General features: G+C 59.6%; 52 protein-coding genes and 2 pseudogenes (2 of these 54 only partly in view). 23 read left to right on the top strand and 31 right to left on the bottom strand.

From position 1 onward, the window contains the following. From EN857_RS16510 to EN857_RS16495, 4 genes are all read left to right on the top strand, one after another. A protein-coding gene (locus EN857_RS16510; RefSeq protein ID WP_187331243.1) for a hypothetical protein crosses the window boundary here: on the top strand, window positions 1-16 show its end. It extends 566 nt beyond the left edge of the window; only the last 16 of its 582 coding nucleotides appear in the window; its start codon lies beyond the left edge, outside the window; it ends in the stop codon at window positions 14-16. After that, complete coding sequence (locus EN857_RS16505; protein ID WP_187331242.1) at window positions 6-401, top strand: phage holin family protein; 396 nt, start codon at window positions 6-8, stop codon at window positions 399-401. Before EN857_RS16510 ends, EN857_RS16505 begins: the two co-directional genes overlap by 11 nt. After that, window positions 398-1,282: a hypothetical protein gene (locus EN857_RS16500; RefSeq protein WP_127391135.1), complete on the top strand. Its 885-nt coding sequence runs from the start codon at window positions 398-400 to the stop codon at window positions 1,280-1,282. Before EN857_RS16505 ends, EN857_RS16500 begins: the two co-directional genes overlap by 4 nt. 360 nt (window positions 1,283-1,642) lie before the next feature. Further along, window positions 1,643-1,840 carry a hypothetical protein gene (locus tag EN857_RS16495; protein ID WP_127282294.1) on the top strand — a complete coding sequence of 66 codons (198 nt, stop codon included), beginning with the start codon at window positions 1,643-1,645 and terminating at the stop codon, window positions 1,838-1,840. Between the two features lie 675 nt (window positions 1,841-2,515). Here the strand turns inward: EN857_RS16495 and EN857_RS16480 are convergent. Further along, on the bottom strand, window positions 2,516-2,833 hold the full coding sequence (locus tag EN857_RS16480) for a YMGG-like glycine zipper-containing protein (RefSeq protein WP_127282295.1): 318 nt from the start codon (window positions 2,831-2,833) through the stop codon (window positions 2,516-2,518). Window positions 2,834-3,155: 322 nt separating this feature from the next. Between EN857_RS16480 and EN857_RS16475 the strand changes: the two genes are divergently transcribed. Further along, on the top strand, window positions 3,156-3,434 hold the full coding sequence (locus EN857_RS16475; protein ID WP_127391136.1) for a hypothetical protein: 279 nt from the start codon (window positions 3,156-3,158) through the stop codon (window positions 3,432-3,434). An 857-nt stretch (window positions 3,435-4,291) separates the two neighbouring features. Here the strand turns inward: EN857_RS16475 and EN857_RS16460 are convergent. From EN857_RS16460 to EN857_RS16450, 3 genes are read right to left on the bottom strand one after another with little or no spacing between them, the layout of a single operon-like run. Beyond that, complete coding sequence (locus EN857_RS16460) at window positions 4,292-4,750, bottom strand: response regulator (protein WP_245511327.1); 459 nt, start codon at window positions 4,748-4,750, stop codon at window positions 4,292-4,294. Beyond that, window positions 4,675-8,283 (bottom strand): CheR family methyltransferase, encoded by a 3,609-nt coding sequence (locus EN857_RS16455; protein WP_135858880.1) that lies wholly within the window; start codon window positions 8,281-8,283, stop codon window positions 4,675-4,677. Before EN857_RS16455 ends, EN857_RS16460 begins: the two co-directional genes overlap by 76 nt. Continuing rightward, window positions 8,237-9,196, bottom strand: coding sequence for a chemotaxis protein CheB (locus EN857_RS16450; RefSeq protein ID WP_245511331.1), 960 nt, complete (start codon window positions 9,194-9,196; stop codon window positions 8,237-8,239). The genes EN857_RS16455 and EN857_RS16450 overlap by 47 nt, the downstream gene beginning before the upstream one ends. Between EN857_RS16450 and EN857_RS35765 the strand changes: the two genes are divergently transcribed. Both EN857_RS35765 and EN857_RS16445 read left to right on the top strand, forming a co-directional pair. Further along, a complete protein-coding gene (locus EN857_RS35765) occupies window positions 9,155-9,322 on the top strand; it encodes a hypothetical protein (RefSeq protein WP_245511332.1) in 168 nt (55 codons plus the stop codon). The genes EN857_RS16450 and EN857_RS35765 overlap by 42 nt on opposite strands. Window positions 9,323-10,225: 903 nt before the next feature. Further along, a pseudogene (locus EN857_RS16445) lies at window positions 10,226-11,480 on the top strand (GGDEF domain-containing protein). Window positions 11,481-11,696: 216 nt separating this feature from the next. On the opposite strand, the gene EN857_RS16440 reads toward EN857_RS16445, so the two are convergent. After that, on the bottom strand, window positions 11,697-12,068 hold the full coding sequence (locus tag EN857_RS16440) for a nuclear transport factor 2 family protein (protein ID WP_127308800.1): 372 nt from the start codon (window positions 12,066-12,068) through the stop codon (window positions 11,697-11,699). 119 nt (window positions 12,069-12,187) lie between these two features. Between EN857_RS16440 and EN857_RS34780 the strand changes: the two genes are divergently transcribed. Together EN857_RS34780 and EN857_RS16435 are read left to right on the top strand one after the other, a co-directional pair. Then, window positions 12,188-12,343, top strand: coding sequence for a hypothetical protein (locus EN857_RS34780; protein ID WP_187331265.1), 156 nt, complete (start codon window positions 12,188-12,190; stop codon window positions 12,341-12,343). 284 nt (window positions 12,344-12,627) lie between these two features. Continuing rightward, window positions 12,628-13,812: an acyltransferase gene (locus EN857_RS16435; protein WP_127392774.1), complete on the top strand. Its 1,185-nt coding sequence runs from the start codon at window positions 12,628-12,630 to the stop codon at window positions 13,810-13,812. On the opposite strand, the pseudogene EN857_RS35760 reads toward EN857_RS16435, so the two are convergent. The 8 genes and pseudogenes from EN857_RS35760 to EN857_RS35755 form a co-directional block, all read right to left on the bottom strand. Continuing rightward, window positions 13,766-13,945: pseudogene (locus EN857_RS35760) on the bottom strand (SAM-dependent methyltransferase); the annotation flags it as partial. The gene EN857_RS16435 and the pseudogene EN857_RS35760 sit on opposite strands and share 47 nt — an antisense overlap. 648 nt (window positions 13,946-14,593) lie before the next feature. Continuing rightward, the gene (locus EN857_RS16425) at window positions 14,594-15,364 is read right to left on the bottom strand and encodes a hypothetical protein (protein ID WP_135858878.1); all 771 of its coding nucleotides are present in this window, start codon (window positions 15,362-15,364) and stop codon (window positions 14,594-14,596) included. A 61-nt stretch (window positions 15,365-15,425) separates the two neighbouring features. Then, complete coding sequence (locus tag EN857_RS16420; RefSeq protein WP_127392776.1) at window positions 15,426-16,031, bottom strand: BRCT domain-containing protein; 606 nt, start codon at window positions 16,029-16,031, stop codon at window positions 15,426-15,428. Window positions 16,032-16,041: 10 nt separating this feature from the next. Further along, window positions 16,042-16,776, bottom strand: coding sequence for a thermonuclease family protein (locus EN857_RS16415; RefSeq protein ID WP_245493263.1), 735 nt, complete (start codon window positions 16,774-16,776; stop codon window positions 16,042-16,044). A gap of 291 nt (window positions 16,777-17,067) precedes the next feature. After that, window positions 17,068-17,244: a YegP family protein gene (locus tag EN857_RS16410; protein WP_127392778.1), complete on the bottom strand. Its 177-nt coding sequence runs from the start codon at window positions 17,242-17,244 to the stop codon at window positions 17,068-17,070. A gap of 341 nt (window positions 17,245-17,585) precedes the next feature. Then, the gene (locus EN857_RS16405) at window positions 17,586-18,839 is read right to left on the bottom strand and encodes an adenylate/guanylate cyclase domain-containing protein (RefSeq protein ID WP_128273065.1); all 1,254 of its coding nucleotides are present in this window, start codon (window positions 18,837-18,839) and stop codon (window positions 17,586-17,588) included. After that, a complete protein-coding gene (locus tag EN857_RS16400) occupies window positions 18,836-19,225 on the bottom strand; it encodes a response regulator (RefSeq protein WP_127392970.1) in 390 nt (129 codons plus the stop codon). The genes EN857_RS16405 and EN857_RS16400 overlap by 4 nt, the downstream gene beginning before the upstream one ends. Next, window positions 19,222-23,871 (bottom strand): GAF domain-containing protein, encoded by a 4,650-nt coding sequence (locus EN857_RS35755; RefSeq protein WP_245509055.1) that lies wholly within the window; start codon window positions 23,869-23,871, stop codon window positions 19,222-19,224. Before EN857_RS35755 ends, EN857_RS16400 begins: the two co-directional genes overlap by 4 nt. 317 nt (window positions 23,872-24,188) lie before the next feature. Between EN857_RS35755 and EN857_RS16380 the strand changes: the two genes are divergently transcribed. Together EN857_RS16380 and EN857_RS34775 are read left to right on the top strand one after the other, a co-directional pair. Beyond that, window positions 24,189-25,211, top strand: a complete 1,023-nt coding sequence (locus EN857_RS16380; protein ID WP_127392972.1) for an IS110 family transposase — start codon at window positions 24,189-24,191, stop codon at window positions 25,209-25,211. A gap of 282 nt (window positions 25,212-25,493) precedes the next feature. Further along, on the top strand, window positions 25,494-25,649 hold the full coding sequence (locus tag EN857_RS34775) for a hypothetical protein (RefSeq protein ID WP_187331241.1): 156 nt from the start codon (window positions 25,494-25,496) through the stop codon (window positions 25,647-25,649). On the opposite strand, the gene EN857_RS16375 is transcribed toward EN857_RS34775, so the two are convergent. Further along, window positions 25,646-26,983: an NAD(P)/FAD-dependent oxidoreductase gene (locus EN857_RS16375; protein WP_128346016.1), complete on the bottom strand. Its 1,338-nt coding sequence runs from the start codon at window positions 26,981-26,983 to the stop codon at window positions 25,646-25,648. The genes EN857_RS34775 and EN857_RS16375 overlap by 4 nt on opposite strands. 91 nt (window positions 26,984-27,074) lie before the next feature. Here EN857_RS16375 and EN857_RS16370 point away from each other — a divergent pair, with 91 nt between their 5' ends. The 3 genes from EN857_RS16370 (at window position 27,075) to EN857_RS16355 (ending at window position 30,921) form a co-directional block, all read left to right on the top strand. After that, window positions 27,075-27,728, top strand: a complete 654-nt coding sequence (locus EN857_RS16370) for a TetR/AcrR family transcriptional regulator (protein WP_187331239.1) — start codon at window positions 27,075-27,077, stop codon at window positions 27,726-27,728. Window positions 27,729-28,260: 532 nt separating this feature from the next. Continuing rightward, complete coding sequence (locus tag EN857_RS16360; RefSeq protein WP_135858876.1) at window positions 28,261-30,003, top strand: adenylate/guanylate cyclase domain-containing protein; 1,743 nt, start codon at window positions 28,261-28,263, stop codon at window positions 30,001-30,003. Between the two features lie 672 nt (window positions 30,004-30,675). After that, window positions 30,676-30,921, top strand: coding sequence for a hypothetical protein (locus EN857_RS16355; protein WP_127391334.1), 246 nt, complete (start codon window positions 30,676-30,678; stop codon window positions 30,919-30,921). 411 nt (window positions 30,922-31,332) lie between these two features. Here the strand turns inward: EN857_RS16355 and EN857_RS16345 are convergent, their stop codons facing one another. Beyond that, the gene (locus EN857_RS16345) at window positions 31,333-31,644 is read right to left on the bottom strand and encodes a hypothetical protein (protein ID WP_127391333.1); all 312 of its coding nucleotides are present in this window, start codon (window positions 31,642-31,644) and stop codon (window positions 31,333-31,335) included. A 605-nt stretch (window positions 31,645-32,249) separates the two neighbouring features. On the opposite strand from EN857_RS16345, the gene EN857_RS16335 reads away from it, so the two are divergent. Both EN857_RS16335 and EN857_RS36330 read left to right on the top strand, forming a co-directional pair. After that, a complete protein-coding gene (locus tag EN857_RS16335; protein ID WP_135858874.1) occupies window positions 32,250-32,447 on the top strand; it encodes a hypothetical protein in 198 nt (65 codons plus the stop codon). 48 nt (window positions 32,448-32,495) lie between these two features. Next, window positions 32,496-32,999: a hypothetical protein gene (locus tag EN857_RS36330; RefSeq protein WP_348630790.1), complete on the top strand. Its 504-nt coding sequence runs from the start codon at window positions 32,496-32,498 to the stop codon at window positions 32,997-32,999. 1,361 nt (window positions 33,000-34,360) lie between these two features. Here the strand turns inward: EN857_RS36330 and EN857_RS16315 are convergent. From EN857_RS16315 to EN857_RS16270, 10 genes are read right to left on the bottom strand one after another with little or no spacing between them, the layout of a single operon-like run. Further along, window positions 34,361-35,398 carry a Gfo/Idh/MocA family oxidoreductase gene (locus tag EN857_RS16315; protein ID WP_127391332.1) on the bottom strand — a complete coding sequence of 346 codons (1,038 nt, stop codon included), beginning with the start codon at window positions 35,396-35,398 and terminating at the stop codon, window positions 34,361-34,363. Window positions 35,399-35,405: 7 nt separating this feature from the next. Then, the gene (gene aroQ / locus EN857_RS16310) at window positions 35,406-35,855 is read right to left on the bottom strand and encodes a type II 3-dehydroquinate dehydratase (RefSeq protein ID WP_127391331.1); all 450 of its coding nucleotides are present in this window, start codon (window positions 35,853-35,855) and stop codon (window positions 35,406-35,408) included. A gap of 34 nt (window positions 35,856-35,889) precedes the next feature. Beyond that, window positions 35,890-36,258: a 5-carboxymethyl-2-hydroxymuconate Delta-isomerase gene (locus tag EN857_RS16305; RefSeq protein ID WP_126056263.1), complete on the bottom strand. Its 369-nt coding sequence runs from the start codon at window positions 36,256-36,258 to the stop codon at window positions 35,890-35,892. A 14-nt stretch (window positions 36,259-36,272) separates the two neighbouring features. Beyond that, window positions 36,273-37,133 (bottom strand): shikimate dehydrogenase, encoded by an 861-nt coding sequence (locus EN857_RS16300; RefSeq protein ID WP_187331238.1) that lies wholly within the window; start codon window positions 37,131-37,133, stop codon window positions 36,273-36,275. 18 nt (window positions 37,134-37,151) lie between these two features. Next, window positions 37,152-37,925, bottom strand: a complete 774-nt coding sequence (locus EN857_RS16295) for an amino acid ABC transporter ATP-binding protein (protein ID WP_187331237.1) — start codon at window positions 37,923-37,925, stop codon at window positions 37,152-37,154. 8 nt (window positions 37,926-37,933) lie between these two features. Next, window positions 37,934-38,758 (bottom strand): transporter substrate-binding domain-containing protein, encoded by an 825-nt coding sequence (locus EN857_RS16290; protein WP_135858870.1) that lies wholly within the window; start codon window positions 38,756-38,758, stop codon window positions 37,934-37,936. 41 nt (window positions 38,759-38,799) lie between these two features. Beyond that, window positions 38,800-39,450, bottom strand: coding sequence for an amino acid ABC transporter permease (locus EN857_RS16285; protein WP_127391327.1), 651 nt, complete (start codon window positions 39,448-39,450; stop codon window positions 38,800-38,802). Window positions 39,451-39,459: 9 nt separating this feature from the next. Further along, window positions 39,460-40,125, bottom strand: a complete 666-nt coding sequence (locus EN857_RS16280) for an amino acid ABC transporter permease (protein ID WP_126056259.1) — start codon at window positions 40,123-40,125, stop codon at window positions 39,460-39,462. A 46-nt stretch (window positions 40,126-40,171) separates the two neighbouring features. Next, window positions 40,172-40,993 carry a sugar phosphate isomerase/epimerase gene (locus EN857_RS16275; RefSeq protein WP_127308786.1) on the bottom strand — a complete coding sequence of 274 codons (822 nt, stop codon included), beginning with the start codon at window positions 40,991-40,993 and terminating at the stop codon, window positions 40,172-40,174. Then, the gene (locus tag EN857_RS16270; protein WP_126056257.1) at window positions 40,993-41,730 is read right to left on the bottom strand and encodes a GntR family transcriptional regulator; all 738 of its coding nucleotides are present in this window, start codon (window positions 41,728-41,730) and stop codon (window positions 40,993-40,995) included. Before EN857_RS16270 ends, EN857_RS16275 begins: the two co-directional genes overlap by 1 nt. Window positions 41,731-41,981: 251 nt before the next feature. On the opposite strand from EN857_RS16270, the gene EN857_RS16265 reads away from it, so the two are divergent. Genes EN857_RS16265 through EN857_RS16250 form a run of 4 tightly spaced genes read left to right on the top strand, consistent with a single transcriptional unit; the run spans window position 41,982 to window position 45,152 of the window. Further along, complete coding sequence (locus tag EN857_RS16265) at window positions 41,982-42,875, top strand: intradiol ring-cleavage dioxygenase (protein WP_127391326.1); 894 nt, start codon at window positions 41,982-41,984, stop codon at window positions 42,873-42,875. 24 nt (window positions 42,876-42,899) lie between these two features. After that, complete coding sequence (locus tag EN857_RS16260; protein ID WP_135858866.1) at window positions 42,900-43,682, top strand: fumarylacetoacetate hydrolase family protein; 783 nt, start codon at window positions 42,900-42,902, stop codon at window positions 43,680-43,682. 8 nt (window positions 43,683-43,690) lie between these two features. Further along, window positions 43,691-44,485: a 4-hydroxy-2-oxoheptanedioate aldolase gene (gene hpaI, locus EN857_RS16255; RefSeq protein ID WP_127391324.1), complete on the top strand. Its 795-nt coding sequence runs from the start codon at window positions 43,691-43,693 to the stop codon at window positions 44,483-44,485. Continuing rightward, the gene (locus EN857_RS16250; RefSeq protein WP_126056254.1) at window positions 44,469-45,152 is read left to right on the top strand and encodes a transporter substrate-binding domain-containing protein; all 684 of its coding nucleotides are present in this window, start codon (window positions 44,469-44,471) and stop codon (window positions 45,150-45,152) included. Before hpaI ends, EN857_RS16250 begins: the two co-directional genes overlap by 17 nt. Window positions 45,153-46,162: 1,010 nt before the next feature. On the opposite strand, the gene EN857_RS16245 is transcribed toward EN857_RS16250, so the two are convergent. The 5 genes from EN857_RS16245 to EN857_RS16225 all read right to left on the bottom strand — a co-directional run bounded on the left by EN857_RS16245 (window position 46,163) and on the right by EN857_RS16225 (window position 52,866). Beyond that, window positions 46,163-47,458 carry an O-antigen ligase family protein gene (locus EN857_RS16245; RefSeq protein ID WP_127310189.1) on the bottom strand — a complete coding sequence of 432 codons (1,296 nt, stop codon included), beginning with the start codon at window positions 47,456-47,458 and terminating at the stop codon, window positions 46,163-46,165. 187 nt (window positions 47,459-47,645) lie between these two features. Then, a complete protein-coding gene (gene asnB, locus EN857_RS16240) occupies window positions 47,646-49,616 on the bottom strand; it encodes an asparagine synthase (glutamine-hydrolyzing) (RefSeq protein ID WP_127310188.1) in 1,971 nt (656 codons plus the stop codon). Between the two features lie 80 nt (window positions 49,617-49,696). Next, window positions 49,697-50,488: a class I SAM-dependent methyltransferase gene (locus EN857_RS16235; RefSeq protein ID WP_187331236.1), complete on the bottom strand. Its 792-nt coding sequence runs from the start codon at window positions 50,486-50,488 to the stop codon at window positions 49,697-49,699. A gap of 46 nt (window positions 50,489-50,534) precedes the next feature. Further along, on the bottom strand, window positions 50,535-51,554 hold the full coding sequence (locus tag EN857_RS16230) for an NAD-dependent epimerase (RefSeq protein WP_281015704.1): 1,020 nt from the start codon (window positions 51,552-51,554) through the stop codon (window positions 50,535-50,537). 31 nt (window positions 51,555-51,585) lie between these two features. Further along, window positions 51,586-52,866, bottom strand: a complete 1,281-nt coding sequence (locus EN857_RS16225) for a nucleotide sugar dehydrogenase (protein ID WP_127310186.1) — start codon at window positions 52,864-52,866, stop codon at window positions 51,586-51,588. A gap of 246 nt (window positions 52,867-53,112) precedes the next feature. Here EN857_RS16225 and EN857_RS16220 point away from each other — a divergent pair, with 246 nt between their 5' ends. Continuing rightward, window positions 53,113-54,243 (top strand): glycosyltransferase family 4 protein, encoded by a 1,131-nt coding sequence (locus tag EN857_RS16220; RefSeq protein WP_127310185.1) that lies wholly within the window; start codon window positions 53,113-53,115, stop codon window positions 54,241-54,243. Window positions 54,244-54,379: 136 nt separating this feature from the next. Here the strand turns inward: EN857_RS16220 and EN857_RS16215 are convergent, their stop codons facing one another. Beyond that, complete coding sequence (locus EN857_RS16215; protein WP_245478255.1) at window positions 54,380-56,161, bottom strand: ABC transporter ATP-binding protein; 1,782 nt, start codon at window positions 56,159-56,161, stop codon at window positions 54,380-54,382. Between the two features lie 177 nt (window positions 56,162-56,338). Between EN857_RS16215 and EN857_RS16210 the strand changes: the two genes are divergently transcribed. After that, window positions 56,339-57,205 (top strand): hypothetical protein, encoded by an 867-nt coding sequence (locus EN857_RS16210; RefSeq protein ID WP_127310184.1) that lies wholly within the window; start codon window positions 56,339-56,341, stop codon window positions 57,203-57,205. A 79-nt stretch (window positions 57,206-57,284) separates the two neighbouring features. Further along, window positions 57,285-57,304, top strand: partial view of a glycosyltransferase gene (locus EN857_RS16205; RefSeq protein WP_127310183.1) — the 5' portion only. It continues 1,210 nt past the right edge of the window; the window shows 20 of its 1,230 coding nt (coding positions 1-20); its start codon is at window positions 57,285-57,287; its stop codon lies off the right edge, out of view.

Below are 57,304 nucleotides of genomic sequence, written 5' to 3'. Positions count from 1 at the left end.
GAGCCATGATCGGTAATCAGGACAATCGCGGTCTCACCACCCTCATCGGCGATCTGGCACAGCAGGTCACGACGCTGCTTCAAACCGAAAGCAGGCTATTGCGGGCTGAGATGTCGGAAAGCCTGAGCAAGGTCGGCGCGGGTGCGGTCGAGTTTTTGGGCGGCGCGATTTGCATTCTCGCCGCCTTGATCGTGCTCTTGCAAGCTCTCGTGATCGCATTGGCGAATGCCGGTCTGGGACCGGGGTGGTCCTCGCTTCTCGTCGGGATCGCTGTCGCAATTCTGGGCATCTTTCTGTTGCGCAGCGGCACAGCAAGCATGGCCCCTTCTGAGCTGACGCCGGATCGGACACAAGACCAACTCAAGCGTGACGCACGCGTGATCAAGGAACAAATAAAATGAGCGAGAAATCCGCAGCCGAGCTGGAACGAGATGCCGATATCGCCCGGGCGAAAGTCGTGGACACCGCTGATTCCATCCGCAGCAGGATGACTCCCGGTCAATTGATCGATGAATTTGCCGGAATGTTTGCCGGCGGGGAGGGAGCCGTCATGCTTGGCAATCTCAAGGCGCAGGTCAGGGACAACCCGCTGCCGCTAACGTTGGTTGGAGCCGGCCTGGCCTGGCTAATGCTTGGCAACGGGGCGTCAGCGACCACTTCAGCGGCTGGCAACCATACAGGCATGAGGCCAAGCGACTCCCTGTCCGACCGACCCGTCGATGAGCTCAATGAGGACAGCGAAGGTTCCGGAATTGCGGCGATGCTCTCCGATACTGCGGACTCAGTTGCATCAGCCGCAAGCGATGCGATCACAACTGCAGCCAACGCCGCAACGGGCGCAATGGAGGGGATCACGGGTTCGGCCGGGCAGCTTGGATCAGGCGCTAGTGAGATGAAGGCCCGGGCACGTCAATCGGCACAGGATATATTGGAACGAGAACCGCTGGCAGTCGCAGCAGTTGGCCTTGTCCTTGGCACTGCCCTGGGCACGATGCTGCCCCGCACGACCACGGAGGATGAACAGCTTGGCGGCTACAGCGACAAACTTCGCGACACCGCAGAGAAGGCTTTCGAAACAGGCCTTGAGCAGGTAAAGCAAGTCGCCGCCGAAGCCTACGATACTGTCAAGGAAGAGGCGGACCGGCAAGGCTCTGGTGGAGATGCCGGCACGCTAGCAGGCCAGGTCGGCAAAGTCGTGAAATCGACGGTAGAAAAAACCGAGGAAGCCATACGCGATCGGTTGCCCGAGTCATCGGAGGGATCTTCCCAAGGTGGGTCATAGCGTCCCCGCAACCTGATCTAACGCTGTCCGTCACTATGGCGAAGAGAATCTGACTCTGCAAAGCAGCCTCGTCCAGCCCAGCCGTGAGGTAGAACCGCCACAAGATACTCTCCGACCATTGTAAGGCCGGCTACGGCATATAGCTGGCCCGCCAAAAGGTTGCCCTTGCCACACGTGAGAACAGCCTCCGCCTAGTCCCCCCTTGCGCGTTTGCTCAACTGCCGAGTTATACCTACACGACCGTCGAGCCAGCCGCGCAGGTCCTGGGGACTGTCTCAGTTTGAATTTCAGAAAATTGACGTGGTGTTTGAAGCCCTAGGCGAAACCGCCTATGCTTAGCGGAAAGCACGAGGATGTGTGATGTCGGAACGCGCACGCCAACTGTTCGACAAATACGTTGCCAGCAGTCTGAACCACCCAGACCTGAAGGGATTGAGCATGGGAACCCATTTGTTCAACCTGAACATGGCAGCGAGTGAGGCGCGCATCCCTGCATCAGAGATGATCGAGGAACTTGGTCCGCTGGCCCAAGCCCTCATTGCTGCTAAGATAGCCTGAATGCCAACCGGACCTAAAGGCCGGAAGCGACCAGCCGACGTGATCGGCAACGCAGTCCGCGTATGCGCATTGCCACTGGGGAGGAGACCGACGACACGCCGGATGACGGCAAGGGCGCCGCCGCCAAACCTTGCTTTCGGAAAGCGGCGCGGGCCGTATCCGACATATCAGATCGCCGCCAGCACGCCGGCGCACGATGTGCCCACGAAGATAATATCGACGAAACCCGCCACAGCCCATAGGCCCACACGGGGCGCGCCGAAATGCGCCATGGCTCCTCAGCAAAGCCGCCTTTTGACCATCAATTGCTTCAGCCCGGCGTCCGATGGTTGTAGTCGTGCGGCTTGGGCATGGACCCTGAACAGGAACGGGGTGGCGACCATCGCCCAGCCGCGCGGGCGGGTCATGGCATGGATGTTCTCCACCGCCGCCCCCGGCCCGCCTCGAGAAAGGCAACGCCTCGATCCGGCGGATGCGTCAGCCAGTTGCGGCTCTCGTAGCCGATCAGCCGCTTCACCCCTTGCTTGCTTCGGATTTTCAGGGTGCCGGCAGGTTTGTCGTTCAATCCTCCGCAGGTCCCGCCGCCAGACTCCTTCTACATCGAGAACCGTACAAAGAATGACGCTACGAGGAGGCCAGCGCCAAACGCCGGCCTCCCCAGTCAAATGTCTGGGCTCAATAGTCGCCGTTGTAGTACCGGTCGTCGCAGGGCGCGGTGTAGATGCGGCCATAGCGATCCTGATAGCGGCAGAGCTGCTCGCCGCGGCGCTGCGGCGTCGTGGCCGAGCCGACGACCGCGCCGAGCAGCGCGCCGCCGGCCGCGCCGATGACTGTGCTCTTGGTGTTGCCGCCGATCGCTTGGCCGACCAATGCGCCGCCGGCGCCGCCAACCAGCGCGCCGGTGGTGGCCCGCTGCTGGCTTTCGGTCTGCGTCTCGCAGCCGGCAAGGGCCGCGGTCATCAGCACTGCCAGAATAGCCTTCTTGATGATCATCTCTAGAACTCCTCTGAAGCGCCCCAGAGATTGAAATTGGGGGCGAATGGTTGCCAGTTGCTGGCGCATTGCGGCGGAACGTAGGCGGCGTTCCTCACGAAGTAAGACATGGTTTCTCGGCTCTTGAGGATCGTGGTCGCCAAACTGCAAACGCCTTGCGCGAACAGCACGATAACGCTTCGGCTTGAATCAGGTTGCGAAAGCGCCAAGCCGCCTCGGTCCGCATCGCCATTTTCGCAGCGGCAGTCAGAAAGCCGGAGGGCTGTAACCATGACGTTCCGCTTGGTTGATCTGGTGGAGGACATCCTCCGGAATGCTTACGATGACCCGCACCGGCTTCATTCGGCCTTCAGGCAACCAATATGGCGACGCCCGCCGGATTGTCCCGATCGGATACGGATACTCTCACTGGCCATCCCGCAAGCGCCGGCTGTTGGGGGCTGACGTTTCGGTGCTGATCCGGGTGCTGCCCGATAATGCAACGGTCCGCTATTATTTCCTTGCGCCGGCCTGGGAAGCAGAGCAGGCACCGCCCATGCTACCCCAAACAACGGCGTGCGCCTTGACGCCTTCCTATTCCCGTCTCTGGCGCCGTGGTTGAATTGGCAAAACGGGCACCCATCGGAGGAGCAGCATGACGCTCGACTGCTATGGAAATTGAGTTTGCCGAAGTAAGCCAAGGGTTTCGAAACGCCGCCGAGCGCTGTGGCTCGTGGAGCCTCGAACTTGTGGCGGCGCGAGGGTATATCAACCGCCTGATGGACAGTCCCAAGGTGGTGCGGTGTGTCGCCCATCGTTTCCCAGAACAATTTGCGGCTTTCAACAGGCATTGGAAACAATCCCCAAATTCTCTGTTTTAGAAAATCCTTAATTGCCCTACGGTAATGTCATTATTTGGCGGGTGGGGACCCGCTGTGGAACGTGGACTAGCAGCGTTCCCAGGCAGCGCATGCATGGTTGGGCAAAATGGGGTTGGCGTTACTTAAAATCGACGAGTGCCAAGGCTGCGGTGGCACCGGCACGATGTTTGATTGTCCGAGATGGCGAAGCTCGAACGGTCATTGCTGCCCGGCGGGCACGCATCAGCACAGATGTCCTGGAATTACCGTGACATGCGCTGAGTGCGATGGGACGGGCGGGGTGAAAACGCCTGCGGGATATGCGGAATCGAACGCCGCCTGACGATATTCGGTGAGCATAGGCTGCCCTTACTAAGGCGACTCCATAGGAATAATGAGGTGGAGCGATCCTCGCAGAAGGTCGCCACTAGGCAGGGCCGAGCAACTCAGACAATTCCTGGCAGCAGCGGAGCGGCTGCATCTAAGCATCGTCGGCCCGCTGATATGACCGCAATGCGATCACTACCGGTCGCTCCAAGTCCCGCATGAGACGCTGTTGAAAACGGTGCGAGACGTCACCGGGAAGGAAGTGCGTTCATTCGGTGGAACGGCACAGGGGTCAGCTGAAGCCGTCGTGCCTGCGGAAATGTGCGACCGCCTCGGTCAACGCCTTGGGGTCAACGGGCTTCGACAATCTTGGCGATTGCCGGAACGCATCGGGAAAGACGGTCGAGCTGTCATAGCCGGTCAGGAACAGGAAGGGGATGCCGCGCGCGGTCAGCAATTCGGCTATCGGAAAGCTCCGCTCGCCATTCAGATTGACGTCCAGGACGGCGCCATCGAGTTCGACGCCATCAATCTCGCGCAGGGCCTGCTCCACCGAGGCGGCGGGCCCGATCACCTGGCATCCCGAATCCGTCAACTGATCGCAAAGGTCCAGCGCGACAAGGAACGCATCCTCGACGACGAGAACGTTGAGCCCTGAAAGAGACGTTTGCTCATTCATACCTTGCCTGGAGCAGGCAGGGATAAATAGTCGATCATTGCCGACTTGGGCAGCGGAATGCTCAACAAGCACTCCAGGCCGGCCCTTTTGAAACGCAGATCCACATTTCCACCTAGCTCGTACTCCAAACTCTGCTGGATGAAAGTGGTTCCAAAGCTTGTCTTCGACGGCTCCTTCACCCTCGGTCCGCCGCTCTCTTTCCAGGCGATCGACAGCATTTGCGATCCATCGACGCGCCAGGAAACCTCCACGCGGCCTTTTTCGGTGGCAAGCGCGCCGTATTTGGCGGCGTTGCTGGCCAGCTCGAAGAAGACCAGGCCGAGCGTGGCAGCCGCGCTGGCATTGAGCTGGAACGGCTCGCCCTGAACGACGAGGCTCTGGCCTTCCTTGCCGCCATAGGGAGACAGGGTCGCCCGCACCAGCTTTTCGAGATCGGCGCCTCCCCATTGGTAGGAAGCCAGCAACTCGTGCGTGCGGGCCATCGCCTGCAGGCGAGCGTGGAAGGCGCTCGCGAAATCGTTGAGCGTGCCCGATGAACGCACCATGCGAGAGGTGAGCGCGGTGACAGTGGCGAGGATGTTCTTCACGCGATGCTGCAATTCGTGCAGCAGCCGCTCCTGGTTGCGCTCGGCATCCTTGTGGCTGGATATGTCGATTACGGCAGCAATCGCTCCGCGCACCTTGCCAAGCTCGTCGAACAACGGATTGGCCGACATCATGACGTCGACGCTGCCGCCCTTGGTGCGCGCGATCCGCGCCTCGAAACCGGGAATGGGCTTGCCTGTCCGCATCGCCTTCATCAAGGGTTGATCAGCGGCGTCGACCACGGTGCCGTTCATCATCAGCGGCAGAATGGCGGGCATGGAACTGAGCTTGCCGTCCGTGGCGGGCCGACCGGCGAGCTCCACCGCGTGGCGGTTGCCGCGGATCTCTTCGCCGTTGCCGTCCTCGGCAATGAAGATGCCGACAGGCACAAGATCGAGCAGGGTTTCCAGGCTTTCGACGCGGTTGCGCAGGTCGTGCGAAAGCGCGCCGATCTTTTCTTCCGCCCGGGCGATCCGGGTGACGTCGACAAAGGTGACGACCACGCCGGCGATGACATTGTCGACGGTGCGGTATGGCATCACGCGCATGATGTAGCGTCTGCCATTGTCGATGCCTTCCACCTGCCGCTCGATGGTGCCAAGCTTCTGCAGCACCTGCTCAATGTCGGACTGCAGGCCGTCGGCGAGAAACCGCGGACGGACATGCGCGAGCGGCCGGCCGACATCGCTTTCGACCAGCCTGAACAGGTCCCGCGCCGTCGGCGTGAAGCTCTTGATGCAGAGGTCGCGGTCGAGGAACACGGTCGCGATCTGCGTGCTTTCGAGCAGGTTCGCCATGTCGTTGTTGGCGCGGCTGAGCTCGTCGACGCGGATGTTGAGCTCGGCGTTGACGGTCTGCAGTTCCTCGTTGATCGACTGCAGCTCCTCCTTGGAGGTCTCCAGCTCCTCGTTGGAAGACTGCAGCTCCTCGTTGATCGAAGACAGCTCCTCGTTGGAGGATTTCAACTCCTCATTGGAGGATTCGAGCTCCTCTGTCGTGATCTGCAGGCGCTCCCTGGTCTCCCTTAGCTCCTTCTCGAGCTGGCTGACATTGGCGCTTTCGACATCGTCGGTGGTATGGACGGGCTCGCTTTCGGACTCCGGCTTGATACCGCCGACATCACGAAACACCAGCATATAGAGTGGGTCCGCACCGCTCTCGGTCGGCAGCGGTTGCACGACAAGGCTGATTGTTTGGCGGCCGCCGTTGGTGCCGACTGTGATCTTGTTCTGGATCGCCACCTGGCCCGTGCTCACCGCCTTATGCAGAGCGGCCCTCAGGTCCATCCGCAGGCCGCGCCGGGCCATGGAAAAGACGTTGGAGTCGGGAGCGCCGGCGGCGAGCTCCAGATATTTCCCGGTGCCGCCCGAGCTGTGGATCAGCTCGCCGGCCGCGTTGATGACTACATAGGCGGGCGAATAGCGGTCGAGCAGAAGCCGTTCGGCGCTCTCCTGGAGGGTTCCGCCGGTCGCGCGTTGGCGCACATGAGGGGCCTGCCGGGTCGCGGCGGCGAGCGGGAATTCGGGCAGCCGCTGCGCCGTGACGCCAGCACGCTTCTGGAACAGGCGGCTCGGCTTGTCGACTGTCGAGAACAGGCGCACGTGACGAGTGACGTTCTCGGAGGATCCGAGGAAGAGATAGCCGTTGTTGCGCAAGGCGTAGTGAAAGATTGGAACGATCTTCTCCTGCAGTTCCGGACCCATGTAGATTAGAAGGTTGCGGCAGGCGACCAGGTCGAGCTTGGAAAAGGGCGGGTCGCGCAGCAGATTATGCGACGAAAACAAGCATACCTCGCGAAGCTCGGACGCGACACGATAAGTGCCGTCCTCGCGCGAGAAGAATTCCTTCAGCCGCTTCGGCGTGATGTCGGTTGCGATGGTCGCGGGATAACGACCGGCGCGCGCCACTTCCAACGCACGCTCGTCGATGTCGGTGGCGAATATCTGCAGGTTGGGCGAAGCGGCACCGCGCGGCGCGTTCTCCTTGAGCAGCATGGCGATCGAATAGGCTTCCTCGCCGGTGGCGCAGCCCGGCACCCAGACCCTGATCGTCTCGTCGGGCTTGCGGCCCTCGAAGAGCTTTGGAACGACAAGCCGCTCCAGCGCATCGAAGGCATGCGCGTCGCGGAAGAAGCTGGTCACACCGATCAGGAGATCCTGGAACAGGAGATCGACCTGCTGCGGCTCCTCGCGCAACCGTTCGTAGAAGGCGGCCGGATCGTCGATCTGCAGCACCTGCATGCGGCGCTGGATGCGCCTCAGGATGGTGTTGTCCTTGTAGCCGCTGAAATCATGGCCGGTGCGCATGCGAAGCAAGGCGGCGATCCGCGAAAGCTGTTCGGCGACGTCGCGATTGTGGCGATCGCGCTCGCCGTCAGAGCGGCTCGAATGGCGAAAATAACTCACCAGTTTGCCGGCCATCTGCTCGGCCGGAAGCACCATGTCGACCAGGCCGCTCTGGACGGCGCTGCGCATCATGCCATCATATTCGGCGCTTTCCTGCGCCAGCGTGAGCCCGCCGCGTTCCTTGATCGCCCTCAGGCCAATCGTGCCGTCGCTGCCGGTTCCCGAGAGAATGACCCCGGCGGCGTTTTCGGACTGCTCGTGGGCAAGCGAGGTGAAGAAGTCGTCGATCGGCGTTCGCCGGGCGCGCGTGGTCGCCATCTTGGCGACGTGAAAGCGATGGTCCTCGACAGTCACCGAAACCCCAGGCGGGATCACGTAGATCTTGTCCGGCTCGATCTCTATGCCCTCGGCTGCGGTCTGCGTTTCGATCGAGGTGCAGCGCTGGATGATGCTAGCGAGCACGCTTTCATGCTCGGCGTCGAGATGCTGGATCACCACATAGGCAAAGCCACTGTCGGCTGGAACCTCGGGAAAGAATTTTTGCAATGCCCCGATACCGCCCGCCGACGCGCCTATGCCGATGAGGGGGAAGAAGCCATTGGCAGGCGCTTTGATGCCGTCGCCTGGACTAGCTCGCTTTTTCCTTCCCGTTGCCTTCTTCGGTGACTGCGCCATCGTCCGTTACCTGCACCCGCCTGCTTTCCAGAATGCGCTCAATGACAGCGGCATCCGCCTCATATTCCCTGGCTCGCTCATCCAACTGCGTGGCGAGTTCGGAGCGGAACTTTTTCTTTTCGCGTTCGGACATCCGCCGGGCAAACGCCGCCCGTTGCTGGTGTGAGCGCAGCAAGCTCCACAATATCTCGTCTGCCTCGACCGCCTGCGCTTCCATCATCGCGTCAGCGGTGAAGGCATGGCCGGTATGGCACCGATAGCGAACCATGTCACCATCTTCGATCTCCCACAGCGGCCCGTGGCATTCCGGACATGTAAACACCGACAATTCGCCGAGTCGATCTTCATCTTTCATGGTCGAATGCTCCTGAGCGGCGACCGCCGCTTCCAGCCTGACGCTTGACGGGGCGGGCAAGGTTTTGCCGGCCGGCTCTGCCGCCAGTTTTGCCAGGCAGACGCCCAGTTCAGCCGCGGGCAGGCAGTGGTCGACCTCGACATGGTGCAGCGCGCTTTGCACCATGGCCGGCACTAGCGTGTCCTTCGGATGCTGGACGAGGGCCAGCCCGCCGACCGCCTTGATCGCCCTCAGGCCCGCCGTGCCGTCGGAAAGCGAACCCGACAACAGGACACCGATGACGGCAGCGCCGTAGCTCAGCGCGGCAGAGCGGAAAAGCGGGTCGATGGCCGGCCGGGCAAGGTTTTCGCGCGGTCCGCGCCGCAACATCATGTGGTCGCCATGGAGCAGAAGGTGGAAACCGGGCGGCGCGACGTAGATCTTGCCGGTCCTGAACGTGGCGCCGTTCTCGGCGACCAACGTCTTGAGCCGGCCGGCGCGATCGAGGATCTCCGCCAGATAGCTGACCTGCCCGACATGCAGCACCACGAACACCGCCGCCGCCAGATCGGACGGCAGGTCGCCGACGATCTGTTTCAGCGGCTCGACCCCGCCGGCAGACGCGCCGATGACGATGACGAAGCGGTTGCGCGGCGCGGGCGTCACCTGTCGCTCAAGGCGTGTCTCATCCTCGCTTATGGCTGAAACAGGGTTCTGATCTTCGGCCATTGCACCATACCAGGGTCACGGAATGCGCCCTCGGCCTCGGATCAACAATGGGTGAGGGGGGACTTATGTTCCATGGCGCGCCTGACCTGCCTTCACAAGGAAGCAATGGATGGGGTAGGAGGCAAGAGCATTACGACGAAACGGTGATCACGCAGGCAAGGGGGAGCGATGGTTCTGCGCTGAAGCCGCAGCGCCGCACGGCGGGCTGGCGAAAGGCGCGGCGATGAAGCATCGGAGACCTTGGAGAGGTCGTCAGGATGTCCTCGACCTCGCGGGGATGACTGGTAGGTCCTCGATGTCCTGCATGGCTTTGGACAGGATCGCTGTTGCCGCTTGCATGTCCGCATCGGAAGCGATGTCACGGCAGATGCGGGGACCCGCGAGCCTTAGCAGCCTTTCCGGTCCGACCAATTCCTCTAATCCGAGCAACCCGAGAAGGGTCAGCGTCGTCGCCGACAGTTTCGGCGCGTATGCCTTAGCGACGGGCGATCAGCTGACAGAGCTGGCGTCAGCCGCGGTCATAACCATCTTGGCTTAACCAGTCGCGAGGCGGTACAACACTCTCCCGCCCGGCAGGTAGAAGGCTCGTCGCCAAGCGACGGTCCTTTTGCTGCGTTCCCACAGGCTTCGATACCCCTCGTGGGCCGGGGCTAAGCCGCCGCCCTCGATCGCCAGTCAGGCATTCGTCCAAGCGCTTGTTCTTAGCGGCGATGCGCGAGCCCGAACGGTTGAACCCTATTCACGAGACAGGCACGGATGAATGGGATTTTCGTTCAACTGGAAAGCAAATCTTTAGAAAGACCGGACATGTTTTGCCTGTTCCGCCACCGCGCTTGGTTGGAAAACCGTTAGGGGAAAGCGGCCAAAAGGCCTAAGGTTGTGTCAAATCTGGTGCCTTCCGACGAGCAGTCCGACCCCGCCATAGGTGCAGAAGTTGACCAGCTTCCGGCTCGCCGCACGCGCCACATCCGCCTCAAAGGCGAGATCATGCGCCTGTTCAGGGCGCGTGTCTGGTCACAGACCGCGAAGATCACGTGCATGGATGATCTGGGTGGCTTTGTTGGATGTGCTCACCCTGACGGTCAACATGGTGATCCTTCCAGGCGCGGTCGCCACTCGCATGCTTCTGCCGGCCGCAATCATTCCTCCCGTCGCGATGGCCGTGGTCCTTCTCTGGCGAAAACCGCAGGCACCGTGGGTCGAAGCGTCCTCGCTCATCACAGGGATGTTTCTCATCTTGTTGTCGGTCGCATTGGTCGGCGTAAGCGCTGGTGGCGAGTTCTATGAACGGCAATTGAATGTCATGTTGTTCGTGGCCATTACCGCGATCATCATTTTCGGTATCCCGCTGGCCTGGACGGTGGCCATCGCCGGGCTGGCGCTCGGGCTGTATCTCGTGTTTCAGCTGCAGAACCCCGCCATCGAACATGGGAGCGCGGCCGCTGGGACGCTGTTCTTCGCCAGCGGTATCTTCGCAACAGTCGCCGCGCGACGCATCATGACAATTCTGGCGCAGAAGACTTTCCTGTTTGAGCTTCGCGATCGGCGCAGGGTTGCCGAACTGGCCAAGGCGAACCAGCGGTTGGAACTGTTGGCAAGGACCGATCCGCTCACCGGCCTCGCCAACCGGCGCTGGATGACGGAAACGCTCAGCCGCATCTGGGGAAGCGACAAACGCTGCCTCGACGGTGCCGCACTGCTCATGTGCGACATCGATCACTTCAAGAAGCTCAACGATCACCTCGGCCATGCCGAAGGCGACCGCTGCCTGGTCGAGGTCGCTGGGATTATCCAGGAAAACATCAGGCGCGATCAGGATCACGTGGCCCGCTACGGCGGCGAAGAGTTCCTCGTGCTTTTGCCCGGGGTGACGGAGGAAGAGGCGAGCGCCGTGGCCGAACGCATTCGAAAGAGCGTTGAGGCCGCAGCCATTCCCAACCCGGGCACTCGCGCGCGCCGCGTTACTCTCAGCGTTGGAGTTGCAATGCAGGCCGCGGACGAGGCCATCTCACCGGAGCAGCTACAGCGCCACGCCGACACAGCGCTCTATCTCGCGAAGGAAAGAGGGCGCAATCGAATTGTGCTCCGCAGACCGGACTGTGAGGAGTGTAAACCTGTTCGTTGGGCACAGTGATGCCGCCAAAGGCCCCGGTTCGGGTCCGGCCGGGTGAGCATCCATCGTCGCTCGTGTCGCCTTCGCGCTCATCGGTGCCGATTTGCCGAGTGCGTTGGAGTCGTCGATCTTAACCGCTGCAGGCTTGGCGGCCTTTGAAGTTTGGATACGGAGTCCTAGTGGCGAACGATCAGCGGAGCGAATTGTGGACCGCCTAGAGTTGAGGCACGCGCCGTTCTACTCGACCATCTTCCAGTACGAGTCCTTGCGGATCACCTTGCCGTCGCGGAACGTGTAGAAGTCGCAACCGCGGACTTCCTTTCTCGTTCCGTCGCGGGCAGTGCCGGTGAGGAGCCATTTCGAGATGCCGGTATTGTTTGCCGCATCCACGAAATGCTCGCCATTCCCATAGTGAACATCGGGCAAGCCTTCGAAACGTGTGGCCAGCGCGTCTCGGACATTTGCCTTGCCTTCGAGGCGGGAACCCCATGGTTTGTTGCCCCTGGGCATCTCCAGGACGCAGTCGTCGGCAAAGCACGCCATGATGCGATCGAGATCGTGGGCGTTGAAGGCGTCGCATAGCTCCGTCAGCGTCGATCGAATGTCCATTCGCCCGTCTCCTCCAGTCGTATAGCCTATAACGTGCACGTTCGATGATCGAAGTAGGTCACTGGCGGCGATGCCGGTCAAGGCCTCCAAGGCTGCCCGGAAAAAACGCGTGCCCGCTCATGGCCAGCCGCATCATCGCCGCCACGCTGCGTGGTCTCTCCTACATCGCCGCCAATCTGCGCCCCGAGGACCGAGCCGAGATCGATTGCCAGCTCGACCATTGGTCGCCGGCGTTGCTGGCACTCACTGCCCCTGCACGGCTCTGGAACTGGTGATATTGGCGCCGGCATGCCCGGCGGGTGAAGCGGCGATGATACGAGGGCCACTAGGGGAAGATCGGCAGTTCCGGCCTTCCACCTTTCCACCCGGATCGCCTCAAACCTCCACTCATGTTGCACTGCGTAAAATTTGTTGCATTGCGATATCGGCGCACCTGCTCGAAACTCCTCGCGGCGGGGTTTTCTGACAAGGTTTTTGGCGTGTCAGCATCATCCCGGCCACCGGCCTGCCTCGGTGAACGATTTGCATTGCTGAAGCTCCCGCTCTCAAGGAGTTCGGCATGACCCGGTCCCGTGTCGAATGCCTGGACGGGCTTCGGGCGCTTGCCGCGATGTGGGTGCTTGTCGGGCACTGTCTGCTTCTGACCGGCTGGCGTGTTCCGATCCTGGGCGAACCGGATCTCGGCGTTGATCTCTTCATCATGCTGTCCGGTTTCCTGATGGTGTTCCACTACCAGCTTCGCCAGGACAACGAGCCTTGGCAAAGGCCGGAGACCTGGCTGAAATTCTGGACGCGCCGCTATTTCAGGATAGCGCCGCTGTTCTATGTCATGCTTTTCCTGGCGCTGGCGCTCGGGCCCTATCTCTACGAATCCAGGACGGTCATCGACGACTTCCTGCTGAGATCGCATCAGGCGCCCGAGCGTTACCTCGACAGCGGCCTGAAGAACATCGTCGCCCATCTTCTGTTCCTGTTTGGCCTGTTGCCGAATTTCGCCTACCGCACGCCGCTTCCCGACTGGAGCCTGGGGCTGGAGATGCAGTTTTACGCGGTCTTTCCGGCCGTCATGCTGCTTGTCCGCAGGCTCGGCTGGATACGGAGCGCCGTGCTGATCGCGGCGCTCGGCGGCCTCGTCGTGTTTGCGATGGGGCAAATGTCGGTGCATTTTCCGATGCCGTCGTTCCTGGCGCTGAAGATGCAGGTATTCCTGTGCGGGATGCTTTTGGCCGGCGTTCTGCATGCGAGCCGGCCACGGCCCATTCTCTATCTGGCGTTGGCCATGCTGTTGGCGGCGCTGCCCTATGGCGGCGAATATGGGCTGGGAAAGTTGCTGATACGCGAAGTGCTGGTGATGGGCTTCTTTGCTCTTGTTCTCTATCGGATGCTGCCGGGAATGGCGGGCGTCGTGGCAGCAAGGATAGCCACGACGCTCGGCAACCGGTTCTTTCATCTGATGGGAGAGCTTTCCTTCAGCATCTACCTGATCCATCTGTTGGTTCTCCAACCGGTCGCGGCTTTCGTCATCACGCAATATGGCCACGATCTGGTGGCGCCGCTCCGCTTCGCGATCGTCCTTCTCATTGTCGTGCCGACGGTGAGCCTGCTGTCTTGGATCACCTATAACCTGATCGAGATTCCGGGCCAGAAGGCCGGCCGTTTCGTCGTCCAGCGCTTTGGCCGCAAGACGATGCTGGAAACGACGCCGTCGGCCGCTGCACATGCTCCAGCCCCTGGTCGGCGATGACGACTGAGAATTGCTCGTCAGTGCGGTCGCGGCAGATGTTGAAGTCGGGGAAGACCGAGGGATAGTTGCGCGCCTCGAGAAAAGCGGTGAACGCCTCGATCTGGCGGATGCGCAGCCAGCTGCGGCTATCGTAGCGCGAAGGGCGGCATCAAAGTCGGCGACGAGGTCGCGATCACCGCGGCCGTGCGCAAGCGCGTGACTGAGGATCGGGTCGCCGTGTTGATACCTTCCTACCACCAGCCGCATTCGATCGTAGAGTGAAGGTTCCGCTGCCTTGACGGCCGTTTACCTAGACGAAGTCACCTTTGCACTTTCGCCCTTTGTTGCTGGTGATGGTCAGGTTGCCGGCACGTCTGTGTAACCTGTGGCGCTACCTGTGAAGGTCTCCGCACCATCCCCAGATTGACCCGCACAGGCAGCGTCATGGCGCATCCACGAAGCAAGATTATTCTTTTGCACTCTAGGACCCCCTTCGAACTTCGCGGCCGCATACAGCCAAAGTATCAGTCGGGTCTCAAACGGCCATTCAGGCTGTCTATGGGACATACTAGCTTTGCGCCATACTGTGTGGCCAACTCGGGGGCACGGGCACAATTTGCCCAGGTGAACGGCAGCCTTTGCGCCTCCTTTGGGTCATTCAATTGGGTTATGACGCCTGCTGAAAGCGGACTCGTCCGATACGGGCCGCCATGCGCGCTAGGTCCGCGACGATCGCCCATGACGGCTGTTTCGACGGTCAGTCGCCGCACGCCGGCCGCCATGGGTTGGCTCGACGCTCAGGTCAGAAGGACAGACGAGCGATGATCTTCGCTGGCTTCACTGCTCGGATCGAAGGTGTGACGGCTTCTGGTATTTGGAAGGTCCTCAGGTTCTGAGCTTTGGATGTGGAGCCCGGTATCGCTGCCTCTGCGGAAGCAATGTCTTTTGCACTCACCTGCAGCGACTTGCAGGCTCCCTTCTCGTCCCAAAGATTCTTGGCAACCGCGCTTCCCACCGCCGCCGTGATGGCAGTGGGTGCGACATCGTTCGGCGCGACTTGGCGCGTCACGATCAACGCCTTGATTGCCTCACCGAGGATCGCAGCGGAGTCGTTGAAGCCAATCCCGCGAATTTGATCAAACCTCTTCTCCGTGCTCCCGTCAACGATGCAGTGATGCGCAATGAAGATCCAGTCGTGGACCATGTAGGCTGGGGCGTAGCCCCAAGGCGACAGCCCTTTGAAGACCTGCGCGATCTTCGGGATTGAGCCGCCGTCCGTGTACATGAGGCCTGGCTTGATCGTGCTTCCTGGTGCTGCCGGATCTGCCCGATGGAAGATCAAGGGATCATGAGGGTCGGGCACGAACAGGAAACTCCCGTCACCGGAATTGTTGCCCTCACCGACCCACATCACGAACAAGCTGCCGGATAACTCACCGGTGGTAAGCTTCTGGTAGTCTATGGAGGTGCACCCAGCTGCAGTTGCAACTGCGAGCGCGAGCACGCTCGTAATGAAGCGACCTGCAAATCGCCGAGACAGGCGGATCTGATCGCTGAACGCATTGTGCTGCATCGTTCCACCTCGGTCGAATAGAGTGCTGATGGTATTAGACGCTGCCAAACCACGGACGAAGTCAGAGAAAACCGACCCAATGGCTCTCGGCGACAATCGAGATTGGCAACCCCTCGTCGCGCCAGGCGGTCGCTTTGAAAATCTTGTCGCCAAACGATGAGTGCTTCCAAGACTCTGTGGCGTACGCACCGATCACGAGCACGTCGGTCTTTTGCGTCAAACTGCCGGCGCGGCCGCCACGATCCGCTATGGCCTGCTCGCAGTATTTTCGCTGGCCATAATTGAACGTCCCGGTGAAACAGTACGACCGACCTTCAAAGGTCAAATGCGGAGGCGGATTGCAAAGGGGCAGGGTGGTCGGCTTCAACACTTCACCAAGTTCGAAATCTCGGTTCGAGAAGCTGTTCAACGTATCGAGAAGTTCAGTGTGTTCATCGGCGTCGAGCACGCCGTCCGCAAGGATTTTATTGACCCGTCGGTACAAGGTCCGGACGATCGGCTGATCGCTAATCTCGACGTTCGCGGCCAGCCATTTTTGAAAGAACTCGACTTCCGCCTTGTTGATACTTCCGTCTGCAGCGACGCCGCGCGCTAACCCAATCAACTCATCGATCTGCCGCGAAGAAATACGATCGCCGCCGACGCGGTTGTAAAACTTGTCATCCATGAACCCCTCCCTAGCAAAGCGTCTCGCACGCTACCCCGTCACCATCCCTATCCAGCTTGCGGCCCCACGCACAGTTGTGCAGGTACCATTGGGCGTCTTCGCAGGAGCTGATTTGCGAGCAGTACCGCCGGGGCTCGCACGAAAGGCCGCCGCTTTGCGCGACCAGCTTGCGACTGATGATGCCGAACGGCTGGCTCGACGGCGCAGCCCCGTCGCCATGCGATGCGCGCCAGTCCCAAGGCGCGTCGAACTTGCCAACCCATAGACCAAGCCTCGCCGCCTTGGCGTTGGCCTGCTGCGGCGCGTAGGCGCCGTTGCTGTAGTGCGGCCAATCGAGCGCCTGGCCATGTTCTACCATCCAGGCCGCCACGCTCGCGCCGTCGGCGCGCCGGCAGTCGCCGACGAAGCGGTGATAGCGATCCCAAGTCACGAAAGTGCACTGCACCGGCCGCGAGGCGGCCAGGAAACTATCCAGCGCTTCGGCGGATCGCCGACCGCATGGATACTCGAAGCCCTTGGCGTCGTCGCAATATTGCTTGCTCTCTGGCGCGTCGACCCCGTTGAATCGAATGCGCTGGCCGTGGATCTCGATCGTGTCGCCGTCGATGACGGACGCCACGCCGGTCAGGGGGGCAGGCTTTGGCTCGATCCAGTTGGAAGGGGTCAGGTCGGGCAAGCGGTCACTATGCAGAAAGACCGTCTCAATAGCGAGGGCCCCGATTGCGGCAACGGTGACGAAGATCAACCGTCGGGGCACACTTGCCCACCGCAGTGCACGGGAGTGTTTTGCTCCAGTGCGCTTGCGCCAGCGATGAGAACGATTGTCGTAACGAGACCTATCCACACCCCACTCCCCAGCGGAGAGGATGCTCCTAAATGTAGCAGAGGTCTAGTGAAGTCTATTTGCCGAGGATTGCCTTGGGAGCTGAGGCCTCATTTACCCTAGCGCAACAAGTGCTAGTCCCGATCGAAGCTGTTTCGAAGCCAATATGCTCAGCTTCGGAATTGTCGCAGCGTTGTATGGCCTCGAAGGCGATCAGCTATTGTCTTCGACCGGCGCACTGGGGCCATTTTTCTTGATCGGGTCGATGGCGTTCTGAGCGCTGGATTTGCTTGCGTAGCCCTCGGTCGAGAATATCACCTCGCTATTGTACTTGAAGCGAACGCGAAACCCGCCAGCTTTGTCCTTATAGATTTCGAACTTATGTGCCATGGGTGTGCCTTCCGTTGACAGTGAGAAGCTCGCAGGAATCGAGATGGCCTTCAAGATCGTCTTGGCCTCTGCCAACAGGTGTTTTGCGTCTCGTTGGGCTACGGAAGCGGCGTGAATATCCCTGAGGATGCGAGCGAGCTGCGATCGTGGCGAGCCGCTTGATCAGCCACAATGTTTAGTCTGGACAACGCGCCGGACAATGGATCGCGGCGTACGCAGGTCCGATTTCGACGGCAGCTTTGCGCCTCTTGTCGGCCGTTGAGGGGCACCTTTGCCAACTCGTGAAAGCAGACATTGCCGGCAACGAGGCTTGACGGTCGCGGTCGCGACTGACGCAAAGATCAGTCGAGGCTGATCCGCGTTCCCTTGGCGCCGTTGAGCAGCCGCTTGAGATGGAAGCTGGCGAGCTGGTCGTCCGGACATTTGCCGATCTGCGCGGCGAAAGCCGTAAGCGCGTTTGCATCGCCGGCCTCCAATCTGCCGAAGGCTTCAAGATAGCTGGCTGTCGAAGGATCATCATACTGCTTTGACGACAAAGGCTCGAACGCGCGCAGCGCCTCGGCCCTGCCGCGCAGCATCAGATCGCCGACCGGCCGTCCGCGGAAGCCGTCGACCCTCGCAGCGGCGCTCGCGCTGACGCAGATGCGCGTGCCCAGCTGCTTGTTGGCGCTTTCCAGCCGAGCCGCTATATTGATGGTGTCGCCATAGGCCGTGTAGTCGAAGAAGCGGCCTCCGCCGAAATTTCCGACCAGCGCCGGACCTGCATGGACACCGATGCGGGTCGTACCGACCGCGACGCCCTTGTCGCGCCAGCTATCGCGGAACGATTGCGACAGCGCGTCGAGTTCGAGCGCGCAGGCAACCGCGCGCGCCGCATGGTCCTGCTGCTCGCCAGGCGCACCGAACAGCACATGCAGCGCATCGCCGACGATCTTGGCGACGGTGCCTTCATGCGCGAACACGACGTTGGTCATGCTGGCCAAATAGTCGTTGAGGAGCGCGCCTAGCGTGGCAGGGTCGATCGTTTCCACCAGCGTGGTGAAGCTGGTAATGTCGGTGAACAGCGAGGCGACCTCGCGCCACTGCCCGGCTAGCGCCGACCCGTCGGCGTCGCCGGCCAGCCGCTCGGCCAGATTGGGCGAGAAGTAGCGCGACAGCGATGCATGCGCGCGCTCCGCGAGCGCTTGCCGCCTATGCGCCTCGTGCAGCACCTCGCGATGCTTCAAGGTCTTGGCGATCGTGGTCTCCAGGTCGGCAAAGTCGATCGGCTTAGTGATGAAGTCGAAGGCGCCGCGGTTCATCGCAGTGCGGATGTTGGCCATATCACCGTAAGCGGAGACGATGACCGTCGAAAGCTGCTGCCCCTCGGCCTGCTGCAGCTTCTCCAGCAGCGAAAGGCCGTCCATACGGGGCATGTTGATGTCGCACAGCACCATGTCGATGTCGCTGTTGCCGTCGATGACGGACAGGGCGTCCACACCATCGCTGGCAAACAGGAAAATGACCGCGCCGTCGCGGATCTGACGCCGGAACTTCTGGACGATCAAGACTTCAAGGTCGGGCTCGTCGTCGACCACGAGGATGCGCGCCGTCACGCCACCATTCCCAGCCGCGTTTCGATCTGTTGCCTGAGCGCCGCAAAGTCGATCGGCTTGGTCAGCAGCGCTTCGGCGCCGTCCTCCAGCGCCTTGCGCTTGGTTTCGGCGTCGCCATAGGCGGTGATCATGATGACCGGGACGTCGGGCCGCAGCACTTTGATCTTGGGCAGCAGCTCGAGCCCGCTCATGCCGGGCATGTTGATGTCGGACAGCACCAGGATCAGTGTCACCCCTTTGGCGTGGTCGATCTGCTCCAACGCATCGACCGCCGATTGCGCGAACTCCATGGTGAAGCGGCTGGCTCGGATGTCGCGGCGGAACTGCTGGCGAAACAGCGGCTCGACGTCGGGCTCGTCGTCAATGACCAGGATGAGGAGGCTCATACTTCACCTCCCGATTTTGCGAGCGAGGCCGCAGCGCGCGGCAGCACAATCCGGAACTCGGTGAACTCGCCTGGCTGGCTGTCGACGTCGATCGTGCCGGCATGCTGTTTGACGACGATGTCATGGCTGAGCGACAGGCCGAGCCCGGTGCCCTCGCCGGCTGGCTTGGTCGTGAAGAATGGATTGAACATCTTCTCCTTCACCTCCGGCGGAATGCCAGTGCCGTTGTCGCGGATCCTGATTTCGACACGGTCGCCGAGACTCCTGGTGGCGGCGCAGAGCGTCGGCTCATAGCCCGTGCGTTTCGCCGCGGCGCTGCGCTTGGCCGTTGCATAAAAGCCGTTGGAGATGAGGTTGAGAAGCACCCGCGTGATCTCCTGCGGGTAGAGATCGACATCCCCCGCCTGCGGGTCGAAATTCCGCCTCAGCGTGACGTTGAATCCCGGCTTCTCGGCGCGCGCCCCGTGATAGGCAAGGTTCAGGCTCTCCTCCACGACGGCATTGATGTCGATCGGACGATGCTCTCCTGAACCCGCGCGCGAATGCAGGAGCATGTTCCTGACGATGGAATCGGCCCGCTTGCCGTGCTGGCCCACCTTGTCGAGATTGCTCTTGAGCATGGCCGTCAGCTCGGCGACCTCTTCGCGCACGGATGCCTCCAAAGGCGCTCCGGCCAGCACACTGCTCAAATCATCGATGAGCTCGCTCGAGAGCGCTGAGAAGTTGTTGACGAAGTTGAGCGGGTTCTTGATCTCGTGGGCGATACCGGCGGTCAACTGGCCGAGTGAGGCGAGCTTCTCCGTTTGCACGAGGCGGTCCTGCGCGGTCCTCAGATCTTCGAGCGAGCGTGACAATTCGCGGGTACGCGCCTGCACCTCGTCGAACAGCCGTACGTTCTCGATCGCTATGCCGGACTGGTCGGCAAACGTCTCGACAAGCTCGATCTGCCTCGGCGTGAAGTCCCGCACCTGTGACCGCGTCAGCGCGAACACTCCGACCGGCACGCCTTCGCGCAAGATCGGAACGCATAGAATGGTTCGGTAGCCGCCGAGCTTCTGAAGCTGCGTTGCCCCGTAGTCCGGGTCGGCGAGCACGTCCGAAACGTGGACGGCGCGGGCTTCGAGGGCCACCCTTCCGGTGACGCTGTCGCGACCGGGGGCGAAGGGATTGGCTTTGGCGAAAGCCGCGGCTTCAGGCAAATTGCCGAAGTTGGCCGACCATCGGTAGAGATCGCCGTCGCGCTTGAAGATGACGCTCGTGTCCGCGTCGCACAGCTTGGCCGCTGATTCTGCCAGCGTGTCGAGAACCGGCTGCAGGTCGAATGTGGAACGGCTGATCGCCTTCAGAACATCCGCCGTTGCCGTCTGCTGCTGCAGCGACTCGCTTAGCTCCGCAGTCCGCGCCTTGACCTCATCAAACAGGCGGACATTTTCGATGGCGATCACGGCCTGGTCGGCGAAGGTCTTCAGAAGTTCGACTTGCTTAGCGGCAAGAAAGCCCGTCTCAGCACGCCCGACTGCTATGCAACCGATGGGCAGGCCGTCACGCAGCATCGGCACGGCGACAGCACTGCGCAGGCCCGAAAAAGCCGCTGCGGCGCGATGCGTGAATTCACTATCCAGGGTGAGGTCCGGGATCTGCGCCACGTCAAGATATAGAATTGCCCGTTCGGCAGCGCTGCCGCGAGTAGGTGCCACGGGAAAGGTGTTGCGCACGATCTCAACGCTTTCTTCGGTGATGCCGTAGTGCGCGACGAAATGGAGAAGCTCGCCGTCAAATCTGTAGACAAAGCAGAACTGTGCTTCGCACAGACGGGCGGCGCTTTGCGCGATCATATTAAACACTGGCTGCCCATCGGTGGGCGAGCGGCTGATAACGCTGAGCACATCGCTGGTCGCCGTCTGGTACTCCAGCGCCTCTGTGGCCTCCCGTGTCCGCTGCTGCACCTCCTCGAAAAGGCGGACGTTCTCGATCGCAATTACGGCCTGGTCGGCAAAGGTCTGGACAAGTTCGATCTGGCTATCGGTGAAGGCCCCGGGTTCAGGTCGCGTCATTGCGAAGACGCCAATTACCGATCCTTCGCGCATTAGCGGTACACAGAGCACAGCCGAATAACCTCCGAGTCGCGGAGCTTCGGGAAGGCCATGTTCGGTGTCCTTGGTAACATCCGGAATATGGACGACTGCCTTGTCGAGTGCTGTTCGGCCGACCCAGGATTGTCGGGTGATCGGACTCGGATTCGCCTCTTCATACGCGCGATACTCCGGGGTTTGCTCGTAGCCTGCCGCAAGGCGGAAGACGTCGCCGTCCCGCATAAAGATGCCAGACAATTTCGCACCGCAGAGCCTCACTGCAGAATCGATAAGTGTCTGCAGGACGCTCTGCAGGTTGAATGCGGAGCGGCTTATGACCTTGAGTACATCCGCGGTCGCGGTCTGCTGCTGCAATGCTTCGCCAAGCTCGGCGGTGCGCGCCTGTACCTCTTCGAAGAGCCGCACATTGCCGATTGCGATGACGGCCTGGTTGGCGAAAGTTTTGAGGAGGCCGATTTGGTTGTCGCTAAAGGGCCGCGCCTCGATGCGCCGGATCATAAGCGCTCCGATTGCTTTTCCTTCCTGCAACAGCGGAGTGGCGAGAATCGCGCGGAAACCAAGACGTTGAGCCATCATTCGGGCAGTTGCAAACTCCTCTCCAGCGATGGTCAGGTCGGGAACGTGGACCGGAACCCGATCCAATACGGCGCGGCCGGTAACCACGTCGCGCGCGACCGGCAAGCCAGCACCGTCAATCGGAATTGGTCCGTGATGCGCTCCCACTGCCAGCCTGTCGGAGCGCAGCAGATAGATCGTTGCGTCATAGGCGTCGCAGAGCCGAGCGGCACTTTCAGCGACGGCGTCCAGCACAGGCTGAATGTCCGTAGGGGACCCGGCGATCACTTGCAAAATCGCGCCGGTGGCCATCTGCTGTTCCAGCGACTCGGCTAGGTCGCGGTTGCGGGACTCCACCTCTTCGAACAGCCGCACGTTCTCGATCGCGATGACCGCCTGATCCGAAAATGTCTGCACCAGTTCGATTTCGCGCGTACTGAACGGCGAGACCGACGAGCGGGCGAGGACGAAGACGCCGGTCACGGCGCCGTCACGCATCAGCGGAACGCCCAGCAGGGTGCGGAAGCCGCCGAGCCGTTGGCCTTCGATATTGGTATACTCCGGATCGTCGAGAACGTCGGCAATCTGCTCTACGGACCCGCTCTGGGCAACACGGGCGGCGATGCTGCCCCGGCCCGGCGTGACCGGGAGGTTGTTCATGTGGTCTTGGAATTCTTGGCTCCATCCGATCTGTACCGTCGGCTGCAACACGTCGCCCTGGCGCAGATAGATGTAGCCCATCCCGGAATGACAGAGGTCGGACGCGGACTTCACAAGCGTGTGCAGCACGGAATCGAGATCGAACACCGAACTGCTGATCGTCTTCAACACTTCGGCCGTCGCCGTCTGCTGATCCAGCGCCTCGGCCAGTTCACGATTGTGCCCCTCGACTTTCTCGATCAGACGAGCATTCTCGATGGCGATCACCGCCTGGTCGGCGAAGCTCTCGACCAGTTCGACTTGACGTGGTGAAAATAGCCCGATCGTCCGACGCCCCATGCCGAATACGCCGATGGTCTCCTGACCCCGCTTCAGCGGAACAGCAAGTACTCCGCGGAAACTCCCCATGATTGCCGCTTCGGGTCTTTCGTATTCTGGGTCTTCGAGCGCGTCCGCCACGTGGATCGTCAATCCCTCCAGCGCGGCGCGGCCCTGGAACGTCCCTCGTCCCACGACATGTGGGTTAGCTCGTTCGTAGGCATGCAGCTCGGCAGCCTGTCCGCCGCCTGCCATGAACCGCAGCGTATCGCCAACGCGCAATGTGATTGCGCCCATGTCCGCCCCAGCCAGGCGTATTGCCGAGTCGACCAGCGTCTGCAGTACCGGTTGAAGATCGAAGGCCGACCGGCTGATTGCCTTAAGCACATCGGCGGTCGCGGTCTGCTGCTCCAGCGCCTCGCCGAGATCGCGCGTGCGCGCCTGCACCTCCTCGAAGAGGCGGACATTTTCGATGGCGATGACGGCCTGATCGGCGAAAGTTTTGAGTAGCTCGACTTGTTTTTCGCTGAACGGTCTGACCTCCGTTCGGCGAATGACGAGCGCTCCAATGGCCTCGTCCTCACGCAGCAAAGGGGTGGCGAGAATTGTCCGGTGACCAAGCCGCAGCGCCATCGATCGGCCTGCAGGGAATTCGCCCTCCAGCGCGAGCAGATCATGCACGTGGATCGGCCTCCGATCGATCACCGCGCGGCCGGTGACCCACTCCCGCGTGATCGGAAAAGTGGCGAAGTCGATGGGGATCGGCCCGTGGTGTGCGCCAATGGCCAGCGATTCCCCTTGCCGCAGAAAGATCGCCGCGTCATAGGCGTCGCAGAGTTGTGCGGCGTTTTCCGCGACCGCATTCAGGACCGGTTGGATGTCGGTCGGCGATGCAGCGATCACCCTGAGGATCGCACTCGTCGCAGACTGCTGTTCAAGGAGATTGGCGACCTCCGCAGTGCGCACCTGATTTTCTTCGCGCGCCGCTGTCAACTCGGTTCGGAGCGAGCTGATAGCCATCTCAGAGTCGGAGTCGCACCCTCCCACTGAGTGCTCCTGTCTTTCTCTGCTCAGTGTCGGCTTTGGCCAGCCTAGCGTCAAGTTTGGTGACCTGCAACGTCCCTTTGTGACGCAGCGCGGCCGCTTTGGTGATGCACCTGAGCGTTGGAATTTCGGAGCTATTGCTGACAGGGAATACGTCCGAGATGGGATCGTAGGTCGAGTGCCCGCTTCTTCGCACCTTGACCTAAAACCAGTCGGTCAGCTTCTGATGCGGTGGACGGCTCTCCTCCCGCCCTGCGGTATGATCGTGGGGCCAGAGCTGGAGGAGATCTATGATGGGCAACGTTACGACGATTGGTCTGGATATTGCGAAGTCAGTGTTTCAAGTCCACGGGGTGGATGCGGCGAGTGAGGTTGTCTTTCGCAGGAAGCTGACGCGTGGGCGCGTGCTGGCATTCTTCGAGAGCCTGCCACGTTGCCTGGTCGGAATCGAAGCCTGCAGCTCGTCGCACTATTGGGCGAGAGAACTGAATGCACGTGGCCATGATGTGCGGCTGCTGCCGGCACAGTATGTGAAGCCTTATCTGAAGCGGCAGAAGAATGATGCTGCAGACGCAGAGGCGATCTGCGAGGCGGTGACACGGCCGACTATGCGCTTCGTGCCGATGAAATCACCCGAGCAGCAAAGTGTGATGATGCTTCACCGGGTCCGGTTGATGCTCAACCGCCAGCGGACACAGATATCGAACGCGTTGCGAGCGCACCTATCCGAGTTCGGGATCGTGGCGCCGATCGGGCGGAATGGGATCGAACAATTGCTCGTGGTCGTCAACGACGAGAACGACGCCAGGATACCTGCTGACGCGCGGCTATGCCTGCGCATGCTCGAGGCGCAGCTCAGGGTCGTGAAGGCGCAGATCCTGGAGAATGATCGAAGGGTGCGGGCGAGTGCGCGAGAGACCGAGCTTGGTCGCAGGTTGATGGAGATTCCCGGCGTAGGCCCGCTACTGGCGAGTGCGTTCGTTGCGACCGTCGCCGATGTTCACGCATTCAAGTCGGGGCGCTGCCTATCGGCCTGGATCGGACTCGTGCCGAAGCAGAACTCTAGCGGGGGAAAAGAGAAGCTTGGCAGCATCTCAAAGGCTGGCAATCGCTACCTGCGTCAATTACTCGTTGTCGGCGCAATGGCGGTCATCCGCTATGCCGAACGGAACGGGACGAGGAGGCCATGGCTTGTGCAGTTGATGGCGCGGCGAACAGCCAAGGTTGCGGCGGTTGCGTTGGCCAATAAGACCGCCCGGATGGTTTGGGCATTGATGACGAACGGCGAGCGCTACAGAGAGCCGGTCATCGCATAAACTGAGACAAGGCGAGCAGTCGCCGACGAAGTTGGAAAGGGCGGACAGGAGCTAATGCACAAAGCCGGTTGAAACCGCCGGATCAGGAAAACCCACTGGGGCCGTGCACTTCTAGTGCGAGCTTTCGATCGGGACCTGAGCCGCGCGAATGGCATTATGGCCAGCGGCACATGAAAGGCCGCACCTAAAGGTCGGATACATGGCCGCACCAACCAGCAAAGGCAAAAGCTCAGATATCCCCTTGCCAACGGAGAGCCGTCCATACACGGCCCCAAAGACGACATGACAGCTTTGCGCCTCATCTCGGTCGTCGCGCGGATCCTGCCCGCACCCCAGAAGCGACCAGCCGACGTGATCGGCAACGCTGTCCGCGTCATGCGCATTGCCACTGGCGAACTCAACCGCCAACTATCTCGCAGGCTGGCGCTCACCATCTAAATCGGCGCCAAGCTCTCAATGTGATCGGCGATGTAAGCCGCGTCACGCCCGACGAAGGATAGGACGGCCGACCGGAACGTGTGCATCCAGTGAAGTCCAAGAAAATAAACTCCCGGGCAAGGGGTGACGCCGCGCTGTTGGACTGGAGTGCCGTTAGCATCTATGATCTTTAGATTCACCCAGTCGTAGTTATAGGCGTATCCGCTTGCCCAGACGATCGTGCGAACGTTTTCCCCGCTCAATTTCAAGGCGGGCACGCTCTCGATCTGGAAAGGCAGCGGTGGCACCGAGCGATCCTGTTGGTCCACTTCCGACTGCATCGAAGTCGTAGCGGCCAGATGGTCTGCCGCCTCCAGGAAACCTGCATAACTTCTGTCGGCGGCCGCGAGCGCGTCCACAGCGTCATCAGCAAGTACTGCTGTACCATCGGCAATCCCAACTAATCGCCCCAGTAGAGTTGCGCCCTCAACGCCCAGCCGACGCGGATCAAGATCATACCCCCCGTCCATGCCGGTCAAAATTACCGACGGCGGGTACCTCCTATTGGGGAAGGAGTCGATCGTCACGTCGAAGCGGCCCAAATTTTCGTACCACCAGATAAGGTCTTGACCACGATAACGCCGAGGCACTCTGCTGTGTCGGCTGACAGCAAGAAATACTCGTCGGCCGCTGCGCAACAGTTCATCTGCAATCTGGCAGCCCGAGTTGCCACTGCCTACGACAAGGACAGCCCCCGGCGGCAGCTGTTGAGGGTTTCGGTAGCAGGTCGCATCGATCTGACAGATCGAGGCCGGTACTGCGTGGCTGTAGCCTGGAACGATCGGACGTTGAAACGGACCGGTCGCAATAACAACATGGCGCGCCCTGATCGGGCCGTTTGCGGTTTCGAGATGATAGGCTGCGCCGCGGTCATCGCGGGAGAGGCCAGTTACTTCAACGCCGGTGCGCACTGGCGCTTCTATCTCAGCGGCGTAGTCTACGAGAAAGCGCAAGACCTCTGAATGATGAACAAACCCGTCCGGCTCGGTCCCTGCATATGGCTTCCCTGGCAAGTCGAGCCAGCGGTTTGGTAGCTGGAACCGTAACGAGTCCCAACGTTCAGACCGCCATCGCTCGGCCACTGTAAACCGTTCGAGAACGATGTGCTGTCGACCGCGCTGACGCAAATGATAGCTCATGGCCAGTCCCGCCTGGCCACCGCCTATGATGACTGTGTCATGTTCCTCGTACAAGCTTTCGAGGCTGACTCGTGCGCCACCCAAGGCTGGTCGGTCTCGAGACTTTCGGTCAAATATGGGTCGTATGTTCACGCCTGGCGGGCCGTCAATATCCATCGCGCCGGTGTCCCTTTTACCGCCGACATCTTGGTTGGTCACTGACGGGCGGATGTGGTACCGTTACTTGATAGTAAACTGGTCTACTACAATGATTGAAAAGAATCTCGCTACACGTGAACGCTTGGTTTCCGAGGGATTGAAAGCGCTGATCCTGAACGGTTTTGACGGCGTCGGTCTGAATGCCATCCTCCAATCGGCACGTGTCCCAAAAGGCTCGTTCTACTATTTCTTCAAGAGCAAGGAGGAGTTTGCCGGTGCCGTGCTGGACGCTTACGAGCGCCACTATCTCGACTGGCGCGATGAAATGTTCAAGGACAGTTCCTGCAGCCCACTTAAGCGGCTCCGAAACTATTTCGACGCCGTAGAGGCCCAGCATCTGGCTGAGGTGCCGCTTGGCGGCTGCCTCTTTGGCGTTCTCAGCCAGGTCGCAGCTGCACGCAGCCCGGAATTCAGGGCGAGACTGGCCAGCGTGTTCTCCCGATGGGAGGAACAACTGTGTGGATTGCTGGAAGAGGCGAAGGCCATCGGAGAGGTCGGACCAAGCGTCGACGTCAAAGATGCGGCTGCCTTCCTAATCGATTGTTACGAGGGAATGCTGGTGCGCATGAAAGTCGATGGCGATCGAGGTTCTTTTGATAGATTCCGCCGCCTAGCCCTCGACCCTCTGGCATCAGGCAGACAACATGCGAAAAACTATCGCTGCATCGGAGGCGATCAGGAAAGCCAACAGACGCCTGAGTGAATCGCAAGCTGGTCCTCTGCGCGCCTGCCTACTTCAGGACCACTATTACCCACTTCGCACGTTCGGGCGGCCGAGTAGCTCACTGTGGAAGCCTGAAAGATGCCGTAACTTCGCCCCAACGAAGCTGGAAGGGCTTCCGCACCAGCGTTACCGTCGGCTTTCAGGTGCTCTTGATCTCTACGCGCTTAGCCAAGAGCTGGCTAAGTTCTTCGACCAGAGCGGGACACTGGTGCATCACTCGCGAGGCGATCCTTCGAGATCTCGTAAACGACGACGAAGGCGACGAGGCGCATTGTGGCCGGCCCCAGCGCCCATGAGAACGCCACGCTCGCTGGACAGATCGCCAGCGCCAGCCGGGTCACCTCATCTCTTCCTCCATCGTGGTCGTCCAGCTCGACCGATACGGTCCCGCCGCGGACGATCCATCAGGACGGGAGTTGGCCAAGGCGAAGGGTCTGCAGGTCGAGCCGATCTAAATGAAGCAGCCCTACCCCTGAGTCTGTGCTATGTCGGATAGCGAAGGAGGGGCAACGTGAGTGAGAGGCGCAAGCTTGCGGCGATCCTGGCCGCCGATGTCGTCGGATACAGCCGGCTGGCTGGGTCGGACGAAGATCGGACGCTCGCTCGACTCCGGGCGCTGCGCAGCGACCTCATCGATCCTACCATCGCGGTGCACACCGGACGCGTGGTGAAACGCACTGGAGACGGAACCCTCGTCGAGTTCCGCAGCGTGGTCGACGCTGTGCGCTGCGCCATTGAAGTGCAGAACGCCATGCTCGTACGCAACGCCGGGGTGCCTCCTGATCGACGTATCGAGTTCCGCATCGGGATCCATATCGGCGACATAGTCGAGGAGAGCGATGGCGACCTCATGGGCGACGGAATAAACATCGCCGCCCGCCTAGAAGGCTTGGCGAAGCCGAACGGAATCTGCTTGTCGGGTTCGGCCTACGAGCAGGTGCGTGAAAAGTTCAAGGAACAGTTTGTCGATCTGGGCGAGCAAACCTTGAAAAACATCGCCAGGCCAGTGCGCGCCTATCAAATGCTGTCCGGTGCCGCTTTCACGGAACCGGAGGTCGCACGAGGGCGACTAGTCCAGCAAGACAAGCCTTCGATCGCCGTGCTCCCGTTCCAGAACATGAGTGGCGATGTCGAGCAGCAATACCTCTGCGACGGGCTTACAGAGGACCTGATCACGGAGCTTTCACGCTTCCGGCAGATGCAGGTTGCGTCGCGCAATTCGTCCTCCCGGTTCCGCGGAGCCGACGTTGACATGATTCGAGCGGGACGCGAACTCTGCGTGCAGTACCTCGTCGAGGGCAGTGTCCGCCGTATGGGAACGCGCATCCGGATAACGGCCCAATTGATCGATGCAACGACGGGCAATCATGTCTGGGCAGAACGTTATGACAGTGCGCAAGACGAGATATTCGATATCCAGGATCGCGTCGTTCGCACTACCGTGGGAACACTTGTAGGACGAATGACGGCCGCGCGCACCGACTTGGTCCTGCGCAAGCCGCCAGCCAGCCTGGCGGCCTACCAATGTGTCCTGCGCGGCGATGCCTTGCCAATGGGTACGCCGGAGATTGAGGCAGAGGCTCGGCATTACTTCGAAAGGGCCATCGAACTCGACCCCAGCTACGCTCGTGCCTACGCATTATTGTCGTCAGCTATCGAGCGAGAGTGGTTTCTCGATATGAGTGGTTCGACCCGCTTGCTCGACGAGGCGTTCGAGATGGCGCGGAAGGCCGTCGCGCTTGATGAAAACGACCATCTGTGCCAACTTGTAATGGCTTGGACACAGGTCGATCGCGGCGCCTACGAAGTGGGTGAACAGCATTTCGCCAAGGCCATTTCGCTAAATCCAAACCATCCGGTCAATCACACCGACTTGGCGATGTTCTATAACTATCGCGGTGAAACCGAGAAAGCTATTGAGGGGATGCTGGAGGCGAAGCGCCTCGACCCATTCTTCAACCCTTCTTGGTATTGGGGCGAACTCGCCGCCGTTTACTTCAACGCGCGCCGCTATGACGACGCCATTGCCAACATGCGCCGATCAAGTTCTTTGTCGTTCTCGAAACAGGTTTGGTTCGCCGCAAGCTACGCAATGGCTGGCAAGCCCGATCTCGCGGGAGATTGTGTTGCTGGTTTGCTGCGCCGGGTCCCGGATTTCTCTACTGCCCGATACGTGGCCAAGGAGCCGCTGTTTCGCATCGAAGACCGCCAGCATCTAGCTGAAGGCATGCGCAAAGCGGGCTTGCCGGAATGACCGCTATAGGACCGAAATTCCTACCCATCCGCGCCGGTCCCGGCATGGAACCCACGCATTAACGGCATGCCTGCTTCGCGTATTCTTAAGAAGACCGTCTATGAAGACTGGTGCTATAGTGATCGCAATCCCATCAAAAGCCCGCCGCTTTGGCGACGGGCTTTCTGGTTGCTGGGCGCTGGCGTCATGCGGCAACGCCGCTGAAGTCAGTTAGTTGCATTAGCGGCCTGCGATCAGCTGACAGAGCTGCCGCAAGTCGCGGTCGTAAGCGTCTTGACTGCTGAGCAGGTCCGCGCAGCGTTTTTCATCCGGACCAATTGCGCGCCGGACATATCATCGACGACGTTGAGCACTCTCGGGTTGGTCGCGATAGGGGAATTGGTGGCATCGGACAGGCTGCTCGGACGGATTCCAACCCCGACACCTGCCGAGACGCTACTTCCCACCCTGATATCGCCTCCAGCACCAATCGTGTTCGTGTCGCCGACTGTAGCGCCAAGTCCGGCTGTGACGCCGCTTGCGCCACCAAGCGTCGCCCCGGGGATTTGACTCGTAGCGCTCCGGCAACCCTCAATGCTGGGGTATGGCCCGGTTCGCAGCCAACTGTGACGGAACCAAATGCAGCCCGAAGATGTTTAGCCGGAGGAAGTTCAACCGCGCGGAGGTTGTCCCGTGATCACGAACCCGACTGACCTAATCGATTTTGGAAGATCGCTGTTCTACGGCCGGCATACCGCAAAGATCGCCAAACCGCCTGTTTCGAGAGCCTTTCAAGGAGGCGTCTTCGCCGCTCGCACGGGGATGGAAAGGGACGACAACCCCTATCCGTGGGGGACGGTTGCCCACATCGATTGGATCGACGGTTATGAGTCCTCGGTCCAAGTAGGTCAGGCGATGGATCTCGACTGGGCAGGCTGACGCCACCGCCATCAGGTTGACAGGCAGCAGCCGTTTTGGTGGAGGCGTGGGCAATTATCAACCCGAAGAGGTAGTGTCGATAAGCACGATGGTTTGCGAGGCTAGGTTCCTGAAGGTCGACTAGAGTTGCCGGCCGGCACTAGCGGATCCGCTGGACGCGGCCTCTATCGAGTCGAAATACCCCGTTCTGGCCGCCCTGCTTCTCAAAGTCGGTTTGTAGCTCATCCCAGGTGCCAAGGTACTTTCCGCAATCATCGCAAAAAATGGGCGTATCCGGACGAGAGTCATCGGGTATTCTCAGCCTGATGGTGAGGCAGTATGGGCATTCCAACCGATGATCGAGATATTTCGGGGCCATCGACAAGTTCACAATCTGCTCTGATTTGCGCTCGATCCCGCGCTGGCCAAGCGCTAGTTCTCGCTCGCCAAAAGAAGTGGTGGTTGGCCGTGGAAGGAGGTCGCAAATCGCCCGGCCAGCCTAGTTTCCGCTTCGTGCGCAGCAAGAATGCCGCTCGTACCATCGAATTCCATCGGGATGTGAAACATTTGAGCGGTGTCCAGGACTATCTCCTCAATGTCCTCAAGGGCGATATTCTCCGAGAGATGGCGACGCCTGACTTGTTCCGCCACGACCGGAACGTTGACAATGCGAAGCCTCTGGAACGCCTCAGTGACACTCGCCGTAACGTCGTCCAGTAGGGTCTGTGAATAATGGTAGCGCATGGTGACCTCTTGTCCTCCGGACCGGGTTACCCTCACCTTCACCATGCGCGCTCGCGAAGGGGAGCACAAGTCACAAAGCATTAAATAAGCTAATATTTTCAAGAAGTTAGTACTTACGGTAGACGCAGCCCTTAATGCATTCACCTCATCAGGCGTACAGACCCAAGACGATGGTCATGCAACCTTTGGAGGGTTATGCTCATTATACGCTAACTACTCATTCGACGCTTTATGGGTGAGGTCGCAAAATGCCACAAATCGAGAGACCTGTACGTCTTCAAATAATGTTGTCGCAAAGGGAAATTGATGCGCTGGAGGACTGGCGCTTTGAAAGACGAATGCCAAGCCGAGCGTCAGCGGTGCGTGAGCTGTTGAGGCGGGGCCTGGCTGCTGAGGGCTTTCTCTTGGCGGATGGAAATATCAAATCTCAGGATTTTGGCATTGTCGGTAGCGGAAACGGACAGGGGGATGCCAATTAGGACGCTTCATCGACAAGGTGACCTTTGACGCCGAAACGGGCTCATGACCATGCGTGCCTCGATGCAGGATTTCGGGAAGAATTAGCGTAGTGCGCAGAGTTGGACCTATATGCTAAAATCTCGCCGATGGACCAACGAACCATTGATAGAGCGCTCGTCCTGCTCAGGCAGTATCGCGACACGCTCGTAATGAGCTACGCGCCAATAGGGCCTGACGGCGTTCCTGAGATACGCACGCCAGCACAGGCCGCTGATCCGCTCGAAATAGCCGCGCTGGAAGATATCGCCTCGCTCGATGCGGTCATCAAAGAGATGTCGACCTAACGTCTCCGACGGAAGGAACCTAATGCCCCGCCGGCGCTTGTCGCCGAGATGAGCACGCGCGGCATCAACTTTCTCCACAAATGGATTTCCAACAACATCCCGGAGACGGTCGGCGCCGACGTCATCTCCGTGGCTGAATTGGCCCAACAGCTTTTTGCTGACGCCAAGGCACTCGGGATCGACAGCACGGAGATCGAGGAAGAAATTGGGAGCGTCTATGAGGTGATCTTTGACGCCACCGTTCATCGGGAGGCCGGCGTGTCGGATTGGTTGGAGCCGCACTATATCGGGTGCATGGGCAAGGGCTGGACGTTCCAAAGCTTGATCGACGCCAAGATGGCCGTGACGGCGTTCTGTCATTGGTCTCCCTGCAACCATAGCCAAAAGCTCGACCTTGCCCAGCTCCGGGACCGCTACGGCCCTGACGCGCCGGCAAAGGCCGATGACCTCATTCCAAAGTTGAAATGCAACAGGTGCGGCGGCACGGATGTCGGCCTGGCCTACACGCCCGACACCAGCCCCAACGCCTACGGCAGGGCCAAGGGCAGCTAATCGACCATGTCGCGCAGCGGCTTTTTGCGTGTCGGCGTGAAGATCGGAAACTGCAGTTCACCTGCAATGCCCGGACGCCGGAGAAGCGGCGCAAGAGGTAGCTTGAAATCAGAAAACCGCTCACAAAATAACAGGCAGGGTCTTAGCCAATTGAGGGTTGCGTAATGCCTCTGTCGTGCCTCGACGGGATACTTGTGCCAAGCGATCTGGAGTTGCTCCAGCGGGTGTTCGATCGGCTTTGCGATGAGCGCCGTCTAGCCCAAAAAGACAAGGAGCAGAGGGAAGACCTCGCTGCTGAAATCGTCAGCGCTTTCCGGAACGGGATTGCCGACGAAACGGAGCTATTGCGGGCGATTTCGAAGCGCCTCATGGCTTAGCTGCTAGTGCGGGCCGAAAGGACCAGGCGGGCGCCAGGAGGCCCGGGGCTCTGCGCTGACAGCGGAAACGGGAAATGCGCGTCCTAGGCTTCTCTGTGAAGAGATGGCCGACGCCTATTGGGCGGGGGGCTTGGGGTAACAGGCGCCGGCCAAGGCGGATCAGGTCCGCCGCCACATTGAGGTAGGGTAAGGCTGTCCGCGGGAGTATGGCGTGATCGCGGAAGTTAGGGCTTGCTGACACTCGGCGGGCAACTAAGCGATAAAGACCGGACGCGCCCTTCCGGACAGGCTGACTGAGCAACATCTGCTTTGGCAGTAAGGCGTTCCCCCGCAATAAGAGGTGCTTGACCAGTTCAGCGGATGAGAACATCGTGCCGGGCGGAGCTTCAGAAGTCCCGCCGATTGGCCTTTGCCTGCGGGCCGTAGGCATCCAGAGCGATGGCAGGACGATCCTTGCCGGGATCATATTAGATTTTGCTCGGCCATGTGCAGGTTGATCCTCGCCCTTACCTTCGTGGTCACCTGTGGGCCTGTTTCCGCAGCAGAGCATTGGTTTGCTATCCGCGTACGCAATCGGCCGGCTGGATCATCACGGCGCCGGGCGTGTAGAGGCCGCCGAGATAGTAGGACGACCCGGTGATGTCCCGCATCTCGTCCGCGCGGAGGCGGTGCGCCGGCGCGGGGAGGGCGGTTGCGGGACGACGCTGTGCGGCCGCGGTGGCCTATGCCGGTGAAGGGCTGCACATTGACCAGGCCGCCCCGGCGTGTCGTGCGTCACCGAACTCTGCCGGGTCAGGCGCGGCGGCGGCAGCGCTATGCGCCCTGGCCAAGGCTCGATTCAGACGGCGACCCATTCACATGGGATAGGCGGCCACGGTTCCTCCGCCAAAAGCGCGATGCCTAGCGTCGGTGTTGAGCCGGCGTCTCATCGCATCGGAAGCAAGGAGACGCGAAGGACGAGCAGGTGGTCAAATTACTCATGCGTCAGTTCAACTCGATACGTTCTCCCGTTGCCGCCGAGCGCTTTACCGCATCGACCACCCTCAAGGTTTTGAGCCCCTCACGCCCGCTGACAAGCGGGGGTTCGTCTCCGCGGATCACCTTGCAGAATTGTCTGATCTGCAGAACAAGTGGGTCCTCGTCGTCGACCTCGATACGCGTTTGGTCAAAGGGTTCCCACCAACTCCGTTTACCAGGATTGCGCCAGACCTCGAGCGACGGAACAGCCAGCGATCCGTGCGTCCCTCCGATCATGTAACAGGATTGCTCGGTCTTGGGGTAAGCCGGATTCTCTCCGGTTGTCATCTCCCAGCTCCACGGTGCGACCACCGCGTCCGAGACTGTCGCAGTTCCCAACACTCCGTTCTTGAACTCAATCAGGATCACTGCCGTTTCCTCAACTGCGTTGCCGCGCACCGCGTTGGACTCGCGTGCCTGAACCGCAACCACATCGCCGAAAAGGTAGCGCAGATTATCGACATCGTGGATGAGATTGAGGAAAACCGGCCCCGCACCGCGCTCACGACGCCACGAGATGTCGAAGTAGTCGTCGGGTTTGAATAGCCAGAACATCGCATTGACAACAAGAACGCGGCCGAGCTTTCCGCTTTCGATGATTTCCTTTGCCTTCTGCATCATCGGATTGTGTCGCCGGTGATGACCGGTCAAAAGAGGAACGCCTTTTGCCTCAGCCGCTGCGATCAGCTTTTCCCCGGATATAATGTCGTCGGCGATAGGCTTCTCGATGAGTGCAGGAATGCCGGCTTCGACGGCTTCCAACCCGTTCTGGACGTGAGCCGGGTTGGGCGTAGCCACGATGATCCCATCAGGTCGGTCTGCGGCAATCATGTCCGCGAAGCTTGGAAACCACCTCACGCCGGCTTCCTTGGCAATGGTCTCGCCAACCGGCGTGGGATCGACCACGGCGCTGAGTTGCGCCGAGGGCTCGGCCAGGACGTGCTGAATATGGCGCTTACCGATGAGGCCTGCCCCAACTACGGCCAGCTTAACCCGTTGGGTCATGGTCACCTCAGCCGTTGCCCGCCGCCTTGATCATTGTCGCCGCGCGTCGGATGGCAAGCTGGTATCCTTCCGTACCAAGGCCGCAAATCACGCCGTCCGCGCGGTGCGAAACGAACGAATGGTGTCGGAAGCTTTCGCGCTTGTGCACATTGGAGATGTGGATCTCGATCACAGGCCCCTCGAATGTATTCAGAGCGTCAAGGATGGCGAGTGAGGTATGGGTGAAGGCCGCCGGATTGATGACGATGCCCGCACCGTCCTCGCGCGCCTCATGAATCCAATCGATGATCTCGTATTCCCGGTTGCTCTGATGAAAGCGGATTTCATGGCCGAAGTCGGCTGCCAGCTTGCGGCAGTCCGCCTCTACATCTGCGAGCGTTTCATGCCCGTAGATATGTGGCTGGCGTTTGCCAAGCAGGTTGAGATTAGGTCCGTTGAGAACGTAGATCAGGCTCATGGCATAGTGTCCTTCTTGAGCAACGCTGTCCTGGTCAGACGAACGCGATTGCTTGAACGGCAAAATCAGGGTCCGACTCGTAGAGATCCGCGCGCAGGCCGAGCTTTCCAGCTTCGAGAGCAGGCGCGGCGATCGTCCGCGCGGCCTCGAGAACGGCAGTGAGAAGCTTCTGCTTGGTCTTTGCAGTACGACCCGGTGCCATCCGCACGATGATTTGGATGAAATGATGATCGACATGCTCATCGCCAACGCAGGAGTATGTCGCCTCCCGCGCAAGCGTGCGCACGGCGGAAGGTTTCACAAGGCCGCCATCGCGAACGCAGCGATGCACGGTCAGCGTCAGTCGATCCATGGCTACATGCTCGCCTGCGCCCCGGCTATAGTCGATGATGATATGCGGCATTTGGGATTTCCCCATCAAGCCGACAGGCGGCATAGGTCCGTAAAGTGAAGGGACATGCGGTCTGCGTCCGGTGCTATCCCGGTGAACAATTCGAAAGCCGCTGCTGCCTGGTAGACGGTCATGCCGCCGCCCCGAAGGGTCCGGCAGCCTTTTCCTTCGGCGAGAGCAAGGAGCTCTGTGACGAGTGGCATATAGACGATGTCGGCCACCCAATGCCGTGGCAGAAGCCATTCCGCATCTATGGGCAAACCAGGATGGCTCTTCATACCCGTCGGCGTCGCGTGGATAAGGCCGTCCGCGGAGCGCAGGGCGCTGCCGACATCCGTCGTGGCACGCGCGCAATCCCTTGAGAACCGATCGTTCAACTGCGGGGCCAAGGTTTCCGCCCGTTTTGAATCCTGGTCAAAGATCGACAATCTCTCAATACCGAGCTTGATTGCTGCATGGGCCACGGCGACACCGGCGCCGCCGGCGCCAAGCAGCACGGCATGCGACTTGGCGACGTCCGGAAGGCCGCGCTGGAAATTCTCGTAGAAACCGTACCAATCCGTGTTGTGGCCGATCCTCTCGCCGTTGCGAAAGACCACGGTGTTGACCGCACCGAGCATCTCTGCATCCTCGGAAAGGCGACTGAGGTGGGCGATCACCGTCTGCTTGCACGGATGTGTAATGTTACTGCCGGCAAAACCGCGCTGCTCTGCCTCGTCCAGCAGGTCCGGCAGCGCGGAGGCGGGAAGGCCTCGCTCGGCGAAGTCGAGAAGCTCGTAACGGTAATCGAGGCCCTGGCGTCGCCCCTCCGTTTCGTGGAGGGCCGGGGACTTTGACATTTGAATGTCGGCACCGATCAGCCCCACGAGGAATTTTTTGTTGTGCATTCGCATCGCTTTCGAAAGTCAGTGATGGGCCAGGATTTCACCGAGGAAGGTTTTCGTGCGCTGGTGCTCGGGAGACTTGAAGAAGACCTCCGGTTCGGCCTCTTCGACGATTTCTCCGGAGTCCATGAAGATGACGCGGTCAGCGACCTGACGGGCAAACCCCATCTCGTGCGTGACACAGATCATCGTCATGCCGTCACGGGCGAGCCCGATCATGGTGTCGAGCACCTCTTTCACCATTTCGGGATCGAGGGCAGAGGTCGGTTCGTCGAAGAGCATGACCTTCGGCTCCATGCAGAGCGCGCGGGCGATGGCGACGCGTTGTTGTTGTCCGCCCGATAGCTGCGCGGGATATTTGTCCGCCTGGTCAAGGATACGAACGCGCTCGAGATATTTTCGAGCCAGTCGCTCTGCGTCAGCGTGGCTCACGCCACGAACACGCATTGGGGCGAGGGTACAGTTCTGAAGTACGGTTATGTGGGGGAAGAGATTGAAGCTCTGGAAGACCATTCCCACTTCGCGACGTACAGCGTCGATCGATCTGGTGGTTCCGTCCAGTACGTGACCCTCGACGACGATCTTGCCTTCCTCGATCGTCTCGAGGGCATTGATGCAGCGGATTAACGTTGATTTCCCGGAGCCTGACGGCCCGCAGAGGACGATCCTTTCGCCTTTGCGGACCGACAAACTGATGGATTTCAAGGCATGGAAAGTGCCGTACCACTTCTGCACATCCTCAAGGGAAATCAGCTTCGATTGATCTTTTGCGGAATTGAGCACGGAACCCTCCATTTGGGCTTTTACTGCACGGTGAACGGGATGTTCGGAATGGATTCCGGGAACTGCGGCAGATCGATCGCCATCCACTTCTTCGTGATGGCGGCGAGCTCACCATTGGCCTTGATCTTGTCGATGAAGGCGTTGACGGCTTCGTTCCAGTCCTTCTCGCCGAGACGGGTACCGACGCCGTTGTAGGTCGTCAAAAAGTTAATCTTGCGCTCATACGTGCCGGCACTCGCCGCATCCAGACGCTGGCCATAGAACTGGTTGCCGCCAACCGCCTTTACCTGCCCGGAGACCAAAGCCTGGATGGTTGCGGCGTCGTCATCAAAGCGGCGAACCGTTGCGGTGGATCCGACGGCGTTCGTTACTGCCTTGTCCTGCGAACTGGATTTCGGAACGCCGATCTCCCATCCGGCAACGTCTTCAGGCTTCGTAACCGTGTCGGACTTGGCAGCATAAAGCGAAATCGTGTTGGCGGCGTAAGGCTTGCTGTATTGAATTGCTTTCGCACGTTCTTCCGTCATCGCCATCGTTGCGAACAGGATGTCGACTTTGCCGGTGGTAAGTGCCGGAATTCGGTTGGCAACGGCGAGCGGCTGGAATTGAACCTTCACGCCCAATTCCTTGGCAAAAAGGTTGGCGATGTCAGCGTCGAAGCCGTCCTGCACGCCGCTTGTGTTGACGAACCCCCATGGCGCATTGTCGCCCTGGATGCCGACCACGAGCGTGCCCTTTGCCTTGATTTCCTCTACAGTTGCCGCAGCGGCTGCGGCAGTGCCAACGGTTGCGAAGGCAATAGTTGCCAGAGCAAATCCGAGAAAAATCCCACGAATGTTATGCATGCTTATTCTCCTCCTTAAGAGTGTTGCTTCCAGCGAAGCGGTTAGCGGGCAGCTTTCGCCATCCGTTTTTCAAGGCGACTTCCCGCATAGGAGAGCGGCCAGCAAATGATGAAGTAGATTGCGCCGACAATCCCGAAGACGAGCAGCGGACGATAGGTCTGGTTTGAAATGATCTGACCGGCGCGAGTCAGTTCAATGAAGCCGACGATTGCTGCCAGCGACGTGCCCTTGGTGAGCTGGACAAGGAAGCCGATCGTGGCCGGCATCGAAATTTTGAGGGCCTGCGGCAGGATGACGTCTTTCATCCGCGAGACATAATGCAGACCGAGGGCGTTGGCGGCTTCCGTCTGGCCCTTCGGCACAGCCTCGATGGAGCCGCGCCAGATCTCGCCCAGGAAGGCGCTGGCGTGGAGCGTGAAGGCGACCGCGACCGCGATCCACGCGTTAACGTCGATGCCCAACAGCGCAACGCCGTAATAGACAACGAAGAGCTGCATCAGAAGGGGCGTGCCCTGGACGACGCCGATATACCCTGCGGTGATCGTGCGGGCGACCTTGTTCTTCGAGGTGCGCAGGAGCGCGATCAGGGTTCCGAATATCCCCCCACCGATGAAGCCCACGATCGCAAGCAGCACGGTCCATTTCAAACCCTGCATCAAAAAGAGAAATTGATCTTCTCCGATGGGACCCATGGCTGCTTCCTATCGCGTCGGGTAGTTGAAGTAGTGGCGAGAAATGAGCGCAAAGAGGCCCATCATCAGGCTTGAGATGGCCAGGTAGATAGCGGTCACCGTGAAATAGACTTCGAAGCTGCGGAAGGTGTCAGACTCAATGCGCTGAGCGGCCGAGGTCAGCTCGTAGGCGGCGATCGAGGTGCAGACAGACGTTGTCAGTGTCAGCATAATGAACTGGCTTGTGAGCGAGGGATAAATCGCCCGCAGCGCCGGCTTGAGCACGATGAGCCGGAAGACATCCGCCTTGTGAAGACCAAGTGCGAAACCTGCCTCGATCTGGCCGCGCGAAACGCTCTCGATCCCGCCGCGGATGATCTCGATTGCGTAGGCCCCACCATTGATGCCGAGGGCAATGATCGCCGTGACGGTCGGATTGAGGCGGATGCCCATGAGAGGAAGGGCAAAATATATGAAGAAGATCTGCACCAGGAATGGCGTATTGCGCACAACCTCGACGAACATGATCACGGCAGCCCGCGTGATCCCGCTCTTGGAACTCCTTGCAACGACGCCCAGGAGCCCGATGACGAGTGCGAGGAGCATCCCAGCTAACGCAAGGCCAACCGTTCCAAGCGAACCCCATAGCAATTCCGGGGCGCGGTCGAGGACCGCACCGAAATCAAACGTATACATGTAAGACTTCCTCCTCCTGACCGGCCTAGGCCGCGTCGGCGCCAGATCAGTGATCTGGTTTCAAAATTCCCAGTGCGCCGGCATGCAGATGTTTTAAATGTGCTTTCGGGTCCACCGGCCCGACGAGTGGCACTTCGACCGAGATAGCAGCGCCGTGTTCAGTTGCCGCACAGAGGTCCTTCAATGGCAGTTCGCCTTCTCCAGGAGCGAGCCTGCCGCTTCTCGCCTCGGCGATCATTGCGTCCGATGTTTTGGGCGCAGGCCCGCGGACGTCGCAAAGCTGGATGTGCTTTACCTTCCCTGCATTTGCGCGAAGCTCGTCGATCGAGGCGCCGTTTCGGAAGAAGTGAATCCCGTCAACAAGGGCACCGGCGTTCTCTGCTCCACAGGCATTCAAGATCGCTAGGCTGTCGCGAAAGGTCCTTACCGTCCGCCAGCCCATGTTTTCGATGTCGACTGACATGGCATATCGCGCCGCGAGGGCGCAAAACTCAGACAGGTTTGTGGCAAGACGGCCGCCGTCTCGATCATCGCCGCAAACACTCAGCCGGCGCGCCCCTATGTTCGCAGCGGCTGCCACGGTCGCCTCGTGGGAGGCCGCAAGGAAGCTCTCGTCGATCACGAAGAACTCGATATCGAACACCTTGATGCCTTCGCCATCGGCAACTGTCTTGAACTCCTGGGCACCGTGGCTGCCCACCGGCAACTCGTAAAAGGGGGCTCCGGGAAAGGCGGGGTGCAGGCGAAGCCCTATCGAGGCAAAACCCGCCCGAGCAGCTATCAACGCGAATTCCTTGGGCGGCAGCGCGATCGATGAAAAATGCGCCACGCCCAGTTCAAGGCCCGGCCCTGGCGTCGCGACGGTCATCACAAGGTGCCCTTTGTCGCAAGGTGGTTGCGCAGATTGGTTCCCGTGCGGTGGATATGCTGACGCAACATATCGCACGCATAGTCCAGATCCCTGGCGACGGCTCCCTGAGCGATCTCACTGTGCTCCTGGCTGACGTTGCGGTCACCCGACGTGCGGGTCAGAAACACCCGGCGATAACGGTCGTTGAGATTAAGCAGCAGGCTGCAGAAATGGAGCAGGATTGGCTTCCCACAGCCGGAAATGAGTGTCAGATGGAATTCGCGGTGGAACTCTTCCCAGCGCTCGAGTGTCTCGGGGCGGGCCGCGTCACGCTCAGTGCGGTTAAGGCGATGCAGCGCGCGCATGACGTTGCCTTCCCACTCCACATCGCCGATCCGCATGGACTCGCGAAGGGCAAAGACTTCGAGCTCTTCGCGCAGGACGGTGATCTCTTCCAGATTTGCCAGAGAGATTGATGAAACGCGGTAGCCGCGATTGTCCTCGAACTCCACTAGACCGTCCGATATCAGCCGCGCCAACCCTTCACGCAGCGGACTGAGGCTTACGTTGAACGTCTTGCGCGCCTTGTCGAGATTGATCTTGCTGCCGGCCTGAAGCTCGCCGGAGATGATCGCCTCACGAAGACGGGATGCAAGCTGGCTCCCAATCGTGTTTTTGCCGTCGTCGAGGAATCCAGAAGACGATGGAGCATCTTCTGCCGGCGGAGCAGATGCGCCGTCATCATGCGGTACCATTGTCCGGCTCCCAAGATTCATTCGTCGATGATCGGTATTATAAACGATTATTCTTGTCAACTTAGGACGTGATGAAATCTGCGAAAAAGCCACGAGGTAACCTCGCTCCCGTCGATAAAATAGAATTAAATCAACAATTTAGACGTTTGCATCTCGAATCTTTGGCATCTTGGTGTCGCGACAATGCACCACTTGGCCTTGACAGATAATCGATTATTTGGATAGTCGGGCAAATCGGGAGGTAGCCCCTTATGGTAATCAAAACCGAAAGCGATCTGACGCCAGCCGTCCTCGCTGTGATGAATCGCACTGAAGACCCCCGCCTGCGAGAAATCCTCGTGTCGATGGTCGCGCATCTTCATGCTTTCGTGCGCGAGGTTCGACTGACTGAGGTCGAGTTTCGGGAGGCGACAGCCATGCTGAACGAGATCGGGCAACTGCATACTGATCACCACAACGAGTTTGTGCTGATGGCCGGTTCTCTTGGCGTGTCTTCACTTGTCTGCCTGCTGAACAATGGCGACAGAGGACAGACCGAGACCTCCCAGTCGCTGTTGGGTCCATTCTGGCGCCTCAACTCTCCGCGAGTCGAAAATGGCGCGTCGATCATCCGATCCGAGACGCCGGGCACTCCCTTATTCGTGCATGCCAAGGTCGTTGACCGCGACGGTAAGCCAATTGCCGGCGCTGAAGTGGATGTCTGGCATGCATCTCCCGTCGGTCTTTATGAAAACCAGGACCCGGACCAGGCCGAGATGAACTTACGCGGCAAATTCACGACCGACGAGCAAGGTCGGTTCTGGTTCAGGACCGTCAAGATGGTCGGGTATCCGATCCCGGTCGATGGCGTGGTCGGGCGCCTGCTCAAAGCTCAGGGACGCCATCCGTACCGACCCGCGCACCTGCACGCACTGATCTTCAAGCATGGATACAAGACGCTGATTTCCCAGGTCTTCGACCCCAGCGACCCGAACATCGGCTCCGATGTTCAGTTCGGTGTCACGGCAGCGTTGACCGGCGACTTCGTTCGTCATGAGGAGCCCCATCCGACCGAAGCGGACATTCCTGGTCCGTGGTTCTCGCTCGACTACACCTATGCCATGGAGCCCGGCGAAGCCGTTTTGCCGCGTCCCCCGATCAAATAAATCACAATCAGCTGAGCAAACGATATGATCACCGAAGAAGAACGCCGGGCCGCGGCAGACGCGCTGCTCAAAGCTGAAATCGAGCGCAAGCCGATCATACAGCCTAGCAAGACCTACCCGAACCTCGAACTCGAGGACGCCTACCAAATTCAGGCTTTGTGGGCGGAGGCGAGGGTAGCCAAGGGCGCACGGATCGTCGGGCACAAGATTGGCCTGACGTCACGCGCAATGCAGATGGCTTCGAAGATGACGGAGCCGGACTACGGCTGCATTCTTGACGATGCGCTTTACAACGACGGAGCGCAGATCAGGGCTGACTTGTTTATCAAGCCGCGACTCGAGGTCGAGCTGGCCTTTGTTATGGGTGAGGATCTCGTCGGGCCCGGCACCAGGATCTATGACATCATGCGTGCGACCGAGTTCGTTGTCCCGGCGCTCGAGATTATCGACTACCGGACCGAAGTCCCTCGAGCGATCACGGATACCATTGCGGACAACGCGGCTTTCGGCGCCCTCGTCATTGGTGGCCGTATAATTCGTCCGATGGACATCGATATCCGTTGGGTCGGGGCGACTCTTTCCAAGAACGGCATCATCGAGGAATCGGGCGTGTCGGCGGCGATCATGGGACATCCGGCAGCCGGCATCGCGTGGCTGGTCAACAAACTTCATGCTGTGGGCGGTGGCCTGAAGAAGGGACAAATAGTCCTGGCCGGCTCGTTCACGCGTCCTGTCGATATCGCGAAAGGTGATGTCATCCAGGCCGACTATGGCCCTGTTGGCTCCATCGGCGTGTCGTTCGTGTGAGGTGCCAGTTGGAACATCCTGTCAATCGGTTCAAGCGGAGGCTCCTTGCTGGTCAAAGTCAGATCGGCCTGTGGTGCGGCCTGCCGGGAAACTACGCTGCGGAAATCGTCGCGCCTTCAGGTTTCGATTGGCTCCTGTTCGACACGGAACATTCACCGGGTGACGTTCTGACCGTCCTGCCACAATTGCAAGCGGTCGCATCATACGACGTTTCCCCAGTCGTGCGCCCGGCCATCAACGACCCCGTTCTGATCAAGCGCTTCCTGGATATTGGCGTTCAGACACTGCTCATTCCCTACGTTCAGAACGCGGAAGAGGCGAAAGCCGCAGTCGCGGCCGTGCGATATCCTCCGGATGGAATTCGTGGTGTTTCTGCCCTGACACGCGCCACTCGTTTTGGCCGAGTTGCGCACTATGCGCAAAATGCGGAACGGGAAATTTGCCTGTTGCTGCAAGTTGAGACCCGGGAAGCGCTTGGCAACCTCGAGTCGATTGCTTCGGTAGAGGGAGTGGATGGCGTATTCGTAGGACCGGCAGACCTTGCAGCGAGTTTCGGACACAGGGGCCAACCGAGCCACCCGGAGGTGGTCGATGCAATTGTCGGCGCGATTGAACGCCTGAAAGCGTTGGGCAAGCCTGCGGGCATTCTTACCCCGGATGAGAAGTTCGCGGCACGGTGCATCTCGCTGGGAACACTATTTACTGCCGTTGGTGTCGATGTCGCTGTTCTGGCGAGGGGATCGGAAGCACTCGCGGCACGATTTGCATCGCAAGGAGCGCCCCGCGATGCCGGAACGCGATGAACTCCTCACTGAAATCGCACCGACGGGAGTCATCAGAGCCGCGGTCAACATGTCGAATGCCGCACTTGTCCAACTCGATCCAGTGACAGGCGTTCTAACAGGACCGAGCGCGCGGATCGCGATCACACTTGCGGAAGAACTCGACTGCTGTTTGTCGCTGGTTCGATACGGATCGGCCGCTGACATTCTTGCGGCTGCCGAGGGCAACGAGTGGGACGTTGCATTCATTGCTCCCGATCCGTCACGTGCCGACATGTTATCCTTCTCGGCCCCCTATACCACCGTGACTGCCAGCTTTCTGGTGTCAGACAGCAGCCCGCTAGGCAGCGTGGGGGACGTCGACGTCGAAGGGGTGCGCATCGCCGCCGCCAAAACCGCTGCGTATACAAAGCAGCTTGAGCGACAGGTTAGAAATGCGATCCTCCTCCAAACCGAAAATCCCGCCTCCGCCCTGCACATGCTTATGTCCTCCCAGTGCGATGCTGCTGCGGGCTTGACTGAGTCCCTGTCACGTTTCTGCGAAGAGAATCCAGGTTTCCGCGTTGTTGAGGGGACATTCTCGAAAGTGCCTCAGGCGATCGCTGTCCATCGGAGGTGCGTTCACGCTTCAACATTCCTGTCGGACTTCATCCAGCAGCATTGCAGTGCGGGTAAGCCGAGCAATTGAAGAGAGAGCCGCAGGGCGCTGTCGAGCACGTTTCTCGTCAACGGCCCTTCGGTAGAGACACTCTCCCAGGCGCGGTTCACCGGGAAACGACCGCGCGAGGCCTTGAGGCCGACTGCGGGCTCGCTGATCTCGTTTAGATCGCCTCGCGCGGTACCGTGGGGACCCAACCTGGGATCTATGGAACCGCATCCGTCCCGACGATGCCCCCCCTCATTCTCGAGAACGCTGATCCTTCTGACTTCGGAGTGGTTGAGTTTCAGGCGAACCCGATGGAGCAGGCCAGCTCTTTTGGTTCGCGATGGATGGATCGCTCCAGCGGGGCGTGATAGATTGTGCTGACGGTACTTTTTGCATTCGAGTCCAGTGTGCGACCGAACACCGTGAGAGCGAAAATCGGCCGATTGGCACCGATAGTTGCGGAAATCTCAAAAGAATTTTTGCGACAATTTTCTCTTTAAAATCAATATCGTAACTTTTTGGCGGCCTGCGTGTCGGAAATTCAGGCCAATACGAAGAAAAAACACATCTAAATCAATGATTTAGATGGGTTAAAAACAATTGAGTGGGAGTAGGGGAAACGGCGGCAATAGCGTAGCTGTGACGGCGATTCTCGCCGTGTAAATAGTTTCGTGTCCGTATTTCACCTCCCGCCAAACTGGCATTCTCCATCTCCAATCTGGCAAGTCCGATCTGCAGCCAGGTACCTGATGAAGTAAAGCCCTTTCAAAAGGGGAGAGGCCTATAGCGTAGAACGGCGTGCATAAAGGCGAGTCTGCTTAGCGCCGCATGTCGCCCGCATAGACTAGAGCTGCCGTTCCCTGAAAGCGGACATTGCTGACGCTAACGGCTAAGGGTGCCGGCGCGCGAGAAGCGGAGTTCTTAGGAAATGTTCGGAGACTGAGGAGCACGTAGCTGCACACCTAGACTGGTCACTAAAAGGCTTGAAGCTAAGGTTGGTGGCCACAGGTGGTTCAAATCCAACCTGTACGACTTATCCCGCGGAAAGGTCTTCATGAAGTCCGATTAGAGATCGGGGCCGCGATAGGCGAGCTTTTCCCGATCGGTGGCAGCGTTCGTCCGCAAGCCAGATACGTTCCGGAAACTAGGAACACCATCAGGGTCGAATCTAAAATGTCATGGCCGACAAGGATGCCGGTCAGGCCGCCAGTGACATAGATGATTACGGTGACGACGATCATTGTCGCCCCGAACCGCTCTACCGGATCGGCACTGAGGCGTAGGACCCTTGCTGCGATCCAGATCGCCACGCCGAAGATTGTCGCGAGAGCCAGGGCTCCAAGCAACCCGGCCTCGACAAGTGCGGTCAAAAAGCCGTTGTGAAAGTGGTTGAAACCTTGGTTGGTTCGAAATCGCTCCTTGAATCCATCTTGTGAAAGCGTGCGACTGGCGGAAATGCCGTGGCCGAAAAATGGGGCTTCGCGAAATGCATCGAGACCTATGTCCCAGAGTCCAACCCGCAATCCGAGTGGAGTGGAATGATCGCCTTTGGTGGTGAGGGCCTGCCAGTCATCGAAAAGGAAATGAGTGCGATCCACGATGATCGGAAACGTAATTGCCGCCGTTAACAAGCTGGAAGCGCCCGCTACAATCAGCAACCGCCTCATATTCGCTCGAGTGAACCTATGGCGATTGACTACAAGGATGGCGACAGCGGCAATCAATAAAGCCACCCAAACCATACGCGAGCCCGAGTAGATAGTCGCCACGACCCCGGCGAGTGCGGCGACAGTCAATGGCTTCCAGGCTTTCTCTATTCCCGACAGAGCGCCCGAAAGGCACATCATCACGGCGAGACAGGTGACAGTCGCAAAAACGATCGGATTTCCAGCCCCCCCTTCTGCCCTGAGCATCCCAATCCAGTAATATTGGACGATGGCCAGGACCAACGCGCCGCAACACGCCGCGGCGCTCGCAACCACAGCAATGCGCGCAAGGCTGGCCTTATCGATGATGCTCCAGGTCGAATAGGAGATCGGGAAGAACAGCAAGGTGATCAGCGGCAGGAAATACGCGACGTCAGCCCGCAGCGTACCGTTGACGATCGAGGCCGAGACCATAGCCGCGCAGTAGGCATAGATCGCAATGGTCATGGCAAGCATCGGCCGGTCGACATTGAAGCGCCGCCGCTTGGCTGCCAGCAGCACCACCGACCAGAGTGCGCCGCCATGAAAGACGAAGCTCACCACCGATCCCAGCACAGGTGGCGAAAAGAAACAGGCGATGGAGAAGTAGACAATTATCTGCGCGGGTGTGAGATGCCGCGGGAGCGATATGAACGGGTTCAAAGCCTTGTTTCGCAATCTTCCAGATTGTGAACCGATCGTTCTAAGGTTCCCGCTATCATGCTCTTGCACCCTTTTCCCGAACCGGTATAGCCGCTGGCTCCGGTATCCGATAGTGCAATGCCGCCGCGCCCCCCAACCGGCTGTAAGGGGCGGGCACTCCTGACTGAAATCGTCGGCACGCGCCAGGTTAAGCCGCGACAGCCGTTGAGGCTCCCTGGTTTGCTTCCCGCCATGATTGGAACATCAGTACGTCCCAGAGCGGATACTGGTTGTTGCGCTGTCCAGAAAGGTGTTCGGACCACGCGCGCCGGATCACCTCCGGCCGGAAGAAGCCATCTTCCCGCAGCCGGCGCTCGTCGAGTAGTGCCTCGGCCCAATGGCGCAGCGCACCGCGCAGCCAGGCGTCGATCGGTACGCCAAAGCCCATCTTGGGGCGTTCGATGAGTTCGCGAGAGATATGCCTGTACAGCAGTTGCCTGAGCGGCCATTTCGTCTTGTTCTCGGCCCGCAGGATGGTGAGCGGTAATGAGAGCGCGAAGCTTACCAGGCGATGGTCGAGCAGCGGCACGCGGGTCTCGAGGCCGACAGCCATTGCCGCGCGGTCGACTTTCACCAGAATGTCGTCCGGCAGATAGCTCATCATGTCGAGATACATCATCCGCTCGACGCTGCCCGGTAATGCCGGTAGTGCTTCCAATCCCGTCAGCATCGTCGGTGGCTCTACCGCTTCGGGAATGATCTCGGACGGCTCCCAGTGCGAGCAGAGGCGACGATAGACGTCGTCCATGGTCCGAAGCGAAAGGACCGAAGCCGCCTTGTGGATCTTGTCGCCTACTCGCTCGCGCCGAAGGCGTCGTGGTAAGAGCGGCATGATCCCGTCTGCGACGTTGTCATACAGTCCGGGGGGCGGCAGTGTTGCCAGGCTGGCCGACACGCGACGCAGGCCGATCGGGATGCGGGAAAGCTTGTTCCAGAGCGCGTCGGCGAGCGCGTAGCGCGTGTAACCGGAAAACAACTCATCTCCGCCGTCGCCCGACAGCGCAACAGTGACACTGTCGCGCGCCAGCCTGGAGACGAGGAAAGTCGGGATTTGCGAGGAGTCCGAAAACGGCTCGCAATAGATGCCCGGCAATTGCGGCACGACGTCGAGGGCGTCCCGGTCGCTCAAATATAGTTCCGTATGGTCTGTCCCGAGATGGCGCGCCACATGTTTGGCATGATCTGCTTCGTTGTAGCCGGCCTCGGCGAATCCGATCGTGAACGTTCGCACAGGCCGCGAACTGATCGACTGCATGACCGCCACGATTGCGGAAGAATCTATGCCGCCGGAGAGGAAGGCGCCAAGCGGTACGTCGGCTATCATCTGCCCTTCGAGTGTGCGGCGAAGATGGCGCTCGACTTCGTCGACGGCTTCCTGTGGGCTTCCTTGAAAAGGTTCACGGCGGCCCTGTTCCGCGACCTCACTCGCGCTCCAATAGCTCTCTACGCGTGGCTCGCGCAGAGGATCGGAAAGAAAGAGAAGGTGGCCAGGTCTTAATTTGCGGATACCCTGATAGATGCTGTAGGGCGCGGGAATGTAGTTATGGCGCATCAATAATGCCAGCGCATTCCGGTCGATCGCCGGGCGCCAGTCGGGAAGCGGATGAAACGCCTTGGGCTCAGAAGCGAAGGCGAAGGCCTTGCCGACGCGGCCATAATACAGGGGCTTCTCTCCCAGGCGGTCGCGCCCGAGAAGGAGGGTTCTCTCTTTTCGGTCCCACAGGCCGAACGCGAACATGCCTGTGGCCAACTCAAGAGCTTGTTTTAGCCCCAGTTCCTCGATCGCAGCCAGAAAGACCTCGGTGTCAGAATGCCCGCGCCAGGCATGACCGCCACATTGCCGATCGAGAAGCTTGCGCATCTCACCGTGATTATAGATTTCGCCGTTGAAGACGATGACGTAACGGCCGCCGTGCGAAGTCATGGGCTGCGCGCCAGCCGATGACAGATCTATGATTGCCAGCCGTCGTTGACTAAGCGCGACACCCGCCTCAGCATCGGTCCAGACGCCGTCGCCGTCCGGCCCTCGGTGCCGGATCATGTCGGCCATGCGACGTACAGTGGACGCGCCGCTGCTCGTCGCGGCCGCTCCACCCACAATGCCGACAATACCGCACATCCGGCGTCGCTGCTCCCATGATGGCCTGGCCCGAGTCTTGTTCTCTATAAGAAATCAGATAGAGGCAAATCCGGCGCCTATTAATCCGTTCGCACGAAACACCATTGACCGCAGCCGGTGCCAAAAAGGCCGAGCCCTGGAGTGACGTTCAGGCGCTGCTTCGTGCGAAACCCAAGCTCTTCCACGGCCGTCTCCAGCTCTGTAGCGGAGGTGGATTGATAGGGATACCCGCCAAGCCAGTCGTCGACATCCGCCAAAAACTCCATGCCCCGGCGTTGGCGATAGTTCTTTACGAAAGAGATCGCGTCCCGGTGCCGCAGCGTTCTTGCCAACAAATAGGCGCAGACAAAAAGAGCCCTCACCGGAGGTCGCAGCCACTGATGAGAGGAGTAGAGCCTCTTTTCGACCGTCCACAGCCCGCACAGCGGCGTCTTCAGGTAGATCGCAATTCCCAATCGCCCGCCAGGGCCAACGAGACCTGTCGCATTGCGGATCGCTGTCCACATATCGCCCGTATGGTGCAGGACACCCCACGAGTAGACAATGTCGAACGTCCCGGGCGGGAAGGACGCTTTGTCGAGGATATCGGCTCGCTCCACATTCCATTCCGCTCCCGGTGCAAACCGGGAAAGAACGGCTTTGGTTGTTTCGACGCAACGGATGTCGTAGTCGAGCGCGCGAACCTTCGCCGCTCCCAAGCGAAGGGCGGCCGCAGAATGCAAACCCGATCCGCAGCCGATGTCCAGAAATGTCTTCCCGTCGAGATCGCCCACCAGGCGGCGAAGATCCTCGCAAGCCCGGTCCAGGTGTTCGTCCTCGAAGCGCGCGGCGAGCTCGGACCAGTTGCGGCCGAAATCATAGCGCGCGTTCATTGCCTTCCCATCCGTCGTCCTTTTCTCAAAGACCAAGGGAATCGGATCATACGCGATAGAATTCCCGATACCATTCCACGAAACGCGGAACCCCGATTTCAACCGGAATCTTCGGCTTGAAGCCGGTCGCCTCTTCAAGTGAGCTGACATCGGCGAACGTCGCCGGAACGTCACCCGGCTGGAGCGCCATGAGGTTGCGGTTTGCCTTCCGCCCGAGTGCGTCCTCCAGCACCTCGATCAACCGGTTCAACTGAACGGGCGAATTCCCACCGATATTATGGATCCTGAAAGGCGCGCTGCTGGTCGCGGGGTCGGGAGCCGCACTTTTCCATTGCGGATTTGCTGTTGCGGGTTGCTGCATCACGCGGGCAATGCCCTCAACAATGTCGTCGATATAGGTGAAATCTCGCTGCATGTTGCCAAAGTTGAAGACGTCGATCGGTTCGCCACCGAGAATGGCCTTGGTGAAGATAAACAGGGCCATGTCTGGCCGTCCCCACGGACCATAGACAGTGAAGAAGCGCAATCCTGTTGTCGGCAGGCCGAAAAGATGGCTGTAGGTATGCGCCATCAGCTCGTTGGCTTTCTTGCTTGCGGCATAAAGGCTCAGCGGGTGGTCCGCTGGATCGTGAACGGAGAACGGCATCCGCGTGCTGCCGCCATAGATCGAACTGGAGGACGCATAGACCAGATGGCCGACTGAGGCATGCCGGCATCCCTCCAGGATATTGAGGAAGCCAGTGAGATTGCTTTCCGCATAGGCGTGCGGATTGGTAAGCGAATACCGAACGCCGGCTTGGGCCGCGAGATTGACCACGATCTCCGGAGTGACCGAGAGAAGAAGCGCGGAAATGCCATCTCGGTCGGTTAGGTCAATTTGATCGAAACGAAAATTTGGAAATTCTTTCAAGCGAGCGAGCCGGGCTCGCTTCAGATTGATGTCGTAGTATTCATTCATGGAATCGAGGCCGACAACCTGCCGGCCATCAGAGAGAAGCCTCTGGCAGAGGTGAAACCCTATGAAGCCAGCCGCGCCGGTGATCAGAATCGGCCTGATCGATGTCAATTTGTACTCCCAGGTTGTGATCAGCTTGAGATCAAAGGCTCCAATATTTTATCACTCCAGGAACTTCATTCGGCTTGATGGCCGACTTGACGTCGAACAGCGTTCCACCTGGCCTGATCATTTGAAAAATACGGGATTTCTCCCTGGATAGATAATGCTTGTGAGGAACCGCCAGAACAAGCGCCTGCAAATCGTTTATCTCGTCGAGTGGCAAGATTGTTTCACCATATTCGCGTCGAGCGGTTTCGGCATCGGCAAAAGGATCGTGGACCTTGGGGGCAATTCCGAACTGCCTCAGTTCCCTGACCAAGTCGAAAACGCGGCTGTTGCGCAGATCCGGAACGTCCTCCTTGAAGGTCAGTCCGAGAACGCCGACGGAAGCTCCTTTCACGGGCACATCCGAACGGATCAGCTGTTTGACGACCTGTTGAGCAACGAAGGCTCCCATGCCGTCATTGATGCGGCGGCCGGCGAGGATGATCTGCGGATGGTAGCCCTCAGCTTCCGCCTTGGCAGTCAGATAGTACGGATCGACACTTATGCAGTGGCCGCCCACGAAGCCTGGCTTGAACGGAAGAAAGTTCCATTTCGTCGACGCGGCATCAAGGACGTCCTGCGTCCGAATATCAAGCCGCTCGAAGATCATTGCGAGCTCATTCATCAGCGCGATGTTGAGATCGCGCTGCGTATTTTCGATTACTTTCGCGGCCTCGGCCACCTTGATCGACGGAGCTCTGTAGACACCGGCATCGATGATACGGCCGTAAACACCCGCTACACGCTCCAGCGCTTCAGTATTCTCGCCAGAGACGACTTTGACGATTCGTCGCAGCGAGTGTTCGCGATCGCCGGGGTTGGCTCGTTCAGGTGAATAGCCAAGCGCGAAGTCGTGAGGATGCCGCAGACCGGAAATCTGCTCGATGATGGGTCCACAAAACTCTTCGGTAACGCCGGGATAGACCGTCGATTCGAAGACGACGACCGCGCCTTTGCTGACCACTTCCCCGACGAGTTCGGATGCCAGCTTCAGAGGCGCAAGATCGGGGGCACGGTTGATGTCGATAGGGGTGGGCACGGCAACCACGAAGAAAGTAGCGCCTTTCAACATCTCCCGGTCGGTCGTAAGTACGATCGACGATTCCTTGAGCGCTGTGGCGTCAACCTCTCCCGTACGATCGACGCCGTCGCGCAGCTCGTTGATACGGTGCTCGCTGATATCGAAGGCGATCGTTGCCGGGAAGATCTTTCCAAACGCGATGGCTACTGGAAGGCCGACATAGCCTAGGCCGATTACAGCAATGCGTTCGGACATCCGTGGATTTCCTCAGGTCGCTTGTGACTCGAGGCGCTTGTATGGCAGGCGGTGGGTTAATTCAACGATGCGTCGTTGCGAAGGCGGCAGTCTCCACTCAAAAGAAAAGTCCACCGCCAATGCCTGCCCCGCTCAACACTCGGGCCGACCGATACTGTGGATAACATGCGGCAGGGTTGGGTTTCGGGACCCGAGACCTTACAAGAGGCGGCTGGCCTGCTGCAATCAGCCTAAGATGTTGAACGCATGAACCGTATCGTCGTCATTGTGAGCGAGCCAAAGTCCCTTGCAACCACTCGAGGACATTTTCTCCTTGCGCTGCGCGTTGCCGGTTACGAAGTTCATGCCGCTGCGCCGTTCGATGAGATGACCGTTCGTTGGTTGACCGAAAACGGCATCCGTTTTCATCATCTGCCGATGGCGCGCGCGGCAGTCGGTCCGCTCGGCGATGCGATTCTGGCGCTGCGTCTCTACAGAAAAATACGAGAACTCAGACCTCAAGTCGTGCTGACCTGCGCAATCAAACCAATCGTCTATGGCATACCCATAGCATTGATTGCACGCGTCCCGCGTCGGCACGCGCTTATCACTGGCCTCGGCTATGCGTTCACGGACCGCCACAAATCGCTACGCTGGCGGATCATCAACGCTGCGGCCCGCCTTCTTTATGCCGCAAGCCTGCGCGGCGCCACGACGGTAACTTTCCAGAACGAGGACGATCGAGATGATTTCCGTCGCCTGGGGCTCCTCGGGCGGACCCCAGCCAGTGTCGTCAACGGTTCAGGGGTCGACCTGGATCGTTTTAGGGTTGTGCCACTGCCGGAGCAGCCGCGATTTCTTATGATCGCCCGCCTGCTTCGCGACAAAGGCCTTGCCGAATACCTGGGTGCCGCGAAACTGGTGAAGGCGGTCCGGCCGGAGGCTCGCTTCGACCTGGTCGGTGATACGGATCCAAATCCCGCAGGATTTCCGGTCTCGGAGGTTGAGGCAGCCGTCGCGGACGGAACGATCCGCTATCACAGGGCTGTAGAAGATGTCCGTCGGGTCATCGCCGATTCGCGCATTTACGTACTGCCCTCCTATCGCGAGGGCACATCGCGCTCGGTTCTGGAAGCAATGGCGATGGGTCGCCCGGTGATTACGACAGATGCGCCCGGCTGTCGCGCGCCCGTCGTCCCCGGGGTGAACGGCCTGTTGGTGCCGGTCGGTGCCACGACCCCCCTGGCGGAGGCCATGATCCGTCTGATCGACAACCCAGATGAGGCCGTATGCATGGCCAGGAACAGTCGGTCGATCGCCGAACAGCGCTATGATATTCAGAAAGTTACTGCCCATATGATGGAAATCATCGAAGTCGGGCAGCAGGCCGCCGGATGACGTCTGCAGAAAAGCCAGCGTCGGACCGATATCAATTCGGATCCATTGGGCTTTCATTCATCGACAAGTCCTACTCCGCTGAATGCCGCGAGGCCGCCTACAAGCTCTTATCCTTCCCGGGTAAAGAGAACGGAGACTAGGCGATATGCGGCTGGCCGTCTTCGATCGTTACGATCTCGTCGCAATTTTCGACCGTCGTGAGGCGATGCGCGATGATGAGCACGGTCAGATCAGCGGGCAAATCACGGATTGCCTCCATGACAGCTGCTTCGGTCTCATTGTCGAGCGCGCTTGTTGCTTCGTCAAAAACGAGCAAACTCGCCTGCTTATAGAATGCCCGCGCGATGCCTATTCGTTGGCGCTGGCCGCCGGACAATCGCACGCCGCGTTCGCCGACCCGCGTTTCATAGCCCTTGGGCAAGTTTTCGATGAAGCCCGCCAAAGCAGCCTGCTGCGCTGCGTTGCGAACACGTTCAAGATCGATGCCGGCGGGGTCGATGCCAAACGCGATATTCTCGGCGATCGAAGCATCCGAAAGGAAGATACTCTGGGGGACATGGGCAATCTGCCTCTGCCAGGCACGTCTGGTGCCTTCATCAAGGGGCTTCCCATCGATCTCGATCACTCCGCTTGTCGGCTCGAGCAGGCCCATAACGAGATCGACAGTCGTGCTCTTCCCGCTCCCTGTCTTGCCTACAAACCCGACCTTTGCACCTTTCACGATGGTGAGATTGAACCGTTCGATAACCGGCGGCTGATCGGGCGCGTAGCAGAACGATAAATCCTTCAGCACAATTGCCTGATCGAAAGGCAAGCGCCTCGGCGGAGGTGCCTGTGCGTCCGCTGGGAGTGGCGCTTCGATCGTCTTAAGAACCGCTTCGACGCCAGCGATATTGCCCAGCACGAGCGCCCAGTTTGCATAGATCAATTGCATAAGGGGTACTAGACGCTGCGCGCCAAGGGCAAACGTTCCCAGCATCGGCAGTACCTGCCCGGCGTTGTTTGTCCTTGTGATCAGGAAGTAAGCAAGTGCGGCGATGATCACCATCCCAGTGGCTTCGATCGCGAATCGAGGAGTAGCGGCCGCGAGAGCGTTCCCCGAATAGGCGCGCTGTAAATGCCTATCGAGTTCTTCGAAACGGGAAAGGAAGTAGCGCTGAGTGTCATTGATGATGACATCGCGAATGCCGCCCAAGCCCTCTTGCACGGACCGAATGTCTTCCGCCTGCATTCGCTCTATCGTGCGGGCATTCGTTTTGAGATGTTTGCGAATGAAGAGCGACATGCCGAGATAGGCCACACCCAATCCGGCAAAGATCGCAAATGTTATGAATGAGCTCAACGCGAACATCGCCGCAACGACGAACACGCTGATGATCGCTCCCCCGACCGCTTGGAGGATCGGGAGGAGAACGTTCATGTTGATAATGTGGACTTGGCGAAGTGTCGCCAGCACCGAACTGGAGCTATTCGATAAGTGATAGCTGTAGGGTTGGTAAAGTGCGCGCTTGTAAACCCTCACGGCGAGCTCGTGCCCGAGCGAAAAGACAAAAGCATGAGTGGCTCGCGAGAGCAGGATCCGCACAATCCCAGCGATCACTACCACTACCGAAAATAGCGACAGCAAGGGCAGCAGGCTGTCGCTCGAACTGGCCGAACCGAAGCTCTGCAATTGGCGTCCGATCCATGACTGACCTATTGAATCGGGATCGGTGATCTTGGCCAGAAACGGCAAGAGGGCACCGAGCGTCGCGGCCTCAGCGATGGCGCCGAAGAACATTAGAACCAGAAGACCGAAAAACTGGCGGCGCCGCCGCCTCGATAGCTGCGCCCACAAGCGCCGAAGCGCGTCGGTCGTGCTGTCTAGGGTCTGGGTTCCGCTCAATGCCAAGGTATCGCCCGCATTCTTGACGTTCATTGCGCATGCGCGCCACCAGGAAACAAGTCGCAAGTGGCGCCAATTGACAATTTCGGACCTCAGATCGTCAAAGGCCATCCACAAGCTGGACCATTCAGGGCAGCTTCGAACGTGCAATTGTGATATCCCTGCACTACTAGCAGCGAGGAAAAGGCGATTCTAAGCAGGAGCCGTCATTTGGGCGCCGATCGGTTCTGCCAGTCCTTGGGTCTCTGCCTGATCGGGCTAGGGACGGTGTTTCTGCTCTTTGTCGCTGCTTATCCCCTCGGCCTCGTCCAGGCCTATCCGACACCCCCCGTTGAAGCCATTGAGGGACCGCTTGGGTTTGAGAAGAAGATAGGGGATTTGAACGGCCTTTATCGCGGACCGAATGAGCCCAGGCAGGTCTATCTTGAGCGCCTAACAAAGGCTGTCGCGGGTGGCGTGGTGCATTACTGGACGGAAGGGGACCGCTGGACGGATACTGACGCGCGCTATACGAAGATCAGCGTTTTCGACAACTACGTCATCTGGCTGCTCGGTTGGCTTCCTGCATACCATGACAGCTTTCAAAATTACGAGTTTTTGACACCCCGAAAGGCCTTAGATCGCGGTTACGGCTTTTGCTCCCAAGTCTCAAAGATTGTCTATTCAATCCTTACGGAACAGGGAATCCCAGCGACGATATATAGCGCTGAGCAGCACACGATCGTCGAGGTCGATGGTAATGTTCTCGATTCCGATTATGGTGTCCTAGTACCCTATCCTCTGGCTCTTGTAGAAAAAGATCCGTCGATAGTCGATTCCTACTATTCGGACTACGAAGATATGCTGCCTCTTTTGCATGGAGCCTACGGTCAACCTTGGCATCGGCTTGGAACGCCGGAAGGCTTTCAGAGTGCCCGTTCCTACGAGACAATTCTCGAAAGGCTGAAGTGGCTTCCGCCGGTCATATTGCTGCTCATCGGCGTGTTATTAGCGACTGGCGGGCTGCTTGGGCGCGGACCGTTCGTTTCTGCCCCGAAAATATTTGCCTTCGGCCGTTCACCCAATCGTGGAGCTTAGGGAGTGCTTTGCGCTTGCTTGAGACCCATGCCTGTGGCATGCGACGGCTAAATCGGAAGTCGGCGGCGGTAGAGTCTCGATGAATTATGCTCCAGCAAA

Origin of the sequence: Mesorhizobium sp. M4B.F.Ca.ET.214.01.1.1 (genome assembly GCF_004791545.1) — a bacterium.
GTDB classification, from domain to species: domain Bacteria; phylum Pseudomonadota; class Alphaproteobacteria; order Rhizobiales; family Rhizobiaceae; genus Mesorhizobium; species Mesorhizobium abyssinicae.
This window is presented reverse-complemented; position numbering and strand designations above follow the sequence as displayed.

Coding starts and splice junctions, on each gene's coding strand:
- EN857_RS16400 (WP_127392970.1), bottom strand. CDS start 19,225: ATGAGCCTCCTCATCCTGGTCATTGACGACGAGCCCGACGTCGAGCCG.
- EN857_RS16280 (WP_126056259.1), bottom strand. CDS start 40,125: ATGTATACGTTTGATTTCGGTGCGGTCCTCGACCGCGCCCCGGAATTG.
- EN857_RS34780 (WP_187331265.1), top strand. CDS start 12,188: ATGGCCAGCCGCATCATCGCCGCCACGCTGCGTGGTCTCTCCTACATC.
- EN857_RS16300 (WP_187331238.1), bottom strand. CDS start 37,133: ATGCACAACAAAAAATTCCTCGTGGGGCTGATCGGTGCCGACATTCAA.
- EN857_RS16495 (WP_127282294.1), top strand. CDS start 1,643: ATGTCGGAACGCGCACGCCAACTGTTCGACAAATACGTTGCCAGCAGT.
- EN857_RS16505 (WP_187331242.1), top strand. CDS start 6: ATGATCGGTAATCAGGACAATCGCGGTCTCACCACCCTCATCGGCGAT.
- EN857_RS16235 (WP_187331236.1), bottom strand. CDS start 50,488: ATGAACGCGCGCTATGATTTCGGCCGCAACTGGTCCGAGCTCGCCGCG.
- EN857_RS16260 (WP_135858866.1), top strand. CDS start 42,900: ATGATCACCGAAGAAGAACGCCGGGCCGCGGCAGACGCGCTGCTCAAA.
- EN857_RS16475 (WP_127391136.1), top strand. CDS start 3,156: ATGACCCGCACCGGCTTCATTCGGCCTTCAGGCAACCAATATGGCGAC.
- EN857_RS16500 (WP_127391135.1), top strand. CDS start 398: ATGAGCGAGAAATCCGCAGCCGAGCTGGAACGAGATGCCGATATCGCC.
- EN857_RS16440 (WP_127308800.1), bottom strand. CDS start 12,068: ATGGACATTCGATCGACGCTGACGGAGCTATGCGACGCCTTCAACGCC.
- EN857_RS16420 (WP_127392776.1), bottom strand. CDS start 16,031: ATGGATGACAAGTTTTACAACCGCGTCGGCGGCGATCGTATTTCTTCG.
- EN857_RS16265 (WP_127391326.1), top strand. CDS start 41,982: ATGGTAATCAAAACCGAAAGCGATCTGACGCCAGCCGTCCTCGCTGTG.
- EN857_RS16480 (WP_127282295.1), bottom strand. CDS start 2,833: ATGATCATCAAGAAGGCTATTCTGGCAGTGCTGATGACCGCGGCCCTT.
- EN857_RS16435 (WP_127392774.1), top strand. CDS start 12,628: ATGACCCGGTCCCGTGTCGAATGCCTGGACGGGCTTCGGGCGCTTGCC.
- EN857_RS16215 (WP_245478255.1), bottom strand. CDS start 56,161: ATGAACGTCAAGAATGCGGGCGATACCTTGGCATTGAGCGGAACCCAG.
- EN857_RS35755 (WP_245509055.1), bottom strand. CDS start 23,871: ATGGCTATCAGCTCGCTCCGAACCGAGTTGACAGCGGCGCGCGAAGAA.
- EN857_RS16250 (WP_126056254.1), top strand. CDS start 44,469: ATGCCGGAACGCGATGAACTCCTCACTGAAATCGCACCGACGGGAGTC.
- EN857_RS36330 (WP_348630790.1), top strand. CDS start 32,496: ATGAGCACGCGCGGCATCAACTTTCTCCACAAATGGATTTCCAACAAC.
- EN857_RS16270 (WP_126056257.1), bottom strand. CDS start 41,730: ATGGTACCGCATGATGACGGCGCATCTGCTCCGCCGGCAGAAGATGCT.
- EN857_RS16315 (WP_127391332.1), bottom strand. CDS start 35,398: ATGACCCAACGGGTTAAGCTGGCCGTAGTTGGGGCAGGCCTCATCGGT.
- EN857_RS16290 (WP_135858870.1), bottom strand. CDS start 38,758: ATGCATAACATTCGTGGGATTTTTCTCGGATTTGCTCTGGCAACTATT.
- EN857_RS16380 (WP_127392972.1), top strand. CDS start 24,189: ATGGGCAACGTTACGACGATTGGTCTGGATATTGCGAAGTCAGTGTTT.
- EN857_RS35765 (WP_245511332.1), top strand. CDS start 9,155: ATGCAGCACCACGAACACCGCCGCCGCCAGATCGGACGGCAGGTCGCC.
- EN857_RS16225 (WP_127310186.1), bottom strand. CDS start 52,866: ATGTCCGAACGCATTGCTGTAATCGGCCTAGGCTATGTCGGCCTTCCA.
- EN857_RS16220 (WP_127310185.1), top strand. CDS start 53,113: ATGAACCGTATCGTCGTCATTGTGAGCGAGCCAAAGTCCCTTGCAACC.
- EN857_RS16410 (WP_127392778.1), bottom strand. CDS start 17,244: ATGGCACATAAGTTCGAAATCTATAAGGACAAAGCTGGCGGGTTTCGC.
- EN857_RS16305 (WP_126056263.1), bottom strand. CDS start 36,258: ATGCCGCATATCATCATCGACTATAGCCGGGGCGCAGGCGAGCATGTA.
- EN857_RS16335 (WP_135858874.1), top strand. CDS start 32,250: ATGGACCAACGAACCATTGATAGAGCGCTCGTCCTGCTCAGGCAGTAT.
- EN857_RS16295 (WP_187331237.1), bottom strand. CDS start 37,925: ATGGAGGGTTCCGTGCTCAATTCCGCAAAAGATCAATCGAAGCTGATT.
- EN857_RS16285 (WP_127391327.1), bottom strand. CDS start 39,450: ATGGGTCCCATCGGAGAAGATCAATTTCTCTTTTTGATGCAGGGTTTG.
- EN857_RS16370 (WP_187331239.1), top strand. CDS start 27,075: ATGATTGAAAAGAATCTCGCTACACGTGAACGCTTGGTTTCCGAGGGA.
- aroQ (WP_127391331.1), bottom strand. CDS start 35,855: ATGAGCCTGATCTACGTTCTCAACGGACCTAATCTCAACCTGCTTGGC.
- EN857_RS16425 (WP_135858878.1), bottom strand. CDS start 15,364: ATGCAGCACAATGCGTTCAGCGATCAGATCCGCCTGTCTCGGCGATTT.
- EN857_RS16455 (WP_135858880.1), bottom strand. CDS start 8,283: ATGGCGCAGTCACCGAAGAAGGCAACGGGAAGGAAAAAGCGAGCTAGT.
- EN857_RS16375 (WP_128346016.1), bottom strand. CDS start 26,983: ATGGATATTGACGGCCCGCCAGGCGTGAACATACGACCCATATTTGAC.
- EN857_RS34775 (WP_187331241.1), top strand. CDS start 25,494: ATGACAGCTTTGCGCCTCATCTCGGTCGTCGCGCGGATCCTGCCCGCA.
- asnB (WP_127310188.1), bottom strand. CDS start 49,616: ATGTGCGGTATTGTCGGCATTGTGGGTGGAGCGGCCGCGACGAGCAGC.
- EN857_RS16345 (WP_127391333.1), bottom strand. CDS start 31,644: ATGCGCTACCATTATTCACAGACCCTACTGGACGACGTTACGGCGAGT.
- EN857_RS16275 (WP_127308786.1), bottom strand. CDS start 40,993: ATGACCGTCGCGACGCCAGGGCCGGGCCTTGAACTGGGCGTGGCGCAT.